Source organism: Aquimarina agarivorans, assembly GCF_000218485.1.
Lineage (GTDB): Bacteria > Bacteroidota > Bacteroidia > Flavobacteriales > Flavobacteriaceae > Aquimarina > Aquimarina agarivorans.
The window spans coordinates 1-57,671 of sequence record NZ_AFPB01000147.1 but is presented as its reverse complement, the minus strand read 5'-3'; the positions used below and the strand labels follow the sequence as shown (position 1 = coordinate 57,671).

General features: G+C 34.2%; 38 protein-coding genes. 8 read left to right on the top strand and 30 right to left on the bottom strand.

Annotated features, from left to right (window positions below; all coding sequences use genetic code 11):
* Positions 1-39 precede the first annotated feature (39 nt).
* Positions 40-1,842, bottom strand: a complete 1,803-nt coding sequence (locus GMC_RS0109905) for a glycoside hydrolase family 15 protein (RefSeq protein WP_010521987.1) — start codon at positions 1,840-1,842, stop codon at positions 40-42.
* 76 nt (positions 1,843-1,918) lie between these two features.
* On the opposite strand from GMC_RS0109905, the gene GMC_RS0109900 reads away from it, so the two are divergent.
* The gene (locus tag GMC_RS0109900) at positions 1,919-4,156 is read left to right on the top strand and encodes a bifunctional alpha,alpha-trehalose-phosphate synthase (UDP-forming)/trehalose-phosphatase (RefSeq protein ID WP_010521986.1); all 2,238 of its coding nucleotides are present in this window, start codon (positions 1,919-1,921) and stop codon (positions 4,154-4,156) included.
* 233 nt (positions 4,157-4,389) lie between these two features.
* On the opposite strand, the gene GMC_RS0109895 is transcribed toward GMC_RS0109900, so the two are convergent.
* Together GMC_RS0109895 and GMC_RS0109890 are read right to left on the bottom strand one after the other, a co-directional pair.
* On the bottom strand, positions 4,390-4,959 hold the full coding sequence (locus GMC_RS0109895) for a carbohydrate binding domain-containing protein (protein ID WP_010521985.1): 570 nt from the start codon (positions 4,957-4,959) through the stop codon (positions 4,390-4,392).
* 280 nt (positions 4,960-5,239) lie between these two features.
* The gene (locus GMC_RS0109890; protein WP_010521984.1) at positions 5,240-5,644 is read right to left on the bottom strand and encodes a TerB family tellurite resistance protein; all 405 of its coding nucleotides are present in this window, start codon (positions 5,642-5,644) and stop codon (positions 5,240-5,242) included.
* 130 nt (positions 5,645-5,774) lie between these two features.
* On the opposite strand from GMC_RS0109890, the gene GMC_RS0109885 reads away from it, so the two are divergent.
* The gene (locus GMC_RS0109885) at positions 5,775-6,020 is read left to right on the top strand and encodes a DUF1456 family protein (RefSeq protein WP_010521983.1); all 246 of its coding nucleotides are present in this window, start codon (positions 5,775-5,777) and stop codon (positions 6,018-6,020) included.
* A 219-nt stretch (positions 6,021-6,239) separates the two neighbouring features.
* On the opposite strand, the gene sucC is transcribed toward GMC_RS0109885, so the two are convergent.
* Together sucC and GMC_RS0109875 are read right to left on the bottom strand one after the other, a co-directional pair.
* On the bottom strand, positions 6,240-7,433 hold the full coding sequence (gene sucC, locus GMC_RS0109880; protein WP_010521982.1) for an ADP-forming succinate--CoA ligase subunit beta: 1,194 nt from the start codon (positions 7,431-7,433) through the stop codon (positions 6,240-6,242).
* A gap of 233 nt (positions 7,434-7,666) precedes the next feature.
* The gene (locus tag GMC_RS0109875; RefSeq protein ID WP_010521981.1) at positions 7,667-8,077 is read right to left on the bottom strand and encodes a T9SS type A sorting domain-containing protein; all 411 of its coding nucleotides are present in this window, start codon (positions 8,075-8,077) and stop codon (positions 7,667-7,669) included.
* A 410-nt stretch (positions 8,078-8,487) separates the two neighbouring features.
* On the opposite strand from GMC_RS0109875, the gene lysA reads away from it, so the two are divergent.
* Complete coding sequence (gene lysA, locus GMC_RS0109870) at positions 8,488-9,711, top strand: diaminopimelate decarboxylase (RefSeq protein ID WP_010521980.1); 1,224 nt, start codon at positions 8,488-8,490, stop codon at positions 9,709-9,711.
* Positions 9,712-9,992: 281 nt separating this feature from the next.
* Positions 9,993-10,811: a hypothetical protein gene (locus GMC_RS0109865; RefSeq protein ID WP_010521979.1), complete on the top strand. Its 819-nt coding sequence runs from the start codon at positions 9,993-9,995 to the stop codon at positions 10,809-10,811.
* 507 nt (positions 10,812-11,318) lie between these two features.
* Here GMC_RS0109865 and GMC_RS0109855 read toward each other — a convergent pair.
* The 25 genes from GMC_RS0109855 to GMC_RS0109735 all read right to left on the bottom strand — a co-directional run bounded on the left by GMC_RS0109855 (position 11,319) and on the right by GMC_RS0109735 (position 51,347).
* The gene (locus GMC_RS0109855) at positions 11,319-11,894 is read right to left on the bottom strand and encodes a carboxymuconolactone decarboxylase family protein (protein ID WP_010521978.1); all 576 of its coding nucleotides are present in this window, start codon (positions 11,892-11,894) and stop codon (positions 11,319-11,321) included.
* Between the two features lie 150 nt (positions 11,895-12,044).
* A complete protein-coding gene (locus GMC_RS0109850; RefSeq protein ID WP_010521977.1) occupies positions 12,045-13,355 on the bottom strand; it encodes an ATP-binding protein in 1,311 nt (436 codons plus the stop codon).
* A gap of 667 nt (positions 13,356-14,022) precedes the next feature.
* The gene (locus GMC_RS0109845) at positions 14,023-14,838 is read right to left on the bottom strand and encodes an eCIS core domain-containing protein (protein ID WP_010521976.1); all 816 of its coding nucleotides are present in this window, start codon (positions 14,836-14,838) and stop codon (positions 14,023-14,025) included.
* A 144-nt stretch (positions 14,839-14,982) separates the two neighbouring features.
* Positions 14,983-16,398, bottom strand: a complete 1,416-nt coding sequence (locus tag GMC_RS0109840; RefSeq protein WP_010521975.1) for a vanadium-dependent haloperoxidase — start codon at positions 16,396-16,398, stop codon at positions 14,983-14,985.
* 34 nt (positions 16,399-16,432) lie between these two features.
* Positions 16,433-17,083, bottom strand: coding sequence for a hypothetical protein (locus GMC_RS0109835; protein ID WP_010521974.1), 651 nt, complete (start codon positions 17,081-17,083; stop codon positions 16,433-16,435).
* A gap of 6 nt (positions 17,084-17,089) precedes the next feature.
* Positions 17,090-22,084: an eCIS core domain-containing protein gene (locus tag GMC_RS20685; protein ID WP_010521973.1), complete on the bottom strand. Its 4,995-nt coding sequence runs from the start codon at positions 22,082-22,084 to the stop codon at positions 17,090-17,092.
* A 139-nt stretch (positions 22,085-22,223) separates the two neighbouring features.
* Positions 22,224-22,916: a hypothetical protein gene (locus GMC_RS0109825; RefSeq protein WP_010521972.1), complete on the bottom strand. Its 693-nt coding sequence runs from the start codon at positions 22,914-22,916 to the stop codon at positions 22,224-22,226.
* An 11-nt stretch (positions 22,917-22,927) separates the two neighbouring features.
* Entirely contained in the window at positions 22,928-23,476 is a 549-nt protein-coding gene (locus GMC_RS0109820) for a hypothetical protein (RefSeq protein ID WP_157998159.1), read from the bottom strand.
* Positions 23,477-23,499: 23 nt separating this feature from the next.
* Entirely contained in the window at positions 23,500-26,463 is a 2,964-nt protein-coding gene (locus GMC_RS0109815; RefSeq protein WP_010521970.1) for an eCIS core domain-containing protein, read from the bottom strand.
* Between the two features lie 76 nt (positions 26,464-26,539).
* Complete coding sequence (locus GMC_RS20680; protein ID WP_010521969.1) at positions 26,540-28,414, bottom strand: contractile injection system tape measure protein; 1,875 nt, start codon at positions 28,412-28,414, stop codon at positions 26,540-26,542.
* Between the two features lie 5 nt (positions 28,415-28,419).
* Positions 28,420-35,388 carry a baseplate wedge protein gene (locus tag GMC_RS0109805; protein WP_010521968.1) on the bottom strand — a complete coding sequence of 2,323 codons (6,969 nt, stop codon included), beginning with the start codon at positions 35,386-35,388 and terminating at the stop codon, positions 28,420-28,422.
* A gap of 23 nt (positions 35,389-35,411) precedes the next feature.
* Entirely contained in the window at positions 35,412-40,388 is a 4,977-nt protein-coding gene (locus GMC_RS0109800) for a baseplate J/gp47 family protein (protein WP_138940604.1), read from the bottom strand.
* Positions 40,389-40,395: 7 nt separating this feature from the next.
* The gene (locus GMC_RS0109795) at positions 40,396-40,818 is read right to left on the bottom strand and encodes a GPW/gp25 family protein (protein ID WP_010521966.1); all 423 of its coding nucleotides are present in this window, start codon (positions 40,816-40,818) and stop codon (positions 40,396-40,398) included.
* An 11-nt stretch (positions 40,819-40,829) separates the two neighbouring features.
* On the bottom strand, positions 40,830-41,120 hold the full coding sequence (locus tag GMC_RS0109790) for a PAAR domain-containing protein (protein ID WP_010521965.1): 291 nt from the start codon (positions 41,118-41,120) through the stop codon (positions 40,830-40,832).
* Between the two features lie 6 nt (positions 41,121-41,126).
* Positions 41,127-42,917, bottom strand: a complete 1,791-nt coding sequence (gene vgrG / locus GMC_RS0109785) for a type VI secretion system tip protein VgrG (RefSeq protein WP_010521964.1) — start codon at positions 42,915-42,917, stop codon at positions 41,127-41,129.
* 32 nt (positions 42,918-42,949) lie between these two features.
* Positions 42,950-43,645 (bottom strand): CIS tube protein, encoded by a 696-nt coding sequence (locus tag GMC_RS0109780; protein WP_010521963.1) that lies wholly within the window; start codon positions 43,643-43,645, stop codon positions 42,950-42,952.
* Entirely contained in the window at positions 43,646-43,807 is a 162-nt protein-coding gene (locus tag GMC_RS21700) for a DUF5908 family protein (RefSeq protein WP_157998158.1), read from the bottom strand.
* A 16-nt stretch (positions 43,808-43,823) separates the two neighbouring features.
* A complete protein-coding gene (locus tag GMC_RS0109770; protein WP_010521962.1) occupies positions 43,824-44,294 on the bottom strand; it encodes a phage tail protein in 471 nt (156 codons plus the stop codon).
* Positions 44,295-44,326: 32 nt separating this feature from the next.
* On the bottom strand, positions 44,327-44,791 hold the full coding sequence (locus GMC_RS0109765; protein WP_010521961.1) for a phage tail protein: 465 nt from the start codon (positions 44,789-44,791) through the stop codon (positions 44,327-44,329).
* 40 nt (positions 44,792-44,831) lie between these two features.
* Positions 44,832-45,806 carry a hypothetical protein gene (locus GMC_RS0109760; protein WP_010521960.1) on the bottom strand — a complete coding sequence of 325 codons (975 nt, stop codon included), beginning with the start codon at positions 45,804-45,806 and terminating at the stop codon, positions 44,832-44,834.
* Positions 45,807-45,841: 35 nt separating this feature from the next.
* The gene (locus GMC_RS0109755; RefSeq protein WP_010521959.1) at positions 45,842-46,744 is read right to left on the bottom strand and encodes a hypothetical protein; all 903 of its coding nucleotides are present in this window, start codon (positions 46,742-46,744) and stop codon (positions 45,842-45,844) included.
* A gap of 26 nt (positions 46,745-46,770) precedes the next feature.
* Entirely contained in the window at positions 46,771-48,180 is a 1,410-nt protein-coding gene (locus GMC_RS0109750) for a phage tail sheath family protein (protein WP_010521958.1), read from the bottom strand.
* 22 nt (positions 48,181-48,202) lie between these two features.
* A complete protein-coding gene (locus GMC_RS0109745) occupies positions 48,203-49,534 on the bottom strand; it encodes a hypothetical protein (protein ID WP_010521957.1) in 1,332 nt (443 codons plus the stop codon).
* Entirely contained in the window at positions 49,534-50,166 is a 633-nt protein-coding gene (locus GMC_RS0109740; protein WP_010521956.1) for a Pvc16 family protein, read from the bottom strand. The genes GMC_RS0109745 and GMC_RS0109740 overlap by 1 nt, the downstream gene beginning before the upstream one ends.
* Positions 50,167-50,639: 473 nt before the next feature.
* Positions 50,640-51,347 carry a response regulator transcription factor gene (locus GMC_RS0109735; protein ID WP_238527963.1) on the bottom strand — a complete coding sequence of 236 codons (708 nt, stop codon included), beginning with the start codon at positions 51,345-51,347 and terminating at the stop codon, positions 50,640-50,642.
* A gap of 327 nt (positions 51,348-51,674) precedes the next feature.
* Between GMC_RS0109735 and leuC the strand changes: the two genes are divergently transcribed.
* The 4 genes from leuC to GMC_RS0109715 all read left to right on the top strand — a co-directional run bounded on the left by leuC (position 51,675) and on the right by GMC_RS0109715 (position 57,525).
* Positions 51,675-53,069 carry a 3-isopropylmalate dehydratase large subunit gene (gene leuC / locus GMC_RS0109730; RefSeq protein ID WP_010521954.1) on the top strand — a complete coding sequence of 465 codons (1,395 nt, stop codon included), beginning with the start codon at positions 51,675-51,677 and terminating at the stop codon, positions 53,067-53,069.
* 93 nt (positions 53,070-53,162) lie between these two features.
* A complete protein-coding gene (gene leuD, locus GMC_RS0109725) occupies positions 53,163-53,759 on the top strand; it encodes a 3-isopropylmalate dehydratase small subunit (RefSeq protein ID WP_010521953.1) in 597 nt (198 codons plus the stop codon).
* A gap of 113 nt (positions 53,760-53,872) precedes the next feature.
* Positions 53,873-55,399, top strand: coding sequence for a hydroxymethylglutaryl-CoA lyase-like TIM-barrel protein (locus GMC_RS0109720; protein WP_010521952.1), 1,527 nt, complete (start codon positions 53,873-53,875; stop codon positions 55,397-55,399).
* A gap of 728 nt (positions 55,400-56,127) precedes the next feature.
* Positions 56,128-57,525 carry a DUF6056 family protein gene (locus tag GMC_RS0109715; protein WP_010521951.1) on the top strand — a complete coding sequence of 466 codons (1,398 nt, stop codon included), beginning with the start codon at positions 56,128-56,130 and terminating at the stop codon, positions 57,523-57,525.
* Positions 57,526-57,671 lie beyond the last annotated feature (146 nt).

The window sequence follows — 57,671 nt, the reverse complement described above, 5'->3', positions numbered from 1 at the left end:
GTTTCATATTGGGTTGTACCTGTACCTCTCTGATTAGTATTAATGTATTGCAGACATTAATTCTTCTTCTTCAGTAAAACCACCTGAAAAATTAATTGCAGTTTCAATTAATGCTAAATGTGAATATGCTTGCGGAAAATTACCTAATAATCGTTTCGATTTAAAATCAATATCTTCACTAAACAACCCTAAATGATTACTATAGGATAATAGTTCATCAAAGTTTTTCTTCGCCTTTTTACGCTCGCCTATTTTATACAAACTATTAATCATCCAAAAAGTACAAATTGTAAATGATGATGATGGCAACCCAAAATCATCTTTATTCTTGTAACGATACATTAAACCTTCATTACACAATTCCTTTTCCGTAGCTAATACTGTTCTTACAAACCTAGGATCTTTAGCTTCAATAAATCCGTAGCTTTCCATAAGTAAAGTAGAAGCATCTAAATCCTTTGATCCGTAGGACTGAGTGTATGCTTGTATTTCTTCATTCCAGGCATTGTTATAAATATCGTCATGTATTTCATTACGTAGATTAATCCACTTATCGTGATCTGCCTCCTTACCAATAAGTTTGGCTATTTTAATAGCACGATCCACGGCTACCCAACACAATAATTTAGAAAAAGTAAAATGGCGCTCTTCCGTTCTAAATTCCCAAATGCCCTTATCCGATTTTTGCCAGTTTTTTTTCACAATATTAATAATACTCTTACTCAAAGTCCATAACTCCTCACTGTTGCTTAAGGTGTTTTTAAACTGCAAAAATTGCTGATGAATCACATCCATCAAAATTCCATAAATATCGTTTTGCTTTTGCTCATAAGCAGCATTGCCTATACGTACTGGCTTGGATCCCTTGTAGCCATCTAAATGATCTAAAATTTCCTCAGTTAAATTCTTTTGACCATTAATTCCGTACATAATCTGGATTTTCTCATCCTTTATAGGTACTACACTGATTATAAATTCCAAAAAACGCTTAGCAACCCTTGAATGCCCTAAATCGGATATTACTTTAATAACCATAGATGCATCCCGAATCCAACAAAAACGGTAATCCCAGTTTCGCACCTCTCCTATAGTTTCTGGTAAGGATGTAGTGGCGGCGGCTAACACTGCTCCTGAATTTTCATAACTCAGCAATTTCAATACCAAAGCACTACGTAAAATTTCATCATTATAATAATTGTATGACGTGGTTTTTTCAGACCAATTCCTCCAATACACACGAGTGCGTTCCAATTTCAAAAATTCCCTATCAATGGACTGATTTAGTAACTTTTCATGGTAACTTATTAAAAAATAACCATCTCCTGTTAAGGTTATTTCCTCTCCATTCAACACCTGATTATGATCAAAACTACAATACATAAACAAAGATTCATAAGTTTCATTGTAGTAAGTTGCTTTGATGCAATTGTCCTTTATTCCAACCTCAGTTTCCCCTTTGGCATAGTTCAATTTTGGGTTATAGTTTACTTTAAACTTTGGCTTCCCACGCAACAATTTTACATAGCGTACTATATCGGGTGGTGTATAATGTGTTTTATCTTCATCTTTATACCTTGGCATAAAATCAATAAATTCAAAGGCATCACTCCCATTATCCCACTCGGTAACTAATATGTTTGTTTTGTCAATATATTTTTGTGAACATTTATAGTCCTCTGTTGTAATTACATCAAAGCTTCCTCCTTTGTCTTTATCTAAAATTTTCGCAAAAGCTGAAGCTGAATCAAAGTTTGGTAAGCAGCACCATTCCAGCGACCCCGTTTTGGAAATTAATGCCGCGCTTTGGCAGTTTCCAATAATTCCATAATTCAAATTTGTCATAGGCTAAAATTCTATTGAATGCGTTATTCAGGTTCTTTAATTTGGCGTAATTTAACAAAAACAAATAACAAGAAAAATGAATACTGATCATTCTATAAGTAAAACTATTATAATATCAAACAGACTCCCTGTTCAGTTAGAAATTGACAAAAATAACATCAATGCAACCCCAAGTATTGGTGGATTGGCAACAGGAATGAAGTCAGTCCATAAAGATAGTAATGGTATTTGGATCGGTTGGAGCGGACTTACTGATGAAGATTTGAACGATGATCTTAAAAATAAAGTTAAAAAAAGCTTAGAAGCACACCAATGTGTTCCCGTAAACTTAACAAGTACTGATATTGATGGTTTTTATTATGGCTTTAGCAATAAAACCATTTGGCCCCTTTTCCATTATTTTATGGAATATGCTGAATTTGAAAAACCCGATTGGGAAATTTACAAACAAGTAAATCAAAAATTTGCCGATGTTGTTTTGGAAAATTTAAATGATGATGACACTGTTTGGATTCATGACTACCAATTACTATTGCTTCCTCAATTAATCAGAGCTAAAAAACCGGATATTAAAATTGGATTCTTTTTACACATTCCTTTCCCTTCATACGAAGTTTTTAGGACATTACCGTGGCGTGAAGAAATTTTAGAAGGCATGCTTGGCGCCGATCTACTCGGTTTCCACACTTATGAGTATGAACGTCATTTTTTAAGTTCAGTCCAGCGTTTACTTGGATTAAGCTTAGATTTTAATAACGTAATTTTAGAAGATAAAAACGTTTGTGTTGATTCTTTCCCCATGGGTATCGATTACGACAAATTTGCAAACGCTGCTAAAGAAAACAATAAACTTAAACAAAAAGACAAAAGCGAAGTTCAGGTTGAAATTGACAAACACCTTGATGAATCTCCCGATACTAAGCTTATTCTAAGTATTGACCGATTAGATTACACTAAAGGAATACCAAACAGGCTATTAGCGTTTGAGTATTTTTTGGAAAAATATCCAGAGTTTAAGGGAAAAGTGCGTTTGGTAATGCTTGCAGTTCCATCGCGCTCAAATGTTCCGCAGTATCAATTATTAAAAAACGAAGTAGACCAACTTGTGGGGCGTATAAATGGTAAATTTTCCGAAATTAGCTGGACGCCTATTTGGTATTTTTACCGTTCCCTCCCGTTTGATAATTTAATTGATTTATACACCTCATGCGATGTCGCCTTATTAACCCCGTTAAGGGATGGTATGAATTTAGTAGCTAAAGAATATATTGCTTGTCGCGAAGATAAAACTGGTGTTTTGATATTAAGTGAAATGACAGGAGCTTCAAAAGAAATGAGCGAAACATTACTCATTAATCCGAATAACTTTGAAGAAGTTTCAGATACCTTGAAAATGGCTTTAGAAATGCCTAAAGAGGAACAAATAGAACGAAACAAAGGATTACAAAAGCGATTGAAACGCTATAATGTGGAACGTTGGGCTAGCGATTTTATTGAATCTTTAGAAGAATCTACTTCCAAACATAAAGAAGATAAAATTAAAAAATTAACTCCCCACCGCAAAGAACAATTGCTTGAAAAGTATAAAAATGCTGAAAAGCGATTGTTATTTTTTGATTACGATGGCACTTTAGCTGCTTTTCAAAAAATTCCTGAAAATGCAAAACCTACTGAAGCAATTTTTGATTTACTGGATAAGGTACATAATGATCCAAAAACTGACCTCATTCTAATTACCGGAAGGGATAAATATACCTTTAATAAATGGTTTGCTCATAAAAATTACACCCTAATTACTGAGCACGGTGCTTGGCTTAAAGATGGCGAAAAAGATTGGGAAATGCTAGAAGCCTTAAACAATGATTGGTTTGGCGTTATATTGCCAATCTTGGAACGTTTTATGGACCGTACACCTGGTTCATTGATTGAAGAAAAAGCATTTTCATTAGCATGGCACTACAGGAACACAGATCCAGACTTAGGACAAAGACGCGCCAATGAATTACAAAGCACCATACAGGATTTAATAGCCAATCATAACTTAGAAATATTAGAAGGTGATAAAGTACTAGAAATTAAAATAAGTGGTGTTAACAAAGGACGATCTGCCAATAAAATGCTACTAAACAAAACGTATGATTTTATTTTTGCTATTGGTGATGACTGGACCGATGAGTTTATGTTTAAAGAACTGCCAGAACAAACACATACAGTTAAAGTAGGGCTTAAAAAAACCATTGCCAATTATTATGTTGAAAACACCACTCAAGTTCACAAATTACTCGATGAATTTGGCAATACCAGTGTTAATTAATAATAATTAAAATTTTTTCAGTTTAAACAAATAAAACAATGCTGTAATTAAAGCTACGGCGTTATTTTATTAAATTGAATCAAAAAATTAACCATTTTAAATTAGGGAAGTTTAACATCAAAAAACGACATGTCCCCTAATCAAAAACTTAGAATTTTTATCATAAAAAATCAAAAGCACCCTCAATTATGAGGGCGCTTTTGATTTTAACGCTTGTTGACTTTTCGCTAAGTTTATTTTCTTCTCGTAATTGTTACATCATCAATCCAGAAGCTTCCTTTTCTTTTATCAAATCCGAAAATTAAGTCTAAATTTTTATAATCTACGGGAGCACCTTGGGCACCTTCACCAGCTTTAAAGTTGTAAACAACATTCTGCCATTTATTATTTCCTTCAAAATTGAAATCTCTAATAAAAACGGCACCCCATCCATTTTTACTACCAGTATCTATACCTGAATAAATCGACACATAAATTTGGTCTTCTGGATACAAACTTTTTACCCAAAATGAAAGTGTGTATTGCTTTCCTTTTTTAATTTTTAAACCACTTCTCCTTAAAATGGCTTTGTTTCCTTGTCCTTTTCTAGTATTAGATTTTATTTTTGCTTTAAATGATGAATTATCGGTACGACCAATTCTATCAATTTCAAACTTTGCTACAGGTTTTCCGTTATTATCACCCCAAACTCCGTATCCCCAGTCAGAAAAACCAGTATTAAAAGAATTATTAGATGTGATTAAATCTTGTGAAAAGCAGGTAAAGCTTAATATAGAAAAAAGGGCTAAATAAATTTTTTTCATAATATCTTATTTTAAATTACATAACATTTATACTAAAACAAATTCTGTGCCATAATTTTATTAAAACAGCATTAATGGCTTAAAATCAGTACTATTGTTTGCTAATTACACAAAACAACCGTTAACATATTACGAAAATAGGATAATAAATTTAATTTTACCATATAACTAAGGAAATAGTATTCTGTACTTTAAGTTAATTATTTGTAAAAAAAGAGAAGTTTAAAAATAACTTTCTGTAATTTAAATTGTTACAAAAAAAAACGAAGCTGAAAAAAAATTAGTTATGAAATTTTTTAAAAATTTGCATTAGTACATTTGTAGGAATTATCCTGTCTTTATGTTTCATCATTTCTTGAAACACTTCATCAATAGCTTGTGGAGGTAACCCCATACGTAATCCTACGTTTTTGATAGCAATAATTTCCTTTAAATTAGTTTGCTCATCAATATTCATAACTAGTATTAAACGATGCAATTGAACAATACGTTCAAATTCCGAATTTAAAATAACTTTTTTTACTGGATTATCGATTAAGTTTACAACTTCATCTTTGGTAATGCCCAATGAAGCCGCCACTAAGGAAATGAATGCTAATTCACTATTTTTTAATTCGTTGTCAGATTTCGCCAATTCAATCATTTCCGACAGTAAACTTAATTTTTCTTTATGTGTATAGTCCATTTAAGTAGCTTTAGTTTACAACATCATATAGGGGAGTTAAATTTAATAAAGTAAATGATGTTACCCTATCTTATTTAAAAAAACAAAAGTTAAAATACACCATTTACTTGAATTCACTTATTTTTGCCAAATGGGATTAACAAACAATGATATTTTTAAAAAATTAAGAGTAGCACATAAGCTTAGGGATACTGATATTATAGCTATTTGCAAATTAGTAGACTTTAATGTTTCAAAAAGTGAGTTGGGTGCTTTTTTTAGAAACGAAGATCATCCGAAATACATGGAATGTGGAGATCAAATTTTACGCAACTTTTTAAACGGACTTATTGTTCATCTGAGGGGTCCTATGCCTAAAAAAGAAGAAAAAAAGTAACCATATCCTCCCTTTTACAATTTGTTATGTGTACTATTTTAGGTTATCATTAAATGAACTCCATCTTGCAACCTACAACTACGGTGAACGCTGTAGTTAATTTTAAAAATGGCTCAAAATAGAGAGAAAAAACGAATGACACTAAATTTGGCTTGTATATAAAAAAAGACCAAAGATTTTTTCTTTGGTCTTTCTAATACTTTTACTTTAAAACAAAAATTAGGCAAGTACTTCTTGTACTTTATCGGCAGCTTCCTGAAACTCTACCGCACTAAGTACATTTAATCCACTTTCATCAATTAATTTTTTAGCTATATCAGCATTTGTTCCTTGTAAACGCACAATAATTGGCACTTTAATAGTATCTCCCATATTTTTATAAGCATCAACAACACCTTGAGCTACACGATCGCAACGTACAATACCTCCAAAGATGTTTATTAAAATAGCTTTTACATTATCATCCTTTAATATTAATCGGAATGCATCCTCAACACGTTTTGCATCAGCTGTACCACCTACATCTAAAAAGTTAGCTGGCTCACCACCCGCTTGCTTAATTAAATCCATAGTAGCCATAGCTAAACCCGCTCCATTTACCATACACCCTACATTACCATCAAGGTCAACGTAGTTTAAACCTGCCTCTTTCGCTTCAACTTCAACTGGGTTTTCTTCATGAATATCCCGCATTTCAGCATAATCTTTATGTCTGTACAATGCACTTTCATCTAAAGTAACTTTAGCATCTGCTGCTAATATTTGATCATCCGCAGTTTTAAAAACAGGATTAATTTCAAAAAGTGCTGAATCTGACCCTTCATAAGCTTTGTATAAAGCTGTGATAAATTTAGTCATATCTCTAAACGCAGCACCTGACAACCCAAGGTTAAAGGCCACTTTTCGCGCCTGAAATGGCAACAACCCAGTTGCAGGATCAATTTCTTCTGTAAAAATCAACTCTGGTGTTTCTTCCGCAACCTTTTCAATATCCATACCTCCTTCAGTAGAATACATAATCATATTTTTACCTGTCGCTCTATTTAATAGTACCGACACGTAAAATTCTGCTGGTTTTGAAGGACCATCATAATAAACGTTTTGAGAAATCAATACTTTTCTTACCAATTTACCCTCGGCAGAAGTTTGAGGCGTAACTAGCATCATTCCTAAAATTTGATCTGCATAAGACTGAACCTCATCAATAGATTTTGCTATTTTAACTCCGCCACCTTTTCCGCGTCCACCTGCATGAATTTGAGCTTTTACAGCAAAAACAGTACTCCCTGTTTCTTCTTGAATTTTTTTTGCTGCAGCTACTGCTTCTTCAGGTGTTTCTGCCAAAATTTCTAAAGGCACTTTAACCCCAAAACTGCTAAGTATTTGTTTTCCTTGATATTCGTGTAGATTCATAATCTGTTTATTTCGCTTTTCATATAGGTTACCAAATGTAGAAAACGAGGTTTGCATAAACAAACATTATTCTGCAAAAATTAGATACTAATACGTAGTTATTTTATTTTACTTATGTAGAAGTTTATTTTTTCAATAGCTTCAGCTAAAAACACACTAGTATAAACAAGAAAAGCAACGAGATACAACGTATTTTAACATCCTTAAAATGTTAAAAAGTAAATGCTATTAATCTAAAAAATCACTTTTTGCACTAAAGATCCATAATCTTTTGAAACAATTTTTACTATATAAACACCTGGCTTAACTACTAGGGGGATAAATTTTGTTGTAGTTGTTATTACAAAATTTTCTTGTTTGTATACCTCCGTTCCTAAAACAGAATATACTTTAACTGTTGCTTTCAGATTGGTATAATAATCAGAAACTAAACCTAAAGCACCTTCACTATTGATCACCCTAACATTATCTTTTAAATTCAATTCGTGTAAGCTGTGGGCATTGATCAAATTGGTATTCTTAAAGGGGAGTGACACGTTTTTACCAAGTTTAGTAACGCTAATATTTTTAAAACAATAAGACGCATTCATTGAAAATGAGAGCATTAAAAGCAAATATAAAGGGGAAGTAGTTTTTTTTATCATAATTTTGGGGATTAAATTAAGATGTGATTTCACATAAATTTAGCTATAAATAACTTAAAATCAGTATATTACAACTGCTGTTCGACAAAAGGCTTTTCATTTTGCAAATATATTTCATTTACACACTTGAAAAACTTAAACTTTTCACAATTATAAGCTCCTCTTTTTCAGTGATTATGTGCTAATTTTCCTATTAAATTGAACCTTGTATTTCGCAAAATTTGACTAAAATTAAAAAGCGATGCAATTCAATCTATTAAATTTGCACTTTTCATACTTTTACAGCAATTTCCTTGAGATTTTATATCAATTACCACACTAATTTTTTCCTATTAAAAAATTATAATAGTAAATTTGCTGACTTTTTGTTTTTTGTAAAGACAAAAAAATTATTAATAATTACATAAACCATGGAAAACACGGATTTATTAGCTATTGCCGAAACTTACGGAAGTCCCGTATACGTCTACGATTCGGCTAAAATTGTATCGCAGTATCAACGTTTAACAAGTGCTTTTAGTGGAGTCAAACAGTTAAAATTGAATTATGCTGTAAAGGCTTTGTCAAACCTTTCAATTTTAAAGTTAATGAAATCATTAGGAGCAGGTTTGGATACCGTTTCTATCCAGGAAGTTGAACTGGGACTATTAGCTGGTGTAAAGCCTGAAAATATCATTTTTACACCAAACGGAGTTTCGCTTGAAGAAATTGAGAAAGTAGCTGCAAAAGGCGTACAAATAAATATAGATAACCTTTCTATTTTGGAACAATTTGGCACTAAACATCCAAACATACCTGTTTGCGTGCGAATTAATCCGCATATCATGGCGGGTGGAAATAGTAAAATTTCCGTAGGTCATATTGACTCTAAATTTGGAATTTCTGTACATCAAGCACCTCATATACTTCGCATTGTTGAAAACACAGGAATGCATATCAACGGGGTACACATGCATACAGGGAGTGACATTTTAGATATTGACGTTTTTATAAGAGCGAGTGAAATCCTTTTTGATGTGGCTGCTCAATTTAAAAACCTAGCATTTGTTGATTTTGGTAGCGGATTTAAAGTACCTTATAAAGAGGGAGATATTGAAACTAATATTGAAGAACTAGGCGAAAAGCTTTCGGCACGTTTTAATACATTTTGTAAAAATTACGGAAAAGAACTGGAACTAGGTTTTGAACCCGGGAAATTTTTAGTGAGTGAATCAGGTCAGTTTTTAGCAAAAGTTAATGTGGTTAAGCAAACCACATCAACTGTTTTTGCAGGTGTTGACACTGGGTTCAACCACTTGATTCGTCCTATGTTTTACGATTCTTACCACAGAATTGAAAATATTTCAAACCCTGAAGGTCGTGAACGTTTTTACTCGGTGGTAGGCTACATTTGCGAAACTGACACCTTTGCTACAAACCGAAGAATTGCTGAAATTTCAGAAGGTGATATTGTTTCCTTTAAAAATGCTGGTGCTTATTGTTTTTCAATGGCTAGCAATTACAATTCGCGTTTTAGACCCGCTGAAGTTTTATGGCATAACGGCGAAGCTAAATTGATTAGAAAAAGAGAAACTTTTGAAGATTTATTAGCGAATCAAGTCACAGTAGAATTTGAAACTGAAGTTGTTTCTTAATTGAAATAACACTATTATAAGATTAAAGACTGTTAACATAATTGTTAATGGTCTTTTTTTATATTTTATTTTTTGTTTACACTGTATTTTTGCATTTACTTTTATACATTTAACTTTACAAAGTTAAATCTAATTTTAAAATACGTAATTAAAAAACTTGGATATCGTTGTTTAGCGAAACAAAAAAACTCAAGCACAGCCTTAGTTGCAATAAGATTTCCTCTTACAAGGATTATTTAACATCAGGCAAGCTAAATAGCTATAAATTAATAAAAACTACCATGAAACAAATTATAATTATCAGTGCCTTTGCATTAATACTATCTTGCAACAAAAAAGAAAAATTTAACAAAGCTACTGAACCCCCTTCCGAAACAACACTAAGTACTGAAAATAAGCCAAAAATATCACCATTTACTCAAAAAATAGAACGTACTCACAAAAAAACCGCTTACCTAAACAAAGAGGCTATTAGTTTTGATATTGACGTTAAATTTGGGGGTAAAGATTACTTAAACGGTACGTTTACCATGCTAACCGATGGTACTAAAATCCGATTAGACAGCAAAGACAACACCAAGGTCATTTATAATGGTAATGAGGTTTTTATGAGTCCAAAAACTGCGGAAATAGGAGGTGCAAGATTTGACATTTTTACCTGGAGCTATTTCTTTAATTTGCCTTACAAATTAAATGATCCGGGCACCAAGTGGTCCTCCCCAAAACAAAGACCATTAAATGGTAGCATGCACCATACCGAAAAATTATCATTTGAATCTGGTATTGGTGATGCTCCTGACGATTGGTATGTTGTATATAAAAATGCCATTGATAACACCCTTGCCGGTGCTGCCTACATTGTAAGTTTTGGAAAGGATTTGGCTGCTGCCGAAAAGGAACCACATGCCGTAAAATACAACAATTATCAAAATGTGGATGGCATTCCTGTATCTAAACAATGGACATTTCACAATTGGAATGAAAAAGATGGTTACGGGAACCAAATTGGTGAAGTGACCATTAACAACGTAAAGTTTTTGAATCCCGAAGACAATTTATTTTCTAAAACTGAAGATTCTAAAGCTGTACCTGCTCCGTAAATCAATGGATTATAGCAGTCACGCACTTTTCATAATTAAAAAATGCTAGAAAATCTCGTGCTTTATTTTAACATTATTAAATGAATACGCTGATTTAAATCCACTTTCCCATTTAAAAAAATTAAAATTTATTTTGCAACATATAACAAAGTAAAGTACCCCCATGAAAATCACTTAAAAAAATCTTGAATTTACTGGTATTAGATAGGGAATTTAAAAGGTTATATTTTAATGTATTAAACCACCCTTACAATATTAAATTCTAACTTTTGAATCATTTTATTTCTGATAGCTTTAGAGCTCATTAATTTATTGACTGACTTTCTTAATTCTATTTTGCTTTTGGCTTTCAATTTATTTGCGGTCATGATTTTAAGTTTTTTTAATTTATATTATATTACAAAAGCTTAGTCTCACAATTCATAGAATCCTTAAAAAAAAGATGTTTTTTACATTTTTTTAAGACATTCAACTATGTTAAATTGATAGTAAAATCATACAAAAGCTTTATTTATCTTTACTTTTTGCCATCATTAATAATTCTTGATCTAATTTAACACCCGTAGCATCTGCTAAATGATTGTAAAAAACGGCCATTCCAGACATGGCAATCAGTTCCATAATTTCGGTAGTGGTAAAGCCTAAAGCTCCTAATTTTTTAAAGTCTTCTTCATTTGCCGAATTTGGTTCTTTCGCAAGGCGCACTGCAAAATCAACAGCCTCACTTTCTTTTAAGCTGCCAGACCCGTTAAGTGTTTGTTGGGCTGTTAAAAGTTCAATTTGTTCCTGAGTACCTCCCAGCGTGGTACAAAATGCCTGATGTGCAGTTTGGCAATAATTGCACTCATTATTTGATGATATGGCAATCATAATCATCTCCTTGAGCTTACGGTTCAATTCGCCATTCCCTAAAATATACTGCATGGCCGGAAATATTCCTTGTAACGCCACGGGGGCATTCCCCCAAATTTTAAAAAAATTTGGAATAAATGGGGCATTCAAGTCTTTTTTTATGTTATCAAATGTTTGTTCTAATTCGGGAGTAATTTCAGGATCGTTGATAAGTGTTGAAATCGTTTTCATAAAATGGTTTTTGATATGTGCTAAATAATAAATATAAAAAGTATTTAGCTTATCTTAAACATTTTAACTAGATTTTAAAAAATTTCTGATATTAAATTGCATCCAACATTAAATTTCTCATTTTAAATAGTTCTTTTTCGCTTGATATTTTTACCGCATAATCCTTCCCCCTTTTTGATATTCACGCTGTATACCATTAACAATATCATGTAAGTGAATTGTTTTATTATTTTTACCTAACGTGCATAAACATGCGTATTGAACAATATTTATAATTTCAGCTCCAGACAAATCATATTTTTGAGCCAATTGTAGCATATCTACGTCTTTTTCTAGTTTAATTGCCTTTGGAAATGCCTTTTGCCATATCAAAAATCTTTCGGCTAATTTTGGTAACGGAAAATGAATGATGGATTGAAAGCGACGGACAAAAGCATCATCTATATTGCTTTTCAAATTAGAACTTAAAATCACCAACCCTTTATAACCTTCAATACGCTGTAATAAATAAGACACCTCCTGATTTGCATATTTATCATGGGCATCCCTCACGTTGGTTCGTTTGCCAAACAAGGCATCCGCCTCATCAAAAAAGAGGATATTCTCTGTTTTTTCTGCTTTAGCTAATAAGTTGGCTAAGTTTTTTTCGGTTTCTCCAATGAATTTTGAAACTACCATAGAAAGGTCAATTTTATATACCTCTTTACCCGTATATTTTCCCAATAGGTTTGCTGTTAAAGTTTTCCCTGTCCCTGGCGGTCCGTGAAACAACACCCGATATCCAGGTTTCATTTTTTTTGACATTCCCCAATCCCTCAGCAGGGTATTGCCGTGCGTTATCCAAGTTTTAAGCTCTTGAATTTGTTGATTGGTCTCTTCACTTAACACTAAATCTTCCCACTCCATTGAAGTTTCGATAACTTGAGCTGGAAATTTCATGCTAAAATTTGGTTTACTTTTTTTCCCAAACAAAAATAGATCGACATAATCCTGTGACAAAACGAGTTTCCCGCTCATTTTAGGCTCATTATTTGGTGCATCATCTAACCAAAGTAGTTGACTTTTACTAAAAAAATGATCCGTATCAAAAAGTTTGTAACACTCTTTTCTTTCTTCAAAATTTATGCCTCCTACTAAAAAAAGCGCCGTTTCTCCAGTGGGTAAAAAACCACGAAAGTTTTTACCACGAACACCACCTAGTTGCGGAAAATCTCCTGTTGATTGTAATTTAGTTTGAATAACACTGTCCAAAAAACCACTATCAATATGCGGAACTAAGGCTAATAAAAGCACTGCTTTTTCATCTGTATTTAGCTCAAGCTTTTTCAAATCATCTGGAATTTCTATTGACCATTTATTTATTGGAGGTATTTTCGGTTCAGAAATTTCGCTTTCAGGGTTAAAATAAATGTCTAAACGATATTCAATTAATGCCCTAAGGTAGTTTAGTTCAAGTGTCAAAATTAGTTAGTTTTTATTGGTGCGTTTAACAGCATTTGTATGTTGCTTTGACTAAATAATCATGCAACCACTCTTATAAATCTTCATTGGATTGATAAGTACATGAAAATTCACCCAAATTCATAAAAGGGATAGTAAATGAATGATCACTCCCCTTTTTCTTTATCATTATGTTCAATATTACTTTTTTAGATGTTTCATTTTTATACGAATACACAATGCCTTATTGACTTTCTTTTTTTACTATTTGGCGAAACCAATATGTGCTTCTTCAACTTGTTACTTTTTATTTCATTTAATGAACTGTAATAGTTCACCTCCCCTAATTTATATTGATTATCAAATTATTGGAAAAACCATTAGTATAAATTACAGTGTCCTTTTTTGCAAAAACTTTAAAGCATAGTACATTTTTCTCACTAAAAGTATTATTTGCACACTCAAAAAAGACACTTACTAAAAAACAAAACCTACTATTTCAAATAATCTATTAATCATAAACTGTAATTACCCCCACACTCTCATTTGTTCCTGCTCTTGAATTTATTAAATATTTATATATCGAAGTTCACTTTTTCCTATCATCTGGAGCACCAGTTGTATGATGATGGATAAATCTCATTGTTTGCTTCATTCTTTACATTTAAAAAACCTTTATCGTGTTCCTTTAATTTTTTACTTGATCGTTGTACCCTTTTCCCAATTCATTTTGCTGAACTACATGCGTTAATTCATGCGCCAATAAATATTTTCCTTGAACAGATTCGGGTTTGTATTTGCTCGAATTAAAATACACATCCTTCCCTTGCGTAAATGCTTGCGCTCCTAATTCTTTATTTAATGCTACTGCATCCTGATCGGTATGAATGTTTACATTGCTAAAATCTTTACCAAAAGAAGCTTCCATGCTTCTTTTTGTTTTAGCATCCATTTTACCTCCTTTACCTGCTTTATTTTTCAGCTTGCTAGAAATTTCTTTATTGGCTGTATTTAATCTTTTAGTACCTATCTTTGCTAGTACTGCTTCTTCTTTTAGCTGCATTTTATCATCCGCTTCTTGTTCTTTTGCTAGTACTGCTTCTTCGTCTTCCAGCTTTTGGATGACTTCATCCTCTTCCATACATTGAATTTCAGGTTTTTCCTGCACTAACTTATCTTGTTCTATACGCTGTTCGGCAGTACCTAGCTTTTCGTCTTCCTGAGGTGTCGCTAAAGATTCTCTTTGGATGCTACTTATTTCTTTATTTTGAATAGCTGGTTTTGCCGAATTATTAACTACGGCATCGGCCATAGAATCTGCTTCTTTTTCATATTTATCTCCTGGCTTGCCAACGGTCAATTTTGTTTGAATTCCCGCAGCTCTATTTATGCCGTTGAAAAAAGGTTGCCTTTTAGCTTCCCCAAAAAACGAATTTTCATTACGCTCCTTTCCTTTATTATCATGAGGAAGCTTATTTCTTTTAGTAGCAAATATAGTTTTCATGGTTACTTTTTAAAATTGACAAAACCCGCTCTTTTTAAGCAAAAATATCCAAAGCTTACGCCTATTTTAGAATTAGTATACAATTTACGACTTCAGCTTTTATTTAAAAACAACTTTAACTGTAAACTGCATGTTATAAGATTTTTATCCCAAATCTGCATTAAAATACTGGCATACTTTGTTCCAAACTTCACAACCTACTTTACGTCCTAATTCCCTACCTTCTATATCACCGCTTTTAAAATGAATCCCTCCGTAAAGTCTGGAAATTCCTGCCTCATCTGCAGCATTTTTCAGAGTGTCCCAACATAGTGTTACTGCTTCTTCAGGAGTGAAATCTGGCTCTATTTTTGAGCCTCCTTTAGCTATTGTCACTGTTTCGCCATAAGCACTACTATCGCAAAAAGAAGACAATACTTCTTCTGCGGCAGCGCTAAACGTACTATGTCCCGAAACATATTCTGCAAACGGTGGTGTTGGTATGTAAGGCACCCAGTTTTCTCCTTCTATTGCCTTGGTACCTTCGGAAGGTCCGCCCCACGCTTTAATAGTTTTACCACGATACAATGCTCGGATAGCCGAAATCGGCCGCACGTAATCATAATGTACTTTAGCATCCCAAGCAGCAATACCAGCATCCAATAGTGCATTTGACAATGCAAAAAACATTTTGATATCAAATGAATTTTTATGTCCGTACTTTTTTGAAAGGTAACGCGCCTGACGACAACATTGTTCCGGTGGCGTAGCCCTACGCCCTAGTTGTCCATCCTTTGGACTGTCTTCAAATTTATCTTCGTGCATGCCCGCCCAAAATTCTGCAATTAACTTTTGTTTATCCGTTAAGCTTTCACTAAATACCAATACTTCTTCGGCCTGTAATTTGTATCTAGTTTCATTACAATCAAACGGAGATGATGGTCGGTACTGCCCAGCCCAAGTCAATGCAAAAGGCTTTACTAAGCCCCAGTGTGCCGTAATAAAAGTTTGCGGCTGATGTCCTACCAATTGTGGTTGCCAACGATCTATATTTTTCAGAGGTTGAGGAACAGGGGGATTTGCCGGGCGGTAATTTGTAAAATCTTTATAACGACCATCTTCAAGTGTGGCGTATTGATTAGCCCCATCACCTGCGCGACTTTCTAAAATGAGTCGTCCACATAAATTTCCCAAACCAGCAGGATTGTCTGGTTCTAAATTTTTATCATCGGCATCAAAACTTAACTGGCACATAAAATCCCGGAATAAATACTTTTTTTCCGCAGGCAAATCAATCCAAAATAATGCTTGCAGCACTGTAAAAGCCGCATGACTGTATGCTTTTTCTCGATTTTCAAGTGTACATTCATGATTGGGTCTTTGCAAACGCTTGCCAGTGGTGGTACTTACTTCATCCCCACTATCATTATAATTTGTCCAAGCATCATACATTGCTGTATGCACCATTGCCAATGCTCTTGATGCAACGGTTGGTGGCATCCCAACATAGTGAATTGCATCGCAAGTTAATCGATTCCAGATTTGGACTTCGGTTGGAGTATAGTTATTATCTGTTGCCATGAGTACTGATTTTTATGTAATTTTTTATTGTCAATTACTTTTGCTTTGAAAGTCTCAACGATTCATATTTTTCCACAAAAGCTTCCCAACTAAAATCATTAAATATTTTAGGCATATTTTCTTTGAAAATTATCACTTCAGGAGATGCTTCATTATCCTGAATATCAACAAGCACTTTCTGCCAATATGCATATACTTTAGACTCAAATGCCATTTCTAGATACCCTTTAAAATTTAAGTCTAAACTACTTACATTTTCTCCTGCTAATCTATAGTAGATATCTATAGTTGGTTTTTTATCAGGTATCATAAAAAAGCCCACTTCTTCATTCATAGAAGGAATATCAATCGCTCGAAAAAACTCTAGATCCTTATCTAAATACTCATTGACCTTAAGCTCATCAATAATGGCAATATCCTTTTCAAACATACTTTCCATCTTTAGTAAGTTGATCGATCCTCCTATTCCTTTTGAACTGTCTTTCCACCATTTAATTTTTCTTCCATTCGACTTTTTCTTATATTCCTTGATGATTTCATCATCAAACCTTACTTCATTAGCTTTATTAACTATTTCATCTGAAATGGGAAGATTCGCCCAATAATCCCATTGCTCCAATGTAGATTCAACTTCAAATAATTTGTTTTCTAATTCATTCAATTTCGATTTGTAAAATAACCCCATGATCTATTATTTTTTATAATTTCTTATTTGAAGATTATCATATAACTCTAATTTTTCAATGGTCTTACTCAGAGTTAATTTATCATCTTTATCATATGAACTCGATTCTTCTAAATACATTTTCAAATTCTTAAGCGATCTTAATCCTTTTTTTACTTTAAAAATATTAATAATTACCTTCAAAACTTCAAGATCTACTCCTGTTTCCTTTACAATTGTGGTAGGATCTGTAACTGTTAAAACAATTCTTGTTTTCGAATTTGCACCATCTCTATCAAACTGATAAGAATCAAGGTCAGTATCAATATGATTGTCTATTTTCTTATTTTGAAAAATCGGTTCTTTTTTAGTAAAATCACCATTCGCATCTTCTTTTAGATTATAAGCAGTTACAACTAAATACCTTGGAACATATTTCTCCGTTTTTCTGATCTCTTGTAAATCAGATTGATTTTTTTCCTCTATTCCTGCTGCATCCATTTCTGCTTTATCAGGGATACTCGGCGCATACGTTCCGCCTCCTATTTCTACTTTATAATATACCACAGCACCAGAAGAAACTGCAACTTTAACTGAATTTTCAGCATTATTTAAATGTGCGCTATTTCCATCAATAGACAATGGTGTCAAATTCTTATAACTTCCTGGTCCATGTACATGATGATTTAATAAATGCCCTTTTACATAATACGCCTTTTTCCCTTTTTGACGTTTATATAGGACATCATACACATCATGAGCTGCCGTTGTGGGAACAGATCCTTGTTCTCCTTTTTTTGTAAGTTTTTCAACTTCCATGCTAGATCCAATTAGTGGATTTGAGGATAAAGCACCATATTTTGGATCCGTAGACTCTGGTACCTCACCCTCTCTTTCAAAAAGAATTTTTGTGTAAGGCACTAATTTTTCTGCTTCTTTATCAATTTTTTTAGGTTTCTCCTTTTTTAGATACTCTTTCTTTTGTTTGTCTGTATATCCCTTTGGAGCACCAGCTTTGATAATTGCTTCAATTTCACCTAGTATGGGCTCTGCTGCTGCTTTAGCAGTTTTAGCTTCATCTGGTTTTTTATTCTTTGATATATCAATACTATTAATAAACTCTCTATACGTTTTAGGATTATCTGCTTCTACATTTAGTCTATAAGAAGTACCTCCCTGAACTAAATAAATTCTACGCTTTCTCTTCTTTCCTTTATCATTAGTAACAAAATAAGCTTCGACTAGTTTTTCATTAAATGATATTTCCCCATTTTCGTCCCCAAATACTTTAAACAGCTCAGCAAGTACTTGTTTAAAGATTCTTTCTAATTGTTCTACTTCATTATCTATCTTGATAAATGCATCTGTTAAAGCTTTATCGCCTGATTTCTCTTCCGCAGCTTTTTTGGCATTATTGGCTAAATCGGCTTTCTGCTTAAGTACTTTATGTTGATTGTCTGCATTTTCTAACCAAACTTTAGCCTTTTTCTGATCATCAACACCTAATGTGGAGAGCCTTGTATTCCAGTCCAATATTTTGGCATCAACTGTCATCAAAGTACTAGCTACCATTACATCAATCTTACCACTAGTAGCTCTTACCCAAACTTTATGATCTTCTTTACCTACTTTAAAAGGAACTACCTCTCCAATCTCACCATCACCAGCTTTCAGTCCTTTCGTATCTATATTTCCTTTTTTACGTTTCCCCTTCTCCGTATTGCTCTTATCTCCAAAATCAACAAAGTAATCCCAGGTTGTTTTTCCATCAACTACTTTGGCACTTTCGACAATAGGATGTGCTTTTTTCCATGTAGTGATTAATACTGTAGCTCCAGATTCTTCGATAGTGCTGCCTTCTCCTGCTGCTTTCTTTTCTCGCACTCTTAAATCTAACATTGCTGCATTGCGTAACTTAACGGCTTCGGTAACATTCATTAATGGAATTTTCAATAAAGGCTTACTATTATTTTCCTTTTTATGCTTGACATAAATCAACGCCTTATCAGAATTTGCCCCTCCACGAACTTGTATTTGTTCTAAGCCATATTTTGCTTTTATCTTTTTCGCTTTTGCTGCAACGACCGAATGGGTTGGTTTTGGCTTGGCTTTTTCGAGCTTGGACATTTCGTCTAAAGCACGCATATACTTTTGCTGATCGGGTAGTTTTTTAAGATCCTCTTTCTTCTTATTGTTTTCGGGTAAGCCTTTTCCTTTACCATTAGCTTTTGGATCTTTCTGTTTGCTAGTATCCCCTTTACCTTCTCCTTTCCATTCTCCAGCTGGGTTTTGATCTGATTTCCCTATTTTTCGAGGTGGTGGATCTGCCATGACATCGGCAGTAAATTTGTTTGGATCAAATTCAACTGGCGAGAATTTCAACTCAGGAGCATCTGGTGATCCAACGAGCCAATCAACATCGGCACCTATACCCATAGAATCTCCTATTGGATATTGTACTTCACCTAAAGGGAAATCTTCACGACCATCTGGAGCTGGTGACCACCAAGGGCTATCTAATTCGTAAAATAAAGACCCTGAAAGTTGCAAAAATAATTGTGCTGCTGCTTCGAAATGTCCTTTCAATCGGGATTCACCAACTTTCCCTCCTTCAGGAGCCTTAGCTTCTTTATATTCAAAAGTTGGGGTGGCTTCTGCGTAGGTACGTAATCCCGCAGCAGCAGTTACATTGACCCCCGCTTTTACATCGTGTCCCAATAAGGTAACTCCAACTCCAGCCTCGGCTTCTAATCCTAAAATGGCAAAAGCATTAATACCTAAAGTTCCAGTAATACTAAAGTTTTGTAGGACGGAAGGGTCTGTAGAATAGGTTCCTGTGAAGCCTACATTTTTTAATACTAAAGGTCCAAATTCTGCATTGATAAACATACCTACTCCTGCAAATAAAAATACCTGTCCAACCAAAGGAATACCATAGCCTGCTCGTATTTCAACATCAAACAGCTGTACCTTTTTCCCTCGTTGCTCCATGAGTTCTACCTCATTTGGCACAGCTACTTTACCAACAATAGTCACATGTCCTTTGGCATCGATTCCTATTTTAGCTGTACCTTCCAACCATGGGGTAATTGTAGCTTGTACTTCTCCCCAACCTGCTAATAATTGGTTTTGTGGAGTTTTCTTTACTTTTTTTGTCTGTGTTGGAGCTGGTGATTTCGCTTTTTCTTTTTCGCCGTCCATGGTTTCGGTACCCAAGGCCGCATGCATCATTTGTTTGGAACGTGCTTCGTCTGTTACTAAGAGAGTAATGCTCCCCGAAAACTTTTCTGAAGATATTTGTCCTGTTCCCTGAATCGTAACCACCCCATCGATATATTCTGCGGTTATCGTAGCTTGCACATTGGCAATATTAGCCTGAATGGTTCCTTTTCCACTTAGTTTTCCTTCCTTTCCTCTAGCAATGGTTAACTCTCCTTCTGCTAGACCTGCCACACTGATATCTGTATTTAAGTTGAAGGTAAATTCATCCCCTGTAATTCCTAAACCACCCCCAGCTTTTAGATATCCATCCACCATAGTAGACATCGTAGTTACTTGAAACAGTAAACGACCGTTTTCAAAAGTGTTTTCAATACCTCCATTAGGAATTTTCAAAGGGTTTATTCCCAGCAATTTCATGGCTTCAAGTTGGCTATTCAGTCCCTTTATTATACCTTGAGTATCTGCAAGCTCTACAAGATTTGCCGTTTCCCCTGTCCTTATACTCAAAAACGCTTTGGTTTGCTGCTTGTCCTTAAAGGGTTTTAATACCAAAATAGGATGCACACCTGCTTGTCTTAGAGGATCTAAAAAATGCCACCCTGAAATATCCAGATAGCGTTTTAAACTTCCTGAAACCAATTCGTACTTGGCTAATTTGCCATCTATATTTCTTGTCGTTTTTGAAACTTCTAAGGTGCCAACATAACGATTGCCAATTTTGACATCTACTTCTAACTTACGTTTTCCTTTGGTATACTGCCCGTCTAGATAACTTGCCCACGCATCTGTTAGTTGAAAACGATGTGTTATATCCAATTTATCTCCAGGCTTGGAAAGATCTGTTGCTTTAGGAAGTTCTTCTTTGGATTGTACCTTAGGTTTTGACGCCCCTTGTTGTACTGTATGGGTTAATTCGTGCGCAAATAAATGGTTTCCTGATGTGGTATTGGTGTTATACTTGCCTTCGTTAAAGTAGATATCACTACCATGGGTAAACGCCTGTGCACCTAAATCTTGATTCATTTGAACGGCGTTACTATCAGTATGCACTCTGACTCCTGAAAAATCGGCTTCCATAGCAGACCCCATACTTTCTTGAATAGCTGATGGTAAAGGACTTCCTCCTCCTTTTGAACTATTCAGTTGTGACTCTAAATTAGATGAAGTAGGGCTCTCTTCGCTTTTGGCTTGAACTTCTGGTAAAGTTTGCTCTTCTTCTTTTAGTTGTATCGGAGGTTCCTCTTCTGGAGATTTTTCCTTTTCTTTCTTTTGAAGTTGTGGAGCTTCCTCACTTACTTCTTCTTCCTTTTCTTGTATTTCTTTATCCGTTGCTTCCGATATCGCAGCCTTCTGAACTATTGGCGTGGTTTCGAATTTTGCCTGTACTTGATTTTCAGGTTGTTCTCCATTACTTTCAAAAATAGGTTTTTGTTGAATTTCGGTATCGATCTCTGAAAACTGCTCCTCCTTTTTTTGAAGTTTTTCTTCATGCTCGCATTGTGAACATTTGGTTTGAACTGTATTTTCACTGACAGCAGGAAAAACTATATTTGTTGCAGCAGGATCGTTTAATTTTCGGATTACTTTATCCGCCGTAGCATCAGCCTCTTTTTCATACTTATCGTTGGGTTTCCCTATCGTAAGCTTTGTTTGTATTCCTGTATTATTGAAAAACGCCTGAAAAGATTTTCCCGATTTTGAAAAAAAGCCGACCTGCCCATCTTTATTAAAAAAAGGTTGCTGCTTTTTTTGTACTTGCTGTTGAGCAGTGCTGGTTTTATTTGCTTCTATTGCGTTCAATTAAATACCTGTTTTCTTTAGTTTCTACCTTAATGTTTCACTCTTTGTTTAAAATTTAAGCAGTACTACTTCACTCATTCTCTTCTAAAAAACCATCTTTAGTAATTGTAGCGAGACACTAGCGAGAGTGAAGGAGGGATTATTCTCCACCTCTATCCTTATACCTTTTTAAATACTCACTCACATCGCTTTCCGAAAACAATTTAGGATAATCTCTAATTCGCCTCCCAATATTTGAGGTCTCAAATTCAAATTCTCTAAAATCTATATCTTGAAACAAATACTGCCAACCATAGAGTCCTTTTAAGAATAAAGCATGATCTAGATATTGAAAATAATCAATCTCCATCGAACTCAACTCTTTGCTTTTTAAATCAATACAATAAACATTGGGAGCTATTTTATCATCCTGTAACAAGATCGAAAATACTTGGGTATCACCAGCATGTGGATGTCCGTCAAAGAAACGATACCCCTCCATATAAAGCTCTTTTTCAAATGGATTTAACGCATCTTTAAATGCAGAAATAGCTGTATTGCTAAATAAAGAAGGTGTTCTTTTCAGATTAAATTCTCCTCCTGTTTCTTTAACTCCATCCAATTCATAATGCCAACAAAGATGAATAGTTAAAGGAATCATTATCTCTTTTAAAGTAGGTGACAAATTCAATTTAAAACTATCTGCTAAGTCTTTAAAAACAATATCTCGATCTTGTTCGGTTACTTCGGTAAAAGTATCCAAATGAATATTATTCTCTACCAAATGGATTGACTCATGATGTACTTGATCATTTAAGTGCCTTATCTTATCTATAAATTTTATATACTTCATATATATTCTCTTTAAAAATGAACCCTCCCCTGCGTAATAGCCTCATTGATATTTGTTCTAAGGATATTTCTTGGTGCAAAAAGGGTATTAATGGTAGCTTCAAAATTCAAAGCTTTATATTTAAAAGAAGGGTTGATCGCTTTTTGTTGATTTCTATAATTAATTATTTTTTCTGCTAATGATTTCGAGACTTTTAATGCTCTATGTATCTCATTTTTATCTATTTCCCTATTAATATTTATTATTGTTTGGGATATTCTAGGGGCTGGTATTTTGGCATTGTAAATTGCTAAATTGGTAGTTTTCTTTTTCCAACTACTAGATGTACCGTCGTATTCATATGCGCCATATTTTGCGGATAAGCTGTCTATAAATTTTTTGTTGGCCACTCGATGCCCATAACTTACAGATACATCATACCAAATTAGATCTCCATGATTAAGTGCTCTAATTGCAGGCGCCTCAACTTTTTCATAAAATTTCCGGTTTGTCCATGAAGGTGCTGGTGTAAGATTCGTATTTACAGCAGGACCTCCTAATTGCTCAGATATAATATGCATTTTAACATAAGTTCCTCCTTGACCTAGTTGAAGCTTATTCTCTGTAATAATATTCCAACCATGCAAATTTCCCTTATGTGAACCAGTTTTAGAGCCTTTTTGTTTTTCTTTTTACTTAAAAACTCAACAGAAGAATTTAATTTTACTATACCCGAATTTGAAAACCTAGGATATTTAACATTAGGGTATGGTTTAGACTCGTGCCCTGTCATTATAATATACAGAGGATCTACTAATTTATTTATGCGATTCTTTAATATAGCTGCCCCCTTTTTTATCTTATCCAAGTATTCTTTCTGTTTGACTGGTCTTTTAGTTCTTTTCAATATTCCTTTGTTTTTCCTAAGTCCAGCTTGATCTTTTTCAATATCTGGAATTTTTGTCAATACGGTTTTAATTGCATTATCAAATTCTATTCTTTGCTGCCCCTTTAAATCTTTAAACTCCTGTTTCTTTGTAGTAATTGTATTTTCCACGGTATCTCCATTAAATGAAGCCACCATAAGTTTTGCATTTTCTCCATCTCCTTTAAAATAAAGTTTATGGGAACTCCCATCTTTGGCCATGAAATGCTTTTTGTGTTTCCACCACTGGAAAAAGCTAGTAACCCCCTCTTTCACTTTCATCTTACCTTTTCGATAGAGGCTTCTTACCCGCTTCTCCACAAAATCAATTACCTTTCGAACAATCTTATCAATCGGCTTTCTAATTTTTTGGAGTACATTTTGAATCGCTTTTCCAATACCTCCAAGTCCAATCATTCGAGAGATAAAATTGAGGATGATAGGAATTCCTCCTGCCATGGCTTTTTCTATAAAAGCAGAAGCTGCCGTTATATTTCCTATTGCTATTTTACCAATTGAACTAAAAACGGAATTAACAAAATCAGAAATACGTTGCCAGTTGTTTACAAAAAAAGTTACTGCATTATAAATGGCTTTTGCAGCCTCTAATAAGATTCCAGCAGGATTCAAAAAGCTGAGTAACTTTATAATACCTTGTTGCACTACACGTGTAATTACCCAATTACGAATGCCCTCCATGATACTTTGCTTGATTTCGGCTGCTTTTTCCTTAATCATTTCCCAAAGTCCCATTGGGCCTTCATTCACTAGCTTTTGTACTATGGTAACTCCCGTTTCAGCTGCTTTCACCAAAGGTTCACCCACACGCTTGACCAGCTTATGACGAATATTCTGCCAGGTAACTCCTAAAACTTGTAATCCTAAATGAAGTACTCCTTTCACATCAAAAGCCTGAGGCATTTGGATGGGTAAATCCCCCATGACTCCCGTTAACCAGCTAGTTAATCCTCCTATGAGATGCTTGCGAATATTAGTGGCAAATCGACGAATCCCTCCACCCACAGCTTTTACTAGATTATGAATAAATACAATGGGATTTCCAACAATGGTCCAAAAAGTATCTCCTGCTTTACGCAGGATCTCCATCACTTTGGCTCCCATTGGCCCCGCTAATCTTAGAAAGCCTTCTAAAATAAATTCGGCGACTTTTTTAACTACTTTCTTCGCTAAGGTTAGAATATTGGCGAATATCGAAGCGAATATGGGTTTAATTTTAGTATTAAATGCTTCGATCGGACTGAAGACATCTCCAATTGACAAGGATGAAACTGCGGTTTTAAAGGCTGTTTTAATTGAAGCCCAGCTTAATCCCAGTTGTGCTATTTGACCATCTAACCAGCCAAATGCTTTAGTAATCATATTGGACTTCTCCAATTTAGCCCATAGATCATGACCTCCTGGTATTAACCCAATAAACCCTTTGATAAGGTTAGGTCCATCTCGCAGTACAGCATCGCCAGTAATAATATCTTTTCCTAAAATGACCGTCAACAACGTATAGCCTGGAATACGTTTAAGGATTGGTGAAATTTTACCCAAAATCCAATCGACACCTTTGGAAACGGTTTTGACAACAGTATTACCTACTTTTTTCACCCCATTCCAAGCAGTGCGCCCAACGCTTTTGGCTGCATTCCATAATCTACCAAATACGCCTTGTACTTTAGGTTGGGTATGCTGATACCTTTGTGGCTTCGTTTGAATCGCTGCACCTTGCTGCACCGTATGGGTTAACTCATGTGCTAACAAATGGTTTCCTGCTGTGGTATTGGTGTTATACTTGCCTTCGTTAAAGTAGATATCACTACCATGGGTAAACGCCTGTGCACCTAAATCTTGATTCATTTGAACGGCATTACTATCAGTATGCACTCGGACTCCTGAAAAATCGGCTCCCATTGCAGACCCCATACTTTCTTGAGTAGCTGATGGTAGCGAACTTCCTCCTCCTTTTGAACTATTTAGTTGTGACTCTAAATTAGATGAAGTAGTGCTCTCCTCGCTTTTGGCTTGAACTTCGGGTAAAGTTTGCTCTTCTTCTTTCAGCCGTATTGGAGGTTCCTCTTCCGGAGATTTTTCTTTTTCCTTTTTTTGAAGTTGTGGTGTTTCCTCACTTACTTCTTCTTCCTTTTCTTGTATTTCTTTATCCGTTGCTTCAGCCATCGCAACTTTCTGAACTACTGGTGTGGTTTCGAATTTAGTATGTACTTCTGGAGATTCGCCATTACTCTCAAAAATCGGTTTTTGCGGCACCTCAGCATCTATTGTGGAAAGGTCATCTTGTTCTTCCTTCTTTTGTATTTTATCTTCTTGTTCGCAATGATTACATTTTGACTGTACAGCCCCGTTGCCTCCGAAGCGGGAAATAAGAGTAGTATTTACTTCACTTAAACGCTGTATTACTTTATCCGCTGTAGCATCAGCTTCCTTTTCGTACTTATCATTTGGCTTGCCAATCGTTAACTTTGACTGTACTCTCGTACTATTAAAAAATGCTTCTGAAGACTCCGCTGATTTTGAAAAAAAACTATCCTTCCCTTCTTTATTAAAAAAAGGTTGCCGCTTTGCTTGTAATTGATTTGCTACGGTGGTGCTTTTATTTTGTACCTCTGCTACTTTCAACTAGTCCTGTACATTAATTGTTTTTATGTTTAAATAAATTTTGGTCTTGGGGTTTTCTCATGTTATATTTTCAATTTTATGCCCATTCTACTTGTAACATTGATTTCATCCAGGGTAATTTTATAATACTTATATTCCATGGCAACCGATTTAATAAAATATCCAGTGCATTTTGTTCTATATGTAAATTCCAACCCTTATCTTTCTTTATCAATTTACCATTTCGAGATAAAAATCCTTCTCGCAAGCCCTCTGGCGATGTTTTTCCCAAAGCTTTCCAATACTCTACAACTACCTGCAAAAGTTGATCGGCTTCATTTATCTCATCTTCAGTAAGTATGAATAAATAATCCAGTGGAACATTTGCTGGCATATTGCACAAAAACTTCATTAATGTCAACTCATATTCTTTAGCTTGAGACACTCCCGTGGCTAAATAGTATAACAATAAAACAGCCTTGCTTCTGCATTCTATATTTTTAAAATCACCAGCTTCAGTAAGTTTTAATTTTTTAAAGAATGTAGTAAGAAAGGGATGTATCAAAACAATTCCGGCATTTTCAAAATAATGATGCTCTTCCAAAATTTCAGAAATTGAGGTAATTTCTCCTTCCGCGTACCTTTGATCAACCGTTTTTAAAATTTCCGGAGTCTCAGGATTTTGATTTGATACAAGCTTATTTTCATCAAGAGCATTAGCTCGAACAATCTCTTTATTTTGCTCTGCTGATATATTTTGTGGTAACATTTTATCTAAATTCAAGCCTGAATTATCCCCATAACTGATCGGCTTTTTTGCACTTCCGTGAGAAACGTTATCTTCAATCTTTTTATTTATTTTTTGGATTTGCTGTTGAATAAGCTCGTTATTCATTATTTTTTGCCATGCTGCTACCATTTGTTTTTCAGAATTACTCCCTGAAAAAGGTGCTGCAATTTCTGGCTGATCGTGTACTACATGCCACACATAAAGCTTGTTTATACATGCTTTATCCTGATTTATAAAATGATGTAGCACCTGAACACAAAGCCCTTCGGATGGCAATCGCTTTTTTTGTCCAATTACTTGTTCAAATACAACCGTCCAAGCTTGAGTTTCAATAGTGCGTACATTAAATTTTACAGGTTCTAACAAATAGGTTTCTATGTCTTTAAAATTACCTAGTACAAACTTTTCAAAATCGATGCTAAAAAATTGTTTAATGGCTTCAATCCCTATACTAAGCTCCCCTTGATTATATCCCGAAAATATTTCGGTTATAGACTTTAAATCTTCAGGTGTATGTTGCAAAATCAACCGTTTTAAAGCAATTGGCTTGGAAACCACTAACCGTTGCAAAGTATTTAGGCAATACTCATTTACTGCCAAAGCTTCTAACACTAAAAGCATCCAACCCTGATCAGGCTTTAAATAATCAGATGAAAAGTTACCATGTTCTAACCAATGCAACCAAATATTAAAATAATGCGTATTCAATGGCTGCTTTTGAAAACCCAAATACTGATCTTTTGTATTCTTATCTTTTTCTTCAAAAATCTTTTTTCGATAATCTGAGTACTGATTTTTTGAAAAATCGGAAGTGTAACTTTGAGTATGTTGAAATCCAATGTGTTTATTATAACTTGTAAAACGTGCACTTTTATTGTCAACATATAGCTTCTCATTTTGTTGCAGACTTTTCACTAACTGCTGCTTAATAATGTGCAATATTTCATTCAATATAGGTTCTAAATTTTCTTCATTCCAATCAAATGAATTAAGATTTACCGTAAGTTGATCAATCAAAATATGGGTGTCCTTATCAACCAAACTATCCAACAAAGCTGCAATACGTGGATTTAGCTCTTTTTGAACCCAGCGACTTATTTGACTTTGTAAGGTGTAGCTATCCCTGTCGGTGGGTATCACCAAGTCCAGAATTAGCTTATTTATCAAATGTTTTTGCCTCATTGTTCTTAAGTCAATAATAAATCATCTATTTCTCCAATAACTAAATTTGGTTTTCCAGTCGATATAATTTCATAATGATTCCATTCTGCAAACCAATTGGCTGTTGAAATGCCTTTTTCTCTGAGTGCCTTAAATTCATCTTTAAGGCGCTCCGTATCCTTACTGCTAATTGACTTAGTGGGAGCACAACACAAAGTATCCAATAAATGAAATGTGGCTTGTTTTAAAAAGAAGGCATACGCGTTATAATTACTATTGTCTCGTTGCAAGCTGTAGCGAATAAAAAAAGCCATCAAGTTTTTATATTTTGGGATGGTAGCCTTAGCAGCCACAAATGCTTCAACCCGCTTGTAACTGGAAGTTTTTCGCACTCCAGTCCCTTGATAAGACTCTGCTATTTGCTGTTGATATCTTGCGCGTCTTTCACTAATTTTTTGTGTTAAACCAACATCTTTTGTTATTGGACTAACACTTACATCACCAGTTACAGGTACTATACTACTATCTTCACCAGACACCTCATCATTTATTAGTGTCTCATCTTCAATTTGTTCTTCTCTTGTTCCACCGCCTGAATCGTCATTTGCATTACAACTATTGCCCAAAAAAATACTTTGATCCACATAATCTAAAACTTCATTAGCAGATACATTATCATTATTACAATTACACGATGCTGTAGCCAATGATGCTTCCGCAGAAGGATTAACGGATTGCAAACTACCTATTAGCGCTACCATTTGACAATTTGGTGTTATGCTTGAAGTAACACAAATAGTAGTGTCTTTTTCAGGATTCTTTGCCCAAATCAGCCAATTGTAATATACAGCCTCGAAATTGCAAAGCTCCCTAGGACTAAGCCATTTGATATTTAAACCCACCAGCGCAGGTGCCTCCCTATGTAATACATTTTCAATCACTTTACGTTGTGCTGTTGTTTTAAAAGGAGCTATCCATGATGGCAACACCACAGTTGCCCAAAAGGAATAGGGATCACTCCCTGGAATATAAGTAACTACCGGACGATTTTCTGATGTAAGGCACGGATCTCCTTCTGACAGAAATGTTTGCCAATCCAATTTACACTCAACTTCAGGACAAACAGGCAAAAGGCAATTACTATTGACTAATTTTTCATCTCCATCTGACTCATCTTGATCTTTATTTTTAGGTCGCAATAATAAGTGTTCTACTAAATGCATTCCCATAGAACGCACATTTTTTTTGGTACGATCGGTTGCTTTTTCTACGTCCAATAATGTATTGTAGATCTGCGGATGGTAAGCCAATACTTTCTGAGGATTGATAATTTGAAAACTATACGATCCGTATGCTGTTTTTTCAATTGGTTCTGCTGTAAAAACTGGTGAACTAAGCTCAACTATTTCCTGAAATTGATAGTATGCTTGCAGGGCTTCATTGGCACTATGATAAGTATTTACACTTTCAAAAGGAAATAGAACATTTTGATGTAATTGCGCCTCATTATCGTCCTTATTCGTATCAAAAGGCATTAATCCTTGAGGAGTAATATTGGTATTTTTTTCTTGCATACACAAGCGATATTGATACCCTTGAGTTCCCTGAAACACCGGGAAACGATTAACCACATCAAACAACACATCATAAACTTCAGTTCGATTAAATAGAGCGTTTACAAAATTTAAGCCTTCAGGAAAACTTTTTAATGTTTCATTAAGGTAGCGCTTTAATGTCTCTTCCCGTTGCGCTGCCTGATATTTAGACACCTCAATTCCCTTGCGAAGCAAAAACATAAACTCACAAAAACCTTGATCAATATGCAACCCAGCTGCTGCTGGAAATTGAAATGCTTCGCCACCGACAATTTTTTCTAAATCTTCTTTTTGAGTTATGTATTTATTGAAATCAAGATCTCCGAGTTTTTGTTCCCAATCTTCCATGTGTTGATCCCTTGCAGCTCTTGAATTGAAACTACTGGCATAATCGACCAAATAATAATCATCAGAAACTACTTTAAACTTCCAATAGCTTTGGTCACAATAAGGAATGTAATTGGAGTCTTTTTCGGCTGCTTCCAAAAAAGCATTCAGCCCTCCATTTAAAGGCGTTGAATTTACTTCGGACGCTCCCCAAGCTTCATTTTCACTTCCATAATCAACACTGCTTTCCAAAAGCACTTCGGTTAAAGAAACATAAAATTGATCGGCCAAACAAGTCACCATGCAATGGTTAGCTGTTCCTGCTAAATTGTAGAAAAAATTATAAGCAGTAATCGCCTTTTCTATAGTATCAAATTCCGCTGTACTTTCCCAAATTTTTGATATTTCAATATCAGTACCTTTGGTTGGTACTATTGTAAAGTTTACTTGAGTAGCGTGGTACGAAAAAGTTTGAATTTTTTCTTGTCCTAAAATTTCAACTTTTTTCTGTATTGGATATTGAGCTGCTAGTCCACTCAAATAAGTAATTACGTTAGCATCCGTACTGCTACCTTTATCAGGGACAGGTAAAACAGTGTCTGTAACTTCTAACTTATTTGCTGTGCTAAATGCGTGTAGTACTTCCGTAAATAAATTCTTTATAGAGGTAGGCACAACAGCCAAAATAGCATTGGAATTACACTCTTTAACCATTTCCTTACTATAACTTTCTACTAAACTAATACGCCCATCTTTTCCATAATTTTCTGGATCTTTAGCAAGTGCTATTACAGATAAATATTCATTTTTGTAAGCGTCCAGTGCTTTTTCTTTATTGGCATATCCTTTATAACTAATCAAAATAAAAGTCCTACCCTTAGCATCACTAAAACTGACCTGATAATGAAATTTATTAGAATCTAGCACAGGGCAATTAATAATTTCATCACCTTGAGGTTGATTTTGTAAATCAATTGGTGGTTTAACATCACATATTTTAGATTTAAAAACCAAAGCACTGTCCCGATCACGATGCTTTTGAACAGAAATGGCAATCGGTTGATTTTTCTGACAAAATCGCCATTCATATCGTTCCTCATTGTTTTCAACCAATTTTTCTAAAATGTTTTTTTCATTAGGCTGAAAATCCTTTGTATAAATAGTATTTAAATACTTAGTGACTTTTTGAATTTCTTTTAACGTCTCATCTTTCTTATTTATTAAAATAGTTACTGGACTTTTAGCTTTTGGAGTATAAACCTCAATAAATCCCTTGTCATTTGTTTTAAAAGAAATTTCTAATAGCTGATTGGCAAATTCAGTATATTTTTTCTGCGCATCTTCATTTGTTTTAAAAGTAGCCGCGCTTTTCATTAATGGAATAAAATTATCTTGGGTATTGGTAATTCCATAAATGAACTGAAATTGTACAGGGGTAGCTACAATTTCAAATTGATAGCTATTTTGCAAGTATAGCTTTCTGTCCGAAGTTAAAACATCAGCTACCAGCGTACTGTCAGCATTATTTCTTGCTTTTTGCTCGGAAGCAAACTTTTCAAAAGATTGTAATAAAACTGAGCACTCTTTTGAAATGATCCACATATATGTGCGTGGCTCTTCCGCTACCTTAACCGGGAGTTCATTTTTCTTAAAGTAATTTATAACCGTAGTTAAAGCTTTGGCACGATCTGCTACTGTTTCAAATTGAGTTGGTGGTATTGCAAAAAAGTTTTTTGAAGCGTCCAATAAAATGAATTGATAAATCGAATTTCCTGGATCCCCTGACTTTATGTAACTCCCCTTGAGTTTACCCCGTGTAAACACCGATTCAAGCTGTTTCACTGCCAATTTTGATGTATTATAAACACAGTAACTCACAAGCAACCTATCTCCAGTTTTATCCAACAACTGAAATCCAAACTGATCTGAAACTTGCAGGTAGTTTGGTACAATTGTATTTTTTTTAAATACTGAAATACATGATTTTACAAGCTCATTCTTTTCAAAAGCTATTTCTAATGGATTTGACCTCCCAATTACATGACCTTGCTCATTTTTTAGCTGTAAATAAATGATTCCTTCTATTTCAACAAGTGCGTAATTTTTATCCGTAACCCCCAAGGCTTTTGCTTGTCTCCAGCCAGTTACAGCACGTTGCGCGTCTGGATAAGTAGCTACCCCGATAATAGTTACCCCATTGTAAATGGCTATTTCCCATTGAAAAGCAACATCATGTGTAGTTAGATAATTTGTTAATGTGGTTTTCTTAAGTAAATCATCCCAAGTATCTTCATACCCATTAAATATGCCTTCACAAGATTTAAATTTGTTTCCAATTTGTTCCGAAACATGCCATTTCCAAGTTTTAATAGTTTCAATTTCAATGTCAAAAGCATTGGCATTTATATACTTATTTGTTTCTTCCAATGCCAAAAAGCGATATACCTGACCATTACTCGCTGGTATTTTTACTTGCTGATGATTACTATTTTCTATAAACACTGCTTGGCTTTCAAGAGCGTTTTTTTTCGAAGTTATTTTGTCATTAGCACTTCGAATTGCTACTTGTTTTTCAAAATTTAATAACTGCTGGTGGTAAGTGTATTTAGTGATGACACTATTTTTAACACTTGGCACACTGGAATACAGGTGTTGCGCTAATTTGCTATCAAAACCATACAAACTTCTTTCCAGCTGATCATAGCTAGAAGGATTCCTGAGCTGCAAGATTATTTTTTTCGCATCCTCTGTTAACTCTTTTTTGGTCTGATATCCCTTATTACTCCGGAATAAAATAGCGTCATTATAATCTCGAATTACTATTCTGAAAGATGAGGTAACTTCGAAATTGCAAAGATTACGGCGCTTATAATTTTCAATCCCTAACAATCCAGACACCCGTTTTTCCAAACCTGAAACATTATCTGTATTCCAAGCTTCTTTTTGATAATTGAATGCTTTCCCTCTATTTCGACTAAGATCTGCAAAAGTATTTACGTAATCCGATTGATATGCTATTTCTTTTTCTTTTGCAGAAACTCCGTGTTCTGAGGTATTTTTTTGATAGTGAAGTAATGAAAAATCTGTAAATTGTTCACCAAAACGCGCCAAAAGGTGATCTAAAAATTGTTTTCTTCTTGTTTGATACGTCTCCTTGCTTTCGGTAAGCGTTTGTAAAACCGAAGTATAAGCTACAGGATTGTATACGATATCAAAAAAATGTTTGTTGGCTAAACTAGCTTCCGAAGTATCAGTAACTAGCCTATAGCTTTTTGTGCTTCTCCCCAAATACTGCACCGTTTGTGCTTGCTGCAACGCCTCCGTGTGACTGTGGCTTCGATGGACTCCAACAAGTATACTATCTGCTAGTTTATCCACAGATAATACAAAAAAATACCCTCTGCGATCCTTGTAAATAGCGGTATCGTAATCTTCATTGGAAAAGGCATTTACATATTGATTAATTATTGCGTTTCGTAGTACTGATGAGCTAAAACTTACCTGAGTTTCTTGATCGTAATTTTTTTCCTGACAGTAATTACCAACTCGAAATTCCTGATTGGTTTTATGCACTAGATTTTGCAATGTATGCTGGACCTCAGCTGAATTTACAATTGGAACTGCTAGCACGGAACCTTTATGAAGCGACTCATCCTCAAAAAAAGAAAGTAGCTCGTCAATGTTTGCAACATCAGTTGGCATATCCGTAAAATAACTTTTACGATCGCTTTCCAGTATCTCTTTTTCTGACTTTAGAGAAAAAAGCGTGCTAATATTATTAAGTTGCGCCGTATAATTTGTCAATAATTGATCAAAAAACAACAAATATCCTTTTAGTTGCATCGCCTGAGCTTTCCTTGTCTGGCTGGTTCTATCTGGCAAACCATCTGTCCCAATACCATAAACCACAGGAAAATCGTTTTGAATTGAGTAATGCTTATTGAAATCCTCTTTTGCAGTTCCGCTAGCAACGGATGCATTCAAATTTTCCAAAGGTTGTGTGAATTTTTCAGACAGGGTGCTTTTGCTCAAAACTGAAAAGGTATCAACACTCCATTTTCCGTTAGTATCAAATAATTCAATACAAGTATTTTCCGCTGAAAAATAAGGGGCATAACCCTGACTAATTCGGTACTCCCAAGTACTAAGCTTGGTCATCCCATTTTCAATTTTCAAGGAAATTTCCTTCACTTTTCGCACACCTGCCACCGAAAGTATTTCGTTATACAGATCTGAAAGATATATTCGATCTCTTTTTTGGTGCTGCTCTATTTCGTTGGTATCGATAAATCCAGCACTATTTTGGAGGTAAGGCCTACCTGCAAAAATTTCGTCCATGCCCTTACCTTTATCCAATAACTCCTTTAGAGTATAGAAATGTATTTGAGGTGCTATATAATTTCTAATTTTGTTAAGTACATCGGTATATATTTTTTGCGTATCTACTCCCTGATGCACCTCAATATTAGCACAGACACCAACATCGGATGATTGTAGCACCTTTACAACTTCCAAGTCTTCACACAAATTTCTGTATTCCGAAAACAGTTTTTTTACTGCTTTGGACAACTCTTTATCAGCATACCCTTTATCTTTTTCAATAACCACCTCATACAATCCATTAAGCTCTATTTTAAAATTGCCGGTTGAAACATTTAACTGCTTCTTATTTAAGTATAAACTTTGCTCTTGTGCCACTGGTGTTATCCAAGCATTGCGCACTCCTTCAATTTCCAAAAACAACTTCCTATAATCAGTATTAGTTACCGGATTTATAGATAAAATTTCGAGGGGAGATAAAAAATTATCCGAAACTGCATTTCCTTTCTGCGAAGCCAAAATATCCTGAAATGGCAATGAGGTACGGTATCCCAAATCCATTAAAGCATAAATCAATACCTCCAAAATGGTTATTCCTGGATCATGGATATTATGATCCGTCCAAATCTTTCCTGAAAGATTGGCTATATGACTAAAACCTTCGGCACGCAATTTTTCAAAATCCAAATATTCCGAAATATTTGGATCATTTCGCGTAACAACGGTACTTGATGTATTTTCAATAGTTGGCATATCAACAATTATTCGGATGATTTTTAAGATGGATTCGCAATACTGCTACTCGATCCTACTTCCTGTTCTTCTGAACAGAATTCCTGTTCAATTTCTACACAAATTTCGCCTGGACCGATCACCGATCTGGCCGTAAGCGGATATATTATATTTCCTTTTTGATCACTACCTCCTTCCAATACTAAATTTTTAATAAAATTGACATAATCTAGCTGCTCCACATAACCTACCACGTCTGAATACATTACTGGCATTCCGAAGCTAATTTTTTCTGCACCTTCCAATAACCAAGGTGCTAAATAATTGGTAACGTCCTCTTGTAGTTTTTTTTGATAAAAATTTACAGATTTACCTCGCTTTAATTGTACCCTAATGGTAACATCCAATGGCTCATAGCGCGGATTCATAATTTTGATTCTGGCAAAAGCCGATATACGATTACGAATATGTATTTCAATGTTTTGCAAAATACTGACTGGCAACTTTGGTGCTAACTGATTTCCTGAAACAAGCTTTGTAAGATCAGGAATTACCGTAATTAACGCAAAGCCAGGTGCAACTTCTAAATCCTTTTGATAGGTTACTGCTGAAAGTCCCATGGTATGACTAATGCACTTTACCTTGTATACCTCAGGAAACGCTTCCAGTATTATTTTCTCATAATCTTCAATCATAACCCCGCGCCCTTTGTGCTTTAATTGTTCACTCACTCGAGTGTAAAAATGACCATTTGCTTCTGGTGGTCTTCCTCCGAAACTTGGATAAGGTTGCTGTACTTTTTTTATACTAAAATTTGCTTTCAATAATTTGTCCACGCTTTTTGGTGCTAGTGCAGCACTCAATCTTTGTGTATCATTATTTTTGCTAATTTGTGCCGAAGCTTTTGCTGTTTGAGTGTGTATTCCTAAGGTTTCCGCAATGGCTTTAGCGTTTTCTTTTACCGTTGCTTTTAGCCAAAATAAGTCTTCTGGCATTTGAGTATTCCCTGTATTAGTAATATCCTGAGGTATAGCAATAGTTATAATCCCAGAAACAGTCAATCCCTTAGTATCATCGGAAACAATATTGAAATCAGGCCTTAGTACTTTCCAGGTATTATCGGACAGATAAAACCATTCAACATTTGCTTTGTCTATTTCCGAATCCGCAGTTGCCTCTGCCAATTGAAATAATAAGGAAAGATTTCCCCCAGGAGTCAATGTATCTAAACCTACAAACAGCGTACCTTCATCATCAAAAATTGGGAACAGACTTGGATTTTGCTCAATCCGTTCAAGCTTTGCAGAACTTTCGAAGGGATAAAGGTGAACGATATCAATATGATCGTTGTCTGCTTTTGCAGTGTAATCGATGTATAAATTTTTTATAGTTGGCGTCCAGGGTTCATTAGGAATTAGTGCTTGAAGCGCATCGTCCGATAAAAAATCTAAAATACCTGTATCAACAAAAATTTTATTTAACTCTTCAACTACTTCAATTACAGATGTGGAAAGATCAATAAGTTCGCCAGTGGTATTTTCATTTTTATCGTCCAAACGCCCTAGAATACCTCTTACAAATGCTTCAAAATCTAAAATTAAATCATCCAAATTATTCCCTGAACACAAACCAGCTATCTTGGTGCTCAAATTTTGAAAATCAGTTTTAATAAATCCAAATTGGTTGATTAGCTCCTGAAAGGTATCTTGATCACCTGGGATATCTTGAGGATTAACTAATAACGTTAATTGATTGACTACTGTATCAAAATTAGCGGTAATATAACTTGAAATAGCTTCAAAGGCATCTTTAACAGCGGCTACTTTAGTCTTTAATCCATCTCCATTCAACGGGTCTTTATTGGCATTCGCTAAATTTACGATTGTTCCAATTTGAGTATCAATTTCACCGATTGGTCCTTTGATATCATCCAAATCGTTATTTGTATCATTTAAAAGGGCTACAACATCAGCTACCTTTTTATTCAAACCTGTGTTTTGATCTTGAATAATAGCTAGTAAATCTTCAAAAAAAGTATCTAAAGTTTCATTTGCAATTGAAATAGAATCTGTAAGCGTTTCGCCCAAATTTCTATTATTGTCATCATCATTTGGTTTCAACTCATCTCTGATTAGTATAATATCTTTGACCAGACCTGTTAACGTAACATTAAATGAGTTTAAGTCACTTTCATAAACAGCCAAATTATCGAGACTATTTGTTTTGTTGTACTCCTCACACGCTGCTATGACCAATTCATTTACAGCTTTTAGTCCTAATGAAATGGCACCATTATTATCTGTAACAAATTTGACTAATTCAGTAAGATTTGTTTTTAGAAATTTGGCATTTGCCAAAGCTTGCTCAATACTATTTTCTGCATTAGCATTTACGTTTAAATCCTGACTTGCTTGAATTACCGATCGATCCGATTTTACATAAATAGCATCCGACAATTTATCGCCTTGCGCTGAAAACGCGTAAGCCAACATTTGACGTGCTAACACAAAAGGATATTCTTCATGCAAAAAATCCTGATCCGCTAGCGTAAATTTTAAAAAGCCATTGATAGAGGTTTTAAAAAAATTGAGTTCCTGATCAAAATCTACGTACGTATTTTGGGCATTATTATTCGTAATTTCCCAAGCAAAATTAGATTGATTTACACAAGATAAATCATCTAAAAAATTTGGGTTTGACTTACTAAATAATTCCATTCGGTCAATTAGCTGATTCCATGACCCATTTTGCAAATGATCTACTTTTATTTTAAAATTTTCCTCTACTAGTCCCAGTTGATCCAAAATAGTATTCTTCCTGTCATTTCCTGTGCCACCGTCAGCCATTCCGGCTACTCTTTTTATATATGCCTTGTAATGATCCCTAAAATCATTAGGTTTTTCTTTCCATTCAATATTTACCCGAAGCGAATCCCAATTTTTAAACAACACCTCCTTGCTTCCTATATAAAAACTTGGACCTAAACAATCTTGCGGATTCTCGCTAGTACATGCAAATGGATTTACAGTATCATCATCTTTTTTAACTCCATTATCAGTTGTATTTTTAGGTTCAGGATATTCTGCCAACTGATTCATCGGATCAAAACCTGAAACGTTAGGGCGTAGTCCAAAAGGAAACATTTGACTATTTATGTTTAAGACACTTTCATCATTTTGAACTATTAAATTTTTTATCCCACAAACGCTTACCTCAATATTAGATTCCATTAATTTTAAAAATCTTAAATAATGATATGGCGATACGACTTGAGGTAGCACTTGATTTTTTTTTGAACCAGATTCATTCTTATATTTTAACTTACAAGCGTCAATGATCGTGTTATTTTCAAGCGAAATATATGCCTCTGGGTTTAGTTCTATTTTAAGAACAGGAGTAGGTGTTTTAAAATCAAATTTATCTTTAAGTATGCTTTCGTTGTAAAAAACTACCGCTGGGAATTCCACATTTAATTGAATACTTATTTGAAAAATTAAAAGCTGTTCATCATTGCTCTTTAGAATACTCAGCGAAGCTATTTCTGTAGGAAGCCATTTTTTTTCACCACTAAAATGACATAAGAACAATGAATTTTCTACAGCTTCCAGGTTATTTTTGATCATATCTAAATCAACTGTGGTTCCATCTAATACTGATGAGTTGTTACCACAGGATAAGGTTACTTGTATATTTCGCTCTCCTTCCTGTAACAGTAATACGGGCGATGCTAATACGAATCCTAATCGCCCTAAGGGCAATTCTTCTGGTAACGTACTCCCCGATATCTTTTTTTTACCAAATTTTCCTCCTACAGTTGACCAATTGGTAAGTTGCCCTTCAGGAAATGCTGCGCCCAGTCCATCGGACGAGTTAGCTACTGGCGATATATAAACCCCCTCAATAAACTCTGGTGCTTTTTTTACTGTATTTACTGCTAAGGTTTTTAATGATTTAATTTGTGCTTTATCAATTATCAAGTCATGATCTAGACTAAAAATAATATTCTGATTGTTGGCATCTTTCCCATCTTTTAATAATAACTCTTTTTCCAACATCAGGCTGTCCAAATGTTTTGCTATTTCAAAAATCAAATGCGCCTGATCTGGTATGGCCTCTTTAGGCTGTAATTGTAATACTTCTTTATAAAAAAAATCTAAATGTCTTTTTGTTAAGCTATTTACATCTCCCTGAAGGTGCTTAAAAAGTTCTAAAAAGGCAAAAATCAAACCCAAATGTGGCGTATGTTTCTTTTGATATGTTTCCTGAAGAGGATATATTGCTTCTTCAATATATTGTGAAGCGGTTGCAATTACTTTTGCATAGCCCAACTGAAATTGCAAAAAAAGAGTCTTTAATTTATCCGCCGTAATTGCAAATGCTTCTTTTTTGCCACCTCGCGTTTGCTTAATATTTAAATCATAATTGAAAGTTTCTGCAATTGGGATTTGCCAAGGTGTTTGCGTTAAAGGCATAAAATTGATTTTAGAAACTCCCAAAAACAATTGGCTGGCGTTAGCTATTTTAATAAAATCTTTTAATGACTCATTATAATATGTTTTTACAATTGCTGTTAATGGGGTCAAAAAACTATTATTTCCTATCACTACCTTTTTAAATAAAGCATCCAAAGGGTAAATAAAAGTATCCATGACAAATCTCAAAAGCGCTTCAGCCGTTTTTGCTGAAGGAAATTCCTTGAAAACACTCATCAGCGATTCAAATTCACTTTGATTTTTTTCCGAAGAAACTTTACTTATTGAAGCGAGTTGAAATGGTAAACTATCTTTGAAAAAAGAACTCCAACTAGCTACTTGTTTGTAGGTATTTCCATTTTGATCCGTTTGCAATTGAGGGAAGTTAATATGCTCCGCATACTGACTTATTCTGTAAAGCTGATCTGCCAGAGTACTCCCATCTATTTCAGGTGCTTTTTCCTGAAGTTCCGCTATAATGCGTGTTCTTTGGCTAATCCCTGTTCTATTAATTAAGGGATGTGAAATCATGGATGGTTTTTTCATCATTTATATTTTATACTCCTTGATCGAGTTCCCTTAAATAAAAATCGTATACAAAATTATTCCGTGTATTGGTTTCTTCTATACGGTAAGTGATGTTAATTTTTAATATCCCTTGTATGACGTCAAAAGAGCTGGCTTCCGTAATGTCAATACTTTCCAAACGGATTCTGGGTTCAAAATATAAAATAGCACGCGCTACCAAATCTTTTAAAAAACCCAATAGTGCATTATCTACATTTTCAAACTGATACTCTTTTAAATTACAGCCATAATTTACCTGCATGACGCGTTCTCCCAAACTTGTAGACAGTAATATTTCCAAACTTTGTTCAATATCAGTTTCAGCACTAACCATTTGTACTGTATTTGTTTCTTTATCAAACGTAGGTGGAAATGACCATCCAGTTCCTAAATATGCTTTATCTGAGTTCATTTTATTTAAAATTAACCCCCAATATTCACTGTGGGTAGTCCTTGAACAATTACTCCTGAATGTGCTGTGGTATCACCCATTCTTGCTGCGGGTTTCCCGCCAATAAATACGGTACTAGATCCTTTAACAATAGTATCTGGAGGACCACTGCAAACGCACATGTCACCAACTACTGCTGCGGGCTGACCTCCAATTAAAACCGTTGGTACTGATGGCCCTACAATTGGTCCTCCTACATGAGGAACCGTTCCTGTCACCATTGGACAAGTGTGCATATCTGAAATTCTTGCTGCTGCTGGCATATCTTTTTAATTTATATTCACAATTGATCCTTTAACTTCCGTAATTCCATCTGCAGAAACAGAGGTAGAAGCTCCTTTAATTTCCATAGTGGCTTGCGCTTGCATTGCAATATTTACCCCTTGTGTAGCCACATCCATACCCGCCTTTAGATTTAAATTTCCGCTTGCTTCAATAGTGATATCCCCTGGACTGTTCATTTGAATACCCGAAGATTCCATCTTTAAAACATTATCGTTTTGATCAGTTACGGTAATTGAGGTAGTATCTTCATCCAATATTATACTATTCCCTGCTGGAGTATCTACAATAATCGTTTTTGTTTCGTCATTAAAAAGCAAACGCATGCCACTTTTGGTAGTAAATCCTTTTTCAAAGTTGGTATCCTGCGCTTCATAGGGAGCAGGCTTTGTCGAACTATGCAACATTCCGAGTACAATGGCTTCGCGCGGATCATCATTAATAAATCCTACAATAACTTCGTCTTCTATTTCTGGCAGAAAAAAAGATCCTCTGCCTGCTACACCATCAGCTGCTACACCTGCATCCAACGTAGCAATCCTTGCCCAAATTCCTGGAGCTGAATTATCAACAATTGGTAATCGCACTAAAATTCTGTTTTCACCCTCTGGATCATCCTGAAGCTGCACCACTTTTCCTATTTGCAATCCTTGAATTGCTGGAATGAGCCCCCCCGCTGGTGGGGATATAATATCGTGATATTTTTTAGCAAAGCATTCAGGACTTAATCCAAATTGCACTTGCGTTTGCCAGGATCCATTTTGCACTATTTGTTTTACACCTGATACAAATGCTTTTCCTGTAAAACGAGTACCTAAACCCTGTAAGTCTATCATATGACCCGGTTTAATTGGAGTGTATCCTCTGAATTTTGCGCGTCCTCTTATTTTTGACAATCTACTGATTTGCAAGGTAGACGTTGCCCAATTTTCCAATTCTTCGGCAATCACTTGACCCGAATGCCGTAACTCAAATTTTTCTGGCGAAAATTCATTTGCCAATGTTTGTCCTGCTACATTTCCCAGTTCATCAATATTCACACTTTCTGTACTACTCTCAAACATATCTTGTCCGCCATAGTCCCATGATTTTGCTTCTACAGATTTCCATTGATTTCTTCCATCCATTTCGGCTTCAAAATCAATTAAAGTCGATCCATAAAGTACTCCAATTTCTGGTTCATTATTGGTTTGAGGAGGCGCTATGTTAATTTCCCCATCGTTCACAAATACCAGTTGCGCATTTGCTTCTGCCCGCATGAGCATAAAATCCCAATCAGTCACATGATATTGAACCATTTCCAAATGAGTAATTGAAGTGCTTTGTACATTACTGGATAAATTTTGATATCTAGAGATGATTTCCTCCATGATTTCGCTATCCGTACGCTCTTCATAATAAAAATTATGTCTTCCTAAAGTCATTTTTACTGCTGCATCCCTACAGTCAAGAGTTAATTGGGTTTCACCATTCTCTTTTATTTTAATCCCATGTTTAATAATAAGCCCCTGAAATACTTGTTCATTATCACGGTCTTTCCCGATTTTGATTGCTATTGATTTCCCTGGTATGAAGTTTTCCTGCTCACTGATTTGAAAAGTTTCTTCGGCGGCATCTCCATCACGAAGCACAATACGTGCTGTAGGTATTTTATTAATTTCTTTACCTACTGAAATTGACATTACTTGATAAGCTTGATCAATTACCTGACCATCGATTATAATATCAAAGGTGGATACATCATGCGTTGACGTTTCGGGAATTTCTCTATCCTTCATACAAGATTCAAATTTTTAGTCACTACAAATCATTAGTTAGCCACGGTTTTATCTAAGGGCGGAAAAAGCAATTGATCTCCAGGCTTAATTCTTCTAAAGGATGTAAGGTTATTAATTCGTGCTATTTGTGTTAAGTATTTTGGATTGTTGTAAATACTATTTGTCATATTATCAAGCCGGTCACCTGCTTTTACTTGTTTAATATGAGTGAGATCGGGTGATTTTTTCCCTTCTCTAATAGTACGCTCTCTTTGCTCAATATATTTTAAAAATGTAGCGCTTACTTTTACGCGAAGCGGATCACCATTTGACTTGAACAAGGTGTAATTCAGATCAATATTTTTTAATACACATTGAAAAGAAATATCGCCCCATTGTACAATTAAAAAATTAGGTCTATGTGTATTACTATTCATTGTATACACTGAGTTTAAAAAAATATCGAGCTGTCCTTTTACAGAATGATCACTTCCGTTATAGACGTAGTCTTCAATAGTTTCTGTACCATCCATGATAAAATCGAGTTTTAATTCCTCAGGAGCAGTCACTTTGTAATCAGGATTAGTTCCTTGATTTCCTTGTCCTTGTTGCTCCGTATTCTCAATTTTTAAATTGCGAGAAAACGATTCCGGATTGACAGGTAGAAAAATGGTTTTCTTTTTCCCCTGAAAGGTTTTTTTCTCGTAAATATGGATTGCTGCTTTTATTAATTTTCCTCCTTCTTCCATTTAACGCTCTAATTTTTGTTCAATAATTTCAAAAATTTTACTGGCTATTTCATTAAGCTGTATTTGACTTAACTCTGCTCCATTGCTAATTGAGGGTGAGGCGCTTGCCCCTCCATTTTCCAAGGTTGCTTTAATAATTAGTTCTCTAATTTCAATAGGCATAGATTCAAATAATTAATTACGACACTTCCAATTTGAATCTATTGTAATTCAACTCAAAAGTTTCAATTAGTACTTCACTTTTTTCAGCATTCAATTCGCTAACCTTCCAACTTATTGGCCAAACGTGAGACAATACCCATTTCATTAACACCTCATGATTTTCATTTAAAAGCTGAATGTTTACTGTACTCAATGGCACTATATTTTGCTCGTTTGCTTTGTTATTGTACAAATTATAAAAGGCTTTTCCGCACCACTCTGTTAATGCGGATTCGTTTGGCTTTACAATTCCCCGTTTTAATACTAACGGACTGTATTTTCTGCGTCCAGGAAGCGAATGTTCAAACCTGTTTTCTCCACCTTCTTTATAGGTTTCTTTTTCAATTTGAACATCCAAGCCCGTAACGGACTGAAATTCTATGTCCTCATTTTTACCTCCTATATCTTCAAAGACAACTTTAAAATGAAAACCAACGATTTGGTACATAGCTTTTTTTTTAGAAAATTATTTGTACGCCATTATTTTTCAGCAACCGTAAGACCCTCATGAACCAGCTCCATAGTTTCAATAGCCACCTCATTTGCATCGGCTTTCAGATCCGTAGATTGTACTTTACTTGGCCATGCATTTTCTAGTTTCCAAACTACTATTGGTTGATGCTCTTCATTTAGTAATTTTATAGTCACCGTTCTACGATATCTAGATCCCGTTTCATTTCCTTCCTGAAAATAATAGGTCTTTTGCCATTCCGTAAAAAAATCAAAATCGCCCTCAAATGTCCCACGTTTAAGTGTTACATTACTGTACTTGGTTAAGCCTGGTTGTTTTGTTTTGTTATACTTTTTGCTATTGCCTTCTCGGTATTCAATAACTTCCGTTTCAAAATCCAAACCACTAACTTCTGTAAATCCGATTCTGAAATCATCACCCCACTCTACCTGGAAGTGAAACTTTGGAATTGGATAATCTCCTTTTGCTGCCATATCTTTTTATAATAAATAGTGTTATTAAAAATTTAAATGATTATGCTTTTTCTGCAATTTCTGCTGCAGTTATTGCATCTATTAAACCTGCTTTTTCGGACAAGCAGCGGTCGCTTTTCTCCTTACTTTCCTTCCATGTTTCCTCTAACTCAAGCGTTTTATTATTTGCTGTTACTAAACCACTTTCGATACTTTGGTAATACGCGCTTTGCTTAATTGGAAAACTTGGCATTGATTTCAAAGTATCATCACATGGATATGCATAATTTGTGGAATTCTCAGTTATCACCATTTTGCGAGCAGATTTCTTTTTAGTGTGATCATTTTCTTTAGAAAGACTTGCCTCAGTATAAATTGGTTCACCATCATTTGAATCAGAAGTGAAAATTTCCTGTAAACCTTCTATTTTATCTTCCAAACCACCCTCGCCACATAATGATTTACTTAAAATATTGGCATATTTAAAGATTTCGAACATCTTAATCAACACCTCATCTTGCATTTCGCAAACCAAAATGATTTTTTTCTCGTAGTCTTCTATACAAGTAATTACTTCGGCTTTATCCTCTTCACTCGTATTTTTAAGAAGCTTAATTAACTCTTTAAAATCAGTAATTTGCGCCTTAAGACCTGGTTTGGAGTTTTCATAGGTATAAAAGGTGTCAAAAATACTTTTTACAAGTCCAAACAACTTTTTAATTTCCCTTGTAGCTATTTCCGAATGGTTAGAAACGATTATAGTTTGATCTAAAAAAAACTTTAATTCATTAACAATACTTTCCGCTTTTTTATCGGTTTCATCAATAATGAGTTGCCAGTTTTTCAGTTTACTCAACCAAAAAGTTGAATTTTGATATGCTTCATTATCTTTAGCTGTAATAGCGCTTTTTGTATTACAAGTAGCCGTTACCCTAATTAACTTCTCGTTCCAAATATCTAAACAATCTTTAGTTTCAGGATCATTGTTGCTAGTGCCTTCTTCGCAACACTTTTTATCTTTTAAAAAATCTATCATGACTTACTATGTTCTAAATTATTAACTAACAGTCTTTAATCTACATTAGCAGTTTGCTGTCTGCTATTTCTATTCTTTTTTCTTTTTGTATAGCCATCATCACAATAACAATCCAAAGTATCCCTACAAATATTTAATAAGTTGTCATCATACTTTCCTTTACAAACAAAACTATGTACAGCTGTCAATCCATCTTCTAACACTCCTTGATCATTTTGATCGCAGGTAATTTTGGACAATTCAATTTCAGTAGTAATAAGATCGGTAGTACTGTTCTTTACTTCTTCAGTTGTTGAAGTAATGTTACTTTCCACAATACTTTTAAAACTTTTAACTGCTGTATTTAAATCCGTAGCAAATTTTTTAAGCCTACTTGTGTTGGTAAAAGTTTGCACTCCTGCAATTGCCACTATGGATTCAAAAGCATTTTGACCTCTTTCATTTATACTTTTAGTACTATTTAATAAGTCCTTTAAATTTGAGGCCGCATTTTCCTTCTCTCCTTCTTTTTTAGATTTGCCTTTAACAGTAATAATTTTGTTTTCAAAACAATTTGACATGGCACAAGCGGCGTTATGTGCTTCTTCAATTTTTATGCGCATTTGGTTTAATAACTTGGAAGTATCTTTGATTAACTTTCCAATTTCAGCATCCATTTTTACGTATTCATCGACATTTGTTTGAATTATTTCCGCCTTTTTATGCCCTCCTACAGTAACACAACTTAACATGTCCTCGTAAACAGCTTTAGATTCTTTAGCTTTATCAAGTGTACATAGTTTATAGGATCTTGCACTATTTTTAGATTCTTTTAAAATCTTATTTGCCTCATATAAACTTTTAGCTACTAGCGCTTCGCTATTTACAATTTTTATATTTTCACATATTACGGTATCCGCGTTCCTGGGCGAAGTTTCCGTATTGCTTGTTTTTGCCATGGTGTAATTTTTAACTTGTGAATTTTTTATTCAGATAACATCTTGTGACTAAACCTTAAGATGATAAATTCTGCAGGCCTAACAACAGCCATACCAATTTGCACAATCATACGCCCTTCAAGAATATCTAATTCATCCATGGTTTCATTAAGACCTACCCTAACAAAAAACGCTTGTTCAGGTGTTGTCCCAAGTAAAGCTCCTGCTCTCCATTGCTGCACCAAAAAATTGTCAATCATTGATTTTAATCGAGACCAGGTGTTTAAATCATTAGGTTCAAAAACAAATTGTCCTGAAGCCTTTTTAACGGATTCCTCAATAAAATTGAAAAATCGCCTTACTGGAACATAGCGCCATTCATTACTATTTCCCGCTAAGGTTCTGGCTCCCCAAATAATTGCATTACCACGCCCGACAAAAGATCGAACGGCATTTACCGATTTTCCTGAGGTACTATCCACATTCAAACCTTCTTGTTGTTCATCAGTAATTTTTATCGTTGGTTCAATTATAAAATCAATGTTTACATTGGCTGGTGCTTTCCAAACCCCTCTTGTAGCATCAACACTTGCATATTTACCAACAACGGCTGGGGATGGTGGCATTTCTAAAGGAAAATTTCTTAACGCGCTTTGTACTTGAAAATAAATGGCGTTGTCCTTAGTTTTTAGTTCAGCTAAGCTTCCTGCCAAAGGCCCTGCACTATTAATAGTAACATTGGCATCACCTACTCCCTCACCCCCGTAATAATAGTCTAAAATTGTTTTTAAGTTTGGAAAGTAAGTAGCCCCGTATTTGATAGTATTTTCAACACTAGGTGTATTATCGCGCATTTCCTGAATATCCGTTTGAATATCTGGTATTGGATTGGCTTGCCAAATATCCATTACTGTAAAGCGATCTTGTAATTTTTCGCACAACTTCAATGATGCGCTAAAAAGAGCATAAAAATCTGCGGATGCACCTAAGCCTTGAGCATCTGGATAAACATATAAAGTAACTTCATCAATTTTTTCAGTAGCAGCTAATCCTGATAATAAATCATTTACATTTAAAATATTAGCATCCTGATATGCTCCTACTGATACAATCCAACAAGGACCGCCACCGTTTGCAAAAAATAGTTGCATTGCATAATACATTTTGTATTTTGACTCCTCGGTTTTGTCAATAGAAACTTGAATAGTTGCAGGAGTTACTGCTTCATTAATATTTACAGATAATGCCTTTTCAACAGCCGGTCCTCCAAAGTATCGTTCATATTCCAATAACGAACTAATTCTCTTAGGCTCGTTTAACAACGGATCTCCAGTTCTATTATCTTCTGCTGATTCAGTGTAACCTATAAACGCAGGTATTGCAGTTTCTACCTGTGCAATCGATGGTGGTAGTTTTGGAATTTCTTCAATGAAGACTCCAGGAGTTTTGTAATCCATAATTTCTTAACTTTAAATCCATTTAACTATTCAATAATCTATTTGATTGACTAATATAGATTTCCGAAAAAATCTTATCATTCTCTATTTTTATGTTCGGTGTTTTTGGATGTGGTAACATCAATGAGCTGCCATTCATGAAAGGCACCAATACATCGGTAAGTGATTTAGTATCTTTTGATATTAACTTCGCGTTATTTTGAGTTAAAAAAGAAGCCGTAGCTGATACCTCAGATGGTGAAAAAGCTTCACTTTTATTGTAACGCCAATAAGTATTTCTGTTTTTAAAACGAATCTCAAATACTGGATGCTGTATTTTTTCACCATTATTATCAATTTTTGTTTTCAAAAAGCCTTGAATGTCTAAAATACTAAATGGTGAATTCTCTTTTTTAAAATGAATTTCTAACACTCCAAAATTATTTTTGTCGTACAGATCATCATTAATATGAATTGGAAAATTTAAAATCGTTTCTTTATTCTGTACTATTTTAAGATTGTAAAAACCCGATGAAATGGTATTAGAACTTACATCATTTTCATTGACTCTTTTAAAATTAATAGGCACTTTTGTTATTGGATTGTCACTTGTTTTTTGAATTGATTTTACGACACCTCCGCTTTTATCTTCCAAAATAAACTCCACATCCTTAATGTTTTGCACCTTTTTAAATGTGTAATCAAAAATACTGGGTAACAATGTTTTATCAGCATCAGAAACTACTCGCTTATCCTTAATCATTTTCCAATCTGTATCTGCTTTATTATTTGTAAAAAGCTGGGCTTCTTTTAAATTCCCTTCTATTTTTGAAAGGGCACCCATTTCGTAACATATCCCATCTTGGTAATCCAGAGGTGTGTTTGTTAGTGGAAAAGATTTGAAACTTGGAGTTAATTCTGTTTCTGTAAATACCTGTTTGTTTGTATTTGTGAAGTAATAAATTGCGGGTTTAAATGTGCTGAAACTAATATTAGTTACACTTTTAAAAAAAGGGAGTTGTGGTTGAATTACAAATGCCAGACTGGTTAATTTATCAGTGTCTAAAAATGGCATATACAAAACCTCATTGTTTATATTTTTAATAGTCACTTCTGTTCCTACAAAAAATCCTAGCGGTGTAGTACCGTATATCAATCCAAATCTTTCTAAAATTTGCTTAGTTTTATTGGTTGGCACTATTGAAAATAGATCATTTACGTTATAGCTATTATTTTCTATTTTGTTTGAAAGCAATCGTTCTCTATCAACTTTATTTTTGTTAAAAAATGAAACGCCAGCCGTGTCCATTAGAAAGTAATCATGCAAAATTTGCACCTCAAATAATTTTTTATATGTAGAAGTACTGCTATCCATCAAATTTGGTTAATTACAAATGAATCATTTTGAATTTCTTCAATTATTGGTGCTTCGTTACCCGATGCTTCTTGAATGTTAACCAAACGTATTTTATACATAGCAAAAGGAACTTGCTTACCTCCTAATGAGCCCCATAAATGATTAATTTGCTCAAATGTTAGCGTATATAATTCTACATTAAGTTTTATTTGATCTTTTATTTGTTGAGAAATATTATCATCATTAGAAATGGTGGTGAACGGAGAGTTTTGAACGGTAAATTTTTTTTTTGCCTGAAAAAACTGCAAAACAAGCGATAATCTATGTAAAGCAAATTCGTAGGCATCTTGTAAATCCTGTCCTAAAGTTGCTGAAATAAGGATGTACAAATTCAAAAAAACTGGAGGCTCAACGTATTTTATACCATTCGTAGTTTTAACTACATTACTAGTATTTTTTAAGGTACTTTCTTCCTCTGTATTCACCAGCGTGATTACAATTTTATCACTCAAGTCCTGCGCTTCGCTTTCCATTAAGGAAATATTATGTAATACTACATCTTCAGCTAGAATAGCATCAGTAGGGCGTTTATTTGCAAAAATATATTCGCTTAATTCATCCCTTATAAGTTTTAATGCCAATCCTATCATAAATATTACAATTAACCACTTGATAACCCTCTTAATAACAAGTACATAAAATTCATAAAGTAAGCACTATAAAACAATCCCCATAAATGGTGATTAACAATTCTTTAATTTTTAACAATTTGAATTACAACCCCTAACACCAGTTCTAATTTTAAATTACTCATGTAAAAATTAGATGTTTTTTTAATACGAGAATTAACTATGTAATATTTTATTTTGAAGTATCAAACGAAAGAGCCATTTTGAATTGGAAATTGGACAAATGATATGCCTTGTTTTTTTTACAAACCAGTGAGCGACGGTAATTATTTTTAGACAGAATCAGAAATGACAGGTTTGCCTATTAATTTTCAAAATTTGAAAAACGCTTTGAAATTTAAATTTAAAAAGTGCTACTACCTCAAAAAAACAATAATAATCCTGATAAGGTGCTTAAAATTTAATCAATTAATCGAAATATAAAATGATAATTATTAGAGCTCAATAACTTTTGAAGCCTCTTTGATCAATTGAGCTGTATTTTTAACCTGAAATTTTTTAATGAGGTGCTTACGGTGTGAAATGGCAGTGTGATTACTAATAAATAAATGTGCTGCAATTTCTTTAGACGAATATCCATCAGCAATTAATTTAAGTACCTCCTTTTCTCTGCTAGAAATTGGATCGTTTTTTACAAACTTAAAATTTGTATTCATTTGTATACTTTTAGCAATAGCTTCTTTTTCAGAAATATCATAATAATAATTTAAAACCAACCGTTCCCCTTCAATACAAAATACTTCGGCTTCATGCTTTAAAAAGAATCTTTTCCCTGAACTATTCGTTATATGATATTTTAACGAAATCAATTGCTGATTCCTTTTACTGCTAAAAAAATGAGTCAATTTATTTTGTACTTCCTCTACTTCATTGGCATCAATTACGACTGAACCATGTTTCCAATTCTTACCTAAAAAGCTTGAGTTTTCATATTCTAAAAATTTTCGAAAAGCTGTATTGGAATAAAGTAATGTTCCCTCTTTAACGGTACAAATACTAATGAGTAATTTTTGAGAACGATTACAAGAATTTAAAATTTTCGAAAATTTGGATGTCAAAAAACTTTCATCCAATGATATGGATGCTGCATTTAAATGATAGTACATTTTAGTTGGTTTCTTTTTAAAGTATGTGTTTAGCATAAATTTACTGAATTACAACAAGTTAAAGCAAGTGTTATCTCCCTTTTTTTTGAGGTTTTTTCCTGTTAATTTATCTTTAATAAATAAGCAATAAGAAAATCTACAATTTAAAGTCTCCTGACAAATTCGCGTGACCAATACATTGAAGAAGAAAAATATATCAGCCTTCTATTTAGGTTTTTGTTGTTTGAACGTCGTAATTCTGGTTTATTTGAACGCGTTCTATTTAAATAATATTCGCAATTTTGAGATCATATTTTCGTAAATTTGCAAATCCAAAAAAGTTTTATTGAATTATTAGCTTTTTTGATCGTTAAAAAAACCGAAATGAGTAAGACATTATTTGATAAAGTATGGGATTCACATGTAGTAAAACATGTGGAAGATGGGCCAGACGTATTGTTCATTGACCGCCATATGGTGCATGAAGTAACAAGCCCTGTGGCTTTTTTAGGAATTGAAAACAGAGGTATTGACGTATTATATCCGTCAAAAACATTTGCAACAGCTGATCACAATACACCAACTATTAATCAGCATTTGCCAGTTGCTGACCCGCTTTCTGCCAATCAATTGAAAGCATTAGAGCAAAACGCAGCTAAACACGGTATTAGTCACTGGGGATTAGGTCATGAAAAAAATGGTATTGTGCACGTTGTTGGTCCTGAATATGGGATTACACAACCTGGTGCAACTATAGTTTGTGGAGATTCACATACGTCAACTCACGGTGCTTTTGGAGCTATTGCTTTTGGTATTGGAACGTCAGAGGTTGAAATGGTATTGGCTACACAATGTATTATGCAGCCAAAACCAAAAAAAATGCGTATTAACGTAAAGGGAAACTTAAATTTTGGGGTAACTCCTAAAGATGTTGCTTTATATATCATTTCTAAATTAACCACATCGGGTGCTACTGGATATTTTGTAGAATATGCTGGTGATGTTTTTGAAAACATGACCATGGAAGGTCGTATGACTGTGTGTAACCTAAGTATTGAAATGGGTGCTCGTGGTGGTATGATTGCCCCTGATGAAAAAACATTTGAATATGTAAAAGGGCGTGAATTTACACCTTCAGGTGCCAATTGGGACAAAGCCATGGCATACTGGAAAACGTTAAAAACTGACCCAGACGCTACTTTTGATAAAGAATTGACTTTTGAGGCTTCAAATATTGAACCTATGATTACTTATGGTACTAACCCAGGAATGGGAATTGGTATTTCAAAAAGTATCCCTAAAGCTACTGAAGTGCAAGGAGGAGTTAGTACTTACCAAAAATCATTAGGATATATGGATTTCAACGAAGGTGAAGATATGATTGGAAAACCAATCGACTTTGTATTCATTGGAAGTTGTACTAACGGACGTATTGAAGATTTTAGAGCATTTGCATCCATAATCAAAGGACGCAAAAAAGCAGATCATGTAACTGCTTGGTTGGTTCCTGGATCCCACAAAGTAGAAGCTGCTATTAAGGAAGAAGGTATTTTAGATATCATTCACGAATCTGGCTTTGAATTGCGTGAACCTGGATGTTCAGCTTGTTTAGCAATGAACGACGACAAAGTACCCGCAGGTAAACTAGCCGTAAGTACTAGTAACCGTAACTTTGAAGGACGTCAAGGTCCTGGATCAAGAACATTACTGGCTTCGCCATTAGTTGCAGCAGCGGCTGCCGTTACTGGTAAAGTTACTGATCCGCGTGAGTTAATGTAAAAACACTATTAGCTATTAGTCATTGGCTTTTAGCTTGCAGTAAAATTTTTAAAAGCCAATAGCCAAAAGCTAAAGGTCTAAAGCTAAAAAATTATGGCATACGATAAATTCGAAATATTAAAAAGTACTGCTGTACCACTTCCAATTGAAAATGTGGATACAGATCAAATTATCCCAGCTCGTTTCTTAAAAGCAACTGAGCGTAAAGGCTTTGGAGACAACTTATTCCGTGACTGGAGGTATAATAATGACAATACTCCAAAAGCTGATTTTGTATTAAATGATGCTACTTACTCTGGAAAAATCCTTGTAGGTGGTAAAAACTTTGGCTCGGGATCATCCCGTGAGCATGCTGCATGGGCCGTGTATGATTATGGTTTTCGTTGTGTAATTTCCAGCTTTTTTGCTGATATTTTTAAAGGAAACTGTTTAAACATTGGCGTGCTTCCTGTACAGGTTAGTGCAGGTTTTGCTGATAAAATTTTTAGTACCATTGAGTCCAATTCCAATACTGAAATTGAAGTAAACTTACCTGAGCAAAAAGTAACTTTATTAGCTACTGGCGAGAGTGAGTCTTTTGATATCAACGGGTATAAAAAAGAAAATATGTTAAATGGTTTTGATGATATTGACTACCTGCAAAACATAAAAAAGGATATAACAGCTTTTGCTGAAGAATTACCTTTATAGTAAAAAGCAATGATTACAAAAAGCGTTTTAACTATAGGGTTAAAACGCTTTTTGCTTTCAGTACTGCTACTAAAACAAAACATAGTTTTATAGACAACTTCATAAGTAAAAAAATGAACAAAAGACACATCGAAATAATGGACACCACCCTGCGTGATGGTGAACAAACTTCAGGAGTATCATTTTCTGCTTCCGAAAAATTAACCTTAGCCAAATTACTGCTATTGGAACTTAAAGTAGATCGTATTGAAATTGCTTCTGCCAGAGTTTCAAAAGGAGAATTTCAAGCGGTAACTGATATTACTTCTTGGGCAACCAAACTAGGTTTAATTGATCGTATTGAGGTATTGTGTTTTGTTGATAAAGGAATTTCTATCCAATGGATGTTAGATGCTGGTGCTAAAGTTCAAAATTTATTGACAAAAGGATCACTAAATCACTTAACGCATCAACTTAAAAAAACAGCTGATGAACATTTTAATGACATAGCGGCAAACATTAAATTGGCAAACAGTAAAGGGATCGCTACCAATGTCTACTTAGAAGATTGGAGTAACGGCATGCGCGATTCTAAAGAATATGTATTGCAATACCTTGACTTTTTAGCCATACAACCTATAAAACGCGTATTGCTGCCTGATACTTTAGGGGTGTTGACTTATGAAGAATCTAAAAATTTTATTGCCGAACTAGTTGAGCGCTATCCAGATTTACATTTTGATTTTCATGCTCACAACGATTACGATTTAAGTGTTGCCAACATCATGGAAGCTTTAAAGGCTGGTGCACATGGCTTACATTTAACTATGAACGGTATGGGCGAACGTGCCGGAAACGCTCCAATGGCTAGTACCATAGCAGTTATCAATGATTTTATGCCCGAAATTGAAATTAATGTTGAAGAGAAATCACTTTATAAGGTAAGTAAACTTGTAGAAAACTTTTCTGGTTTTCGAATCCCCGTTAATAAGCCCGTTGTAGGCGATAATGTTTTTACCCAAACCGCAGGCATACACGCTGATGGCGACAATAAAAAGAACCTTTATTTTAATGATTTGCTTCCTGAACGCTTTGGTCGTAAACGGAAATATGCATTAGGAAAAACTTCTGGAAAGGCAAATATTGAAAAAAACTTACAGGAATTAGGCTTGGAGCTTAACGCAGAAGAAATAAAAAAAATAACCCAACGTATCATTGAATTGGGCGATAAAAAAGAGGTGCTTACAAAAGATGATTTGCCTTACATCATTTCAGACGTATTGGATAATGGCAGCTTGGAGCAAACCGTAATGGTAGAATCCTATGTGTTGACACATGCCAAGGGACTGAAACCTTCAACAACAGTTTCCGTTTGGTTGGATGGGGAATTATATGAAGAACATGCACAGGGAGATGGACAATTTGATGCTTTTATGAATGCTTTAAGAAAATTATATGCCAAAAGAGGTAAAACCATCCCAGAACTTATCGATTATTCTGTTCGCATCCCTCCTGGAAGTCATTCCGACGCGTTATGCGAAACGGTAATTACTTGGAAGGACGGTAGCAAAGAATTTGTTTCTCGTGGACTAGACAGTGATCAAACAGTTTCCGCCATAAAAGCTACTGAGAAAATGCTGAATATTAATGAGTTGAATTAATAGTATTTTAGCTAAAATTTATCTATTCCATACATTTTTGCATGATGTTCCGCTTACATGTACCTACACATTGTTGGTAAATAGCTTAAATAACCTTTTATTCTGAAGTAAATTTAGAACATGTGCATCAAAAATAATTTCCCTTAAAACAATTAAGCTCATTTAGATGTTACTCTAAATGAGCTAGATTAGTTGTTTAAACTAACTAAATAGGGAATCTGATACGTGTTAAAACTATCCCCCAAAACTTATAACTAACACTTATTTTGCAAAAGTGTTTATCAGATCCTTTTATCTATTTGAATTAAGATGAAAATTCATTAAGTTTTAAACAACTAAATCGTTTGATCAAATGTAGTTTATATTCTTATTAATTTACCCCCTGTTTTCAGGGGTTTTTAATTTATTTCATTAGTGTCTTGTAAAAATTCTAGATCACTTCGTTTCAAGAATGATGACTCATGATTAAACTTATAATATGCTTAAAATTAGCAGCTCTTGCTTTTTTGATTTTATAGTAATCTCAATTTTATAATTAAAGCCAAAGCATGCTTTTAGTTTTAAAAAAGCTTGAAGGCTACTATTGACAAATAGTTTGAGGTTTTTAATAAATTTTAACCAAACGCCGATGTATTAATTTGAAACAGATTTTAATTATATTTGATTAAACATAACGTTTTGTCAATTTTTATAGCCAGCTTTATCAATAGTATATATTTTACACTTGTATGAATTCATTTATTACTAAGGGGATAACTCTTTTACAAAAACACCTTTTAGTATTAAGTGGTTTATTTTCCATATTACCTTTTGTAATAGTATCAATGTATAATTATCCTTATGCTGATGATTATTGCTTTTCAAATAATGTCAACATACAAGGCTTTTGGGGTGCACAAAAATATTATTTTTTCAATTGGACAGGTCGTTACACTGCTACAGCAATATTAAGCAATGATATTGTTAATGAGAAATACCACATTTACTATAAAATTTTTCCTATCATTTTATTAATGCTGTTAGTGCTTGCATTTTTTATGCTAGCAAATCAATTTTTCGTTAAAAAGAATAGTTATACCAAAATTAAACTCAGTTTAACACTTACTTTATTGTATTTAAGTACAATGCCATTAGTTTCCGAAGGATTTTATTGGTGGTCAGGAGCTATAACTTATCAATTAGCCAACATACTTACAGTTATATTGATAGCCTTAGTTTTAAAAAGTTTGGTAAAAAATAGCTATACAAACACTTTGTTTGCTTCTCTAACTATTTTTTTGTTAATGGGTCTTAATGAAACTAGCTTAATAGCTGTAAATCTGTTTTTTATATTTATTTTTTCTTATAGATATTTCAAATTAAAGAAAATAAATTATCATTTTGTTTTTATACAATCAGTCATATTAATATGTTCAGGCATATCTATATTTGCACCAGGAAATTATTTGCGATTATCCAAAAATTCGAATACTAAGAATATTTTCTCTTCGTTCTTTTTTTCGTTTGGACAATATGGATGGAGTATTCTTACCTGGACAGGATTGTCTTTTCTATTTTCAATAATTATTTACAACGAAATTAAAGATGATATAGCATCAAAGAATTTCATTTTACCCTTAAAAAAATACTGGTTAATTTTTATTTATTTTAGTATAATTATATTTTCAACTTTTTTTATCGGATTTTGGTCTCAAGGTGAGCCCATCCCACCTAGAACCAGAAATGTTGTTTATCTTTTTTTCATTTTGGGAATAATATATACTTTCATATGTTATTTTAATTCGTCCAACATCTTAAGTTCTATTGTAAATAAAGAAAAACAACTTATATTCTTAATTACCTTTGCAGCTATTTCAATAGCATATTCAAATGATAATATAGTTGAAACTGTAAAAGATGTTGGAAAAAAAAGAGCGCTTAATTACAACAAAGAAATGCGAGAGCGACTAACACATACAAAAGAAAATAGACATAAAGGTGATCTTATTTTTACTCCGTTAAAAAACAAACCCTACTCAATTTTTCACAAAGATTTTGATTTCGACAAAAAAGATGTTTATAACAATTGTTATTCAAAATACTGGAAATTAAATTCTGTTATTAATTCAACCCAATTTATGCATTAGAACTTCGTAAAGAGGCTACGAAATACAATAAACACTCGTATTTTCCTAATTTTAATGGTTAAATTAAAAAATTCAGTTTACGTTGATTTTTGAAGTATATTACAGCCGTAGTAAATTTTTTAATTCATAAAACTAAGCAAGTAATA

Excerpts from the sequence above, each read along its gene's own strand:
- GMC_RS0109905 (WP_010521987.1), bottom strand. The coding sequence starts at position 1,842 with ATGACAAATTTGAATTATGGAATTATTGGAAACTGCCAAAGCGCGGCA.
- GMC_RS0109900 (WP_010521986.1), top strand. The coding sequence starts at position 1,919 with ATGAATACTGATCATTCTATAAGTAAAACTATTATAATATCAAACAGA.
- GMC_RS0109895 (WP_010521985.1), bottom strand. The coding sequence starts at position 4,959 with ATGAAAAAAATTTATTTAGCCCTTTTTTCTATATTAAGCTTTACCTGC.
- GMC_RS0109890 (WP_010521984.1), bottom strand. The coding sequence starts at position 5,644 with ATGGACTATACACATAAAGAAAAATTAAGTTTACTGTCGGAAATGATT.
- GMC_RS0109885 (WP_010521983.1), top strand. The coding sequence starts at position 5,775 with ATGGGATTAACAAACAATGATATTTTTAAAAAATTAAGAGTAGCACAT.
- sucC (WP_010521982.1), bottom strand. The coding sequence starts at position 7,433 with ATGAATCTACACGAATATCAAGGAAAACAAATACTTAGCAGTTTTGGG.
- GMC_RS0109875 (WP_010521981.1), bottom strand. The coding sequence starts at position 8,077 with ATGATAAAAAAAACTACTTCCCCTTTATATTTGCTTTTAATGCTCTCA.
- lysA (WP_010521980.1), top strand. The coding sequence starts at position 8,488 with ATGGAAAACACGGATTTATTAGCTATTGCCGAAACTTACGGAAGTCCC.
- GMC_RS0109865 (WP_010521979.1), top strand. The coding sequence starts at position 9,993 with ATGAAACAAATTATAATTATCAGTGCCTTTGCATTAATACTATCTTGC.
- GMC_RS0109855 (WP_010521978.1), bottom strand. The coding sequence starts at position 11,894 with ATGAAAACGATTTCAACACTTATCAACGATCCTGAAATTACTCCCGAA.
- GMC_RS0109845 (WP_010521976.1), bottom strand. The coding sequence starts at position 14,838 with ATGAAAACTATATTTGCTACTAAAAGAAATAAGCTTCCTCATGATAAT.
- GMC_RS0109840 (WP_010521975.1), bottom strand. The coding sequence starts at position 16,398 with ATGGCAACAGATAATAACTATACTCCAACCGAAGTCCAAATCTGGAAT.
- GMC_RS0109835 (WP_010521974.1), bottom strand. The coding sequence starts at position 17,083 with ATGGGGTTATTTTACAAATCGAAATTGAATGAATTAGAAAACAAATTA.
- GMC_RS0109825 (WP_010521972.1), bottom strand. The coding sequence starts at position 22,916 with ATGAAGTATATAAAATTTATAGATAAGATAAGGCACTTAAATGATCAA.
- GMC_RS0109820 (WP_157998159.1), bottom strand. The coding sequence starts at position 23,476 with ATGCATATTATATCTGAGCAATTAGGAGGTCCTGCTGTAAATACGAAT.
- GMC_RS20680 (WP_010521969.1), bottom strand. The coding sequence starts at position 28,414 with ATGAGGCAAAAACATTTGATAAATAAGCTAATTCTGGACTTGGTGATA.
- GMC_RS0109805 (WP_010521968.1), bottom strand. The coding sequence starts at position 35,388 with ATGCCAACTATTGAAAATACATCAAGTACCGTTGTTACGCGAAATGAT.
- GMC_RS0109800 (WP_138940604.1), bottom strand. The coding sequence starts at position 40,388 with ATGATGAAAAAACCATCCATGATTTCACATCCCTTAATTAATAGAACA.
- GMC_RS0109795 (WP_010521966.1), bottom strand. The coding sequence starts at position 40,818 with ATGAACTCAGATAAAGCATATTTAGGAACTGGATGGTCATTTCCACCT.
- GMC_RS0109790 (WP_010521965.1), bottom strand. The coding sequence starts at position 41,120 with ATGCCAGCAGCAGCAAGAATTTCAGATATGCACACTTGTCCAATGGTG.
- vgrG (WP_010521964.1), bottom strand. The coding sequence starts at position 42,917 with ATGAAGGATAGAGAAATTCCCGAAACGTCAACGCATGATGTATCCACC.
- GMC_RS0109780 (WP_010521963.1), bottom strand. The coding sequence starts at position 43,645 with ATGGAAGAAGGAGGAAAATTAATAAAAGCAGCAATCCATATTTACGAG.
- GMC_RS21700 (WP_157998158.1), bottom strand. The coding sequence starts at position 43,807 with ATGCCTATTGAAATTAGAGAACTAATTATTAAAGCAACCTTGGAAAAT.
- GMC_RS0109770 (WP_010521962.1), bottom strand. The coding sequence starts at position 44,294 with ATGTACCAAATCGTTGGTTTTCATTTTAAAGTTGTCTTTGAAGATATA.
- GMC_RS0109765 (WP_010521961.1), bottom strand. The coding sequence starts at position 44,791 with ATGGCAGCAAAAGGAGATTATCCAATTCCAAAGTTTCACTTCCAGGTA.
- GMC_RS0109760 (WP_010521960.1), bottom strand. The coding sequence starts at position 45,806 with ATGATAGATTTTTTAAAAGATAAAAAGTGTTGCGAAGAAGGCACTAGC.
- GMC_RS0109755 (WP_010521959.1), bottom strand. The coding sequence starts at position 46,744 with ATGGCAAAAACAAGCAATACGGAAACTTCGCCCAGGAACGCGGATACC.
- GMC_RS0109750 (WP_010521958.1), bottom strand. The coding sequence starts at position 48,180 with ATGGATTACAAAACTCCTGGAGTCTTCATTGAAGAAATTCCAAAACTA.
- GMC_RS0109745 (WP_010521957.1), bottom strand. The coding sequence starts at position 49,534 with ATGGATAGCAGTACTTCTACATATAAAAAATTATTTGAGGTGCAAATT.
- GMC_RS0109740 (WP_010521956.1), bottom strand. The coding sequence starts at position 50,166 with ATGATAGGATTGGCATTAAAACTTATAAGGGATGAATTAAGCGAATAT.
- GMC_RS0109735 (WP_238527963.1), bottom strand. The coding sequence starts at position 51,347 with ATGCTAAACACATACTTTAAAAAGAAACCAACTAAAATGTACTATCAT.
- leuC (WP_010521954.1), top strand. The coding sequence starts at position 51,675 with ATGAGTAAGACATTATTTGATAAAGTATGGGATTCACATGTAGTAAAA.
- leuD (WP_010521953.1), top strand. The coding sequence starts at position 53,163 with ATGGCATACGATAAATTCGAAATATTAAAAAGTACTGCTGTACCACTT.
- GMC_RS0109720 (WP_010521952.1), top strand. The coding sequence starts at position 53,873 with ATGAACAAAAGACACATCGAAATAATGGACACCACCCTGCGTGATGGT.
- GMC_RS0109715 (WP_010521951.1), top strand. The coding sequence starts at position 56,128 with ATGAATTCATTTATTACTAAGGGGATAACTCTTTTACAAAAACACCTT.